At 39.3% G+C, this 57671-nt stretch carries 41 protein-coding genes and 5 pseudogenes (1 of these 46 running past the window's edge); 39 read left to right on the top strand and 7 right to left on the bottom strand.

Annotation, left to right across the window (positions count from 1 at the left end; translation table 11 throughout):
• The 4 genes in view from tsaE to tsaD are tightly spaced (at most 12 nt apart) and all read left to right on the top strand, a layout consistent with a single transcriptional unit that may run on beyond the window.
• A protein-coding gene (gene tsaE, locus AAHB15_RS25805; protein ID WP_098529473.1) for a tRNA (adenosine(37)-N6)-threonylcarbamoyltransferase complex ATPase subunit type 1 TsaE crosses the window boundary here: on the top strand, window positions 1–228 show its 3' portion. Its footprint begins 225 nt before the window's first position; 228 of the gene's 453 nt are visible here — the last part of the coding sequence; its start codon lies off the left edge, out of view; it ends in the stop codon at window positions 226–228.
• Window positions 229–936, top strand: a complete 708-nt coding sequence (gene tsaB / locus AAHB15_RS25800) for a tRNA (adenosine(37)-N6)-threonylcarbamoyltransferase complex dimerization subunit type 1 TsaB (protein ID WP_335575621.1) — start codon at window positions 229–231, stop codon at window positions 934–936.
• Between the two features lie 12 nt (window positions 937–948).
• The gene (gene rimI / locus AAHB15_RS25795; protein ID WP_342043621.1) at window positions 949–1398 is read left to right on the top strand and encodes a ribosomal protein S18-alanine N-acetyltransferase; all 450 of its coding nucleotides are present in this window, start codon (window positions 949–951) and stop codon (window positions 1396–1398) included.
• Window positions 1395–2417, top strand: a complete 1023-nt coding sequence (gene tsaD / locus AAHB15_RS25790; RefSeq protein WP_335575619.1) for a tRNA (adenosine(37)-N6)-threonylcarbamoyltransferase complex transferase subunit TsaD — start codon at window positions 1395–1397, stop codon at window positions 2415–2417. The genes rimI and tsaD overlap by 4 nt, the downstream gene beginning before the upstream one ends.
• A gap of 285 nt (window positions 2418–2702) precedes the next feature.
• On the opposite strand, the gene AAHB15_RS25785 is transcribed toward tsaD, so the two are convergent.
• Window positions 2703–4622, bottom strand: a complete 1920-nt coding sequence (locus tag AAHB15_RS25785; RefSeq protein ID WP_335575618.1) for an ABC-F family ATP-binding cassette domain-containing protein — start codon at window positions 4620–4622, stop codon at window positions 2703–2705.
• A gap of 277 nt (window positions 4623–4899) precedes the next feature.
• Here AAHB15_RS25785 and moaC point away from each other — a divergent pair, with 277 nt between their 5' ends.
• The 6 genes from moaC to AAHB15_RS25755 all read left to right on the top strand — a co-directional run bounded on the left by moaC (window position 4900) and on the right by AAHB15_RS25755 (window position 9801).
• Entirely contained in the window at window positions 4900–5397 is a 498-nt protein-coding gene (moaC, locus tag AAHB15_RS25780) for a cyclic pyranopterin monophosphate synthase MoaC (RefSeq protein WP_144567800.1), read from the top strand.
• Between the two features lie 35 nt (window positions 5398–5432).
• A complete protein-coding gene (locus tag AAHB15_RS25775; RefSeq protein WP_335575617.1) occupies window positions 5433–6086 on the top strand; it encodes a redox-sensing transcriptional repressor Rex in 654 nt (217 codons plus the stop codon).
• 106 nt (window positions 6087–6192) lie between these two features.
• Entirely contained in the window at window positions 6193–6816 is a 624-nt protein-coding gene (locus AAHB15_RS25770) for a YhbD family protein (protein WP_335575616.1), read from the top strand.
• Between the two features lie 12 nt (window positions 6817–6828).
• The gene (locus AAHB15_RS25765; protein WP_335575615.1) at window positions 6829–7551 is read left to right on the top strand and encodes a polymer-forming cytoskeletal protein; all 723 of its coding nucleotides are present in this window, start codon (window positions 6829–6831) and stop codon (window positions 7549–7551) included.
• 15 nt (window positions 7552–7566) lie between these two features.
• Window positions 7567–8277, top strand: a complete 711-nt coding sequence (locus tag AAHB15_RS25760) for a cytoplasmic protein (RefSeq protein ID WP_335575614.1) — start codon at window positions 7567–7569, stop codon at window positions 8275–8277.
• A 12-nt stretch (window positions 8278–8289) separates the two neighbouring features.
• Window positions 8290–9801 carry an MDR family MFS transporter gene (locus AAHB15_RS25755; RefSeq protein ID WP_335575613.1) on the top strand — a complete coding sequence of 504 codons (1512 nt, stop codon included), beginning with the start codon at window positions 8290–8292 and terminating at the stop codon, window positions 9799–9801.
• 49 nt (window positions 9802–9850) lie between these two features.
• Here the strand turns inward: AAHB15_RS25755 and AAHB15_RS25750 are convergent, their stop codons facing one another.
• Together AAHB15_RS25750 and AAHB15_RS25745 are read right to left on the bottom strand one after the other, a co-directional pair.
• Window positions 9851–10051, bottom strand: coding sequence for a YdiK family protein (locus AAHB15_RS25750; protein ID WP_342043620.1), 201 nt, complete (start codon window positions 10049–10051; stop codon window positions 9851–9853).
• Window positions 10048–10770 carry a CPBP family intramembrane glutamic endopeptidase gene (locus tag AAHB15_RS25745; protein ID WP_335574587.1) on the bottom strand — a complete coding sequence of 241 codons (723 nt, stop codon included), beginning with the start codon at window positions 10768–10770 and terminating at the stop codon, window positions 10048–10050. Before AAHB15_RS25745 ends, AAHB15_RS25750 begins: the two co-directional genes overlap by 4 nt.
• 384 nt (window positions 10771–11154) lie before the next feature.
• Here AAHB15_RS25745 and groES point away from each other — a divergent pair, with 384 nt between their 5' ends.
• Window positions 11155–11442, top strand: coding sequence for a co-chaperone GroES (gene groES, locus AAHB15_RS25740; protein WP_098529497.1), 288 nt, complete (start codon window positions 11155–11157; stop codon window positions 11440–11442).
• 94 nt (window positions 11443–11536) lie between these two features.
• Window positions 11537–13168 (top strand): chaperonin GroEL, encoded by a 1632-nt coding sequence (gene groL, locus AAHB15_RS25735; protein ID WP_098529499.1) that lies wholly within the window; start codon window positions 11537–11539, stop codon window positions 13166–13168.
• A 113-nt stretch (window positions 13169–13281) separates the two neighbouring features.
• Here groL and AAHB15_RS25730 read toward each other — a convergent pair.
• Window positions 13282–13649: pseudogene (locus AAHB15_RS25730) on the bottom strand (tyrosine-type recombinase/integrase); the annotation flags it as partial.
• Between AAHB15_RS25730 and AAHB15_RS30325 the strand changes: the two are divergent.
• The 11 genes and pseudogenes from AAHB15_RS30325 to AAHB15_RS25680 all read left to right on the top strand — a co-directional run.
• A pseudogene (locus AAHB15_RS30325) lies at window positions 13647–13766 on the top strand (recombinase family protein); the annotation flags it as partial. The pseudogenes AAHB15_RS25730 and AAHB15_RS30325 sit on opposite strands and share 3 nt — an antisense overlap.
• 1121 nt (window positions 13767–14887) lie before the next feature.
• A complete protein-coding gene (locus AAHB15_RS25725; RefSeq protein WP_335574588.1) occupies window positions 14888–15997 on the top strand; it encodes a zinc-dependent alcohol dehydrogenase in 1110 nt (369 codons plus the stop codon).
• A gap of 170 nt (window positions 15998–16167) precedes the next feature.
• Window positions 16168–17148: a 2-keto-3-deoxygluconate permease gene (locus AAHB15_RS25720; protein WP_335574589.1), complete on the top strand. Its 981-nt coding sequence runs from the start codon at window positions 16168–16170 to the stop codon at window positions 17146–17148.
• A gap of 229 nt (window positions 17149–17377) precedes the next feature.
• Window positions 17378–18139 (top strand): FadR/GntR family transcriptional regulator, encoded by a 762-nt coding sequence (locus AAHB15_RS25715; RefSeq protein ID WP_342043619.1) that lies wholly within the window; start codon window positions 17378–17380, stop codon window positions 18137–18139.
• A gap of 693 nt (window positions 18140–18832) precedes the next feature.
• Window positions 18833–20200, top strand: a complete 1368-nt coding sequence (locus tag AAHB15_RS25710) for a four-carbon acid sugar kinase family protein (protein ID WP_335574591.1) — start codon at window positions 18833–18835, stop codon at window positions 20198–20200.
• A 195-nt stretch (window positions 20201–20395) separates the two neighbouring features.
• Window positions 20396–21658 carry a ribulose-bisphosphate carboxylase large subunit family protein gene (locus AAHB15_RS25705; RefSeq protein WP_335574592.1) on the top strand — a complete coding sequence of 421 codons (1263 nt, stop codon included), beginning with the start codon at window positions 20396–20398 and terminating at the stop codon, window positions 21656–21658.
• Window positions 21659–21831: 173 nt separating this feature from the next.
• On the top strand, window positions 21832–22866 hold the full coding sequence (gene gap, locus AAHB15_RS25700) for a type I glyceraldehyde-3-phosphate dehydrogenase (RefSeq protein ID WP_335574593.1): 1035 nt from the start codon (window positions 21832–21834) through the stop codon (window positions 22864–22866).
• Window positions 22839–22988 carry a GapA-binding peptide SR1P gene (locus tag AAHB15_RS25695; RefSeq protein ID WP_335574594.1) on the top strand — a complete coding sequence of 50 codons (150 nt, stop codon included), beginning with the start codon at window positions 22839–22841 and terminating at the stop codon, window positions 22986–22988. The genes gap and AAHB15_RS25695 overlap by 28 nt, the downstream gene beginning before the upstream one ends.
• Before the next feature lie 1711 nt (window positions 22989–24699).
• Complete coding sequence (locus AAHB15_RS25690; RefSeq protein ID WP_335574603.1) at window positions 24700–26247, top strand: spore germination protein; 1548 nt, start codon at window positions 24700–24702, stop codon at window positions 26245–26247.
• A gap of 4 nt (window positions 26248–26251) precedes the next feature.
• The gene (locus AAHB15_RS25685) at window positions 26252–27352 is read left to right on the top strand and encodes a GerAB/ArcD/ProY family transporter (protein WP_335574595.1); all 1101 of its coding nucleotides are present in this window, start codon (window positions 26252–26254) and stop codon (window positions 27350–27352) included.
• A complete protein-coding gene (locus tag AAHB15_RS25680; protein ID WP_335574596.1) occupies window positions 27349–28452 on the top strand; it encodes a Ger(x)C family spore germination protein in 1104 nt (367 codons plus the stop codon). The genes AAHB15_RS25685 and AAHB15_RS25680 overlap by 4 nt, the downstream gene beginning before the upstream one ends.
• 358 nt (window positions 28453–28810) lie before the next feature.
• On the opposite strand, the pseudogene AAHB15_RS25675 reads toward AAHB15_RS25680, so the two are convergent.
• Both AAHB15_RS25675 and AAHB15_RS25670 read right to left on the bottom strand, forming a co-directional pair.
• Window positions 28811–29925, bottom strand: a pseudogene (locus AAHB15_RS25675) (IS110 family transposase); the annotation flags it as partial.
• A gap of 17 nt (window positions 29926–29942) precedes the next feature.
• Window positions 29943–31063, bottom strand: a pseudogene (locus tag AAHB15_RS25670) (IS3 family transposase).
• Between the two features lie 266 nt (window positions 31064–31329).
• Here AAHB15_RS25670 and AAHB15_RS25665 point away from each other — a divergent pair.
• From AAHB15_RS25665 to AAHB15_RS25630, 8 genes and pseudogenes are all read left to right on the top strand, one after another.
• A pseudogene (locus tag AAHB15_RS25665) lies at window positions 31330–31800 on the top strand (IS3 family transposase); the annotation flags it as partial.
• 1317 nt (window positions 31801–33117) lie between these two features.
• A complete protein-coding gene (locus AAHB15_RS25660) occupies window positions 33118–35445 on the top strand; it encodes a helix-turn-helix domain-containing protein (protein WP_342043618.1) in 2328 nt (775 codons plus the stop codon).
• A 203-nt stretch (window positions 35446–35648) separates the two neighbouring features.
• Window positions 35649–36839 carry a glycine C-acetyltransferase gene (locus AAHB15_RS25655; RefSeq protein WP_335574599.1) on the top strand — a complete coding sequence of 397 codons (1191 nt, stop codon included), beginning with the start codon at window positions 35649–35651 and terminating at the stop codon, window positions 36837–36839.
• Window positions 36840–36948: 109 nt separating this feature from the next.
• Window positions 36949–37926, top strand: coding sequence for an L-threonine 3-dehydrogenase (locus AAHB15_RS25650; protein ID WP_342043617.1), 978 nt, complete (start codon window positions 36949–36951; stop codon window positions 37924–37926).
• 60 nt (window positions 37927–37986) lie between these two features.
• Window positions 37987–39390 (top strand): amino acid permease, encoded by a 1404-nt coding sequence (locus AAHB15_RS25645; protein WP_342043616.1) that lies wholly within the window; start codon window positions 37987–37989, stop codon window positions 39388–39390.
• A gap of 82 nt (window positions 39391–39472) precedes the next feature.
• Window positions 39473–41035 (top strand): L-serine ammonia-lyase, iron-sulfur-dependent, subunit alpha, encoded by a 1563-nt coding sequence (gene sdaAA, locus AAHB15_RS25640; protein ID WP_335574602.1) that lies wholly within the window; start codon window positions 39473–39475, stop codon window positions 41033–41035.
• 454 nt (window positions 41036–41489) lie between these two features.
• Entirely contained in the window at window positions 41490–42458 is a 969-nt protein-coding gene (locus AAHB15_RS25635; RefSeq protein WP_342043615.1) for a 2-keto-3-deoxygluconate permease, read from the top strand.
• Window positions 42459–42672: 214 nt separating this feature from the next.
• On the top strand, window positions 42673–44376 hold the full coding sequence (locus tag AAHB15_RS25630; protein WP_335575632.1) for an NAD-dependent malic enzyme: 1704 nt from the start codon (window positions 42673–42675) through the stop codon (window positions 44374–44376).
• A 150-nt stretch (window positions 44377–44526) separates the two neighbouring features.
• On the opposite strand, the gene AAHB15_RS25625 is transcribed toward AAHB15_RS25630, so the two are convergent.
• Window positions 44527–45402 carry a YsnF/AvaK domain-containing protein gene (locus tag AAHB15_RS25625; protein WP_342043614.1) on the bottom strand — a complete coding sequence of 292 codons (876 nt, stop codon included), beginning with the start codon at window positions 45400–45402 and terminating at the stop codon, window positions 44527–44529.
• Between the two features lie 398 nt (window positions 45403–45800).
• Between AAHB15_RS25625 and AAHB15_RS25620 the strand changes: the two genes are divergently transcribed.
• The 8 genes from AAHB15_RS25620 to mmsB all read left to right on the top strand — a co-directional run bounded on the left by AAHB15_RS25620 (window position 45801) and on the right by mmsB (window position 57614).
• Window positions 45801–47528 (top strand): carboxylesterase family protein, encoded by a 1728-nt coding sequence (locus AAHB15_RS25620; protein ID WP_335575634.1) that lies wholly within the window; start codon window positions 45801–45803, stop codon window positions 47526–47528.
• 648 nt (window positions 47529–48176) lie between these two features.
• Window positions 48177–48884: a hypothetical protein gene (locus AAHB15_RS25615; protein WP_144567777.1), complete on the top strand. Its 708-nt coding sequence runs from the start codon at window positions 48177–48179 to the stop codon at window positions 48882–48884.
• 556 nt (window positions 48885–49440) lie between these two features.
• Window positions 49441–50454, top strand: coding sequence for a substrate-binding domain-containing protein (locus AAHB15_RS25610; RefSeq protein ID WP_335574295.1), 1014 nt, complete (start codon window positions 49441–49443; stop codon window positions 50452–50454).
• Complete coding sequence (locus tag AAHB15_RS25605; RefSeq protein ID WP_335574293.1) at window positions 50444–52291, top strand: cache domain-containing sensor histidine kinase; 1848 nt, start codon at window positions 50444–50446, stop codon at window positions 52289–52291. Before AAHB15_RS25610 ends, AAHB15_RS25605 begins: the two co-directional genes overlap by 11 nt.
• A 14-nt stretch (window positions 52292–52305) precedes the next feature.
• Window positions 52306–53508, top strand: coding sequence for a response regulator transcription factor (locus tag AAHB15_RS25600; protein WP_335574292.1), 1203 nt, complete (start codon window positions 52306–52308; stop codon window positions 53506–53508).
• Between the two features lie 212 nt (window positions 53509–53720).
• Complete coding sequence (chvE, locus tag AAHB15_RS25595) at window positions 53721–54797, top strand: multiple monosaccharide ABC transporter substrate-binding protein (protein ID WP_335574291.1); 1077 nt, start codon at window positions 53721–53723, stop codon at window positions 54795–54797.
• A 52-nt stretch (window positions 54798–54849) separates the two neighbouring features.
• The gene (gene mmsA / locus AAHB15_RS25590) at window positions 54850–56385 is read left to right on the top strand and encodes a multiple monosaccharide ABC transporter ATP-binding protein (protein ID WP_335574290.1); all 1536 of its coding nucleotides are present in this window, start codon (window positions 54850–54852) and stop codon (window positions 56383–56385) included.
• Window positions 56386–56390: 5 nt separating this feature from the next.
• Window positions 56391–57614, top strand: coding sequence for a multiple monosaccharide ABC transporter permease (gene mmsB / locus AAHB15_RS25585; protein WP_420491199.1), 1224 nt, complete (start codon window positions 56391–56393; stop codon window positions 57612–57614).
• Window positions 57615–57671 lie beyond the last annotated feature (57 nt).

The following is a 57671-nucleotide window of genomic DNA, read 5'->3' as shown; positions in this document are numbered from 1 at the left end:
TATCATATGGACGTATACCGAGTAGCTGACGCATACGAAGACCTGGGTTTTGATGAATACTTTGAAGGTGATGGAGTTACAGTCGTGGAATGGGCTCATCTTATTGAAGAGCAGCTACCGGCAGAGCTTTTGACGATCTATTTATACCATCAAGGTCAGGAACAACGGAAAATTGTCTTAAAGCCTAAAGGACCAAGATATGAGCAATTATGTAAGGAGATATTTTAGATGACCATTTTAGCGATAGATACTTCTAATTATGTTTTAGGAGTAGCGCTGTTAGAGGATAATCAAGTACTTGGTGAATATATTACCAACATAAAGAAAAACCACTCAGTTCGAATTATGCCCGCTATCCAAACCTTAATGAAGGATTGCGAAAGAATGCCTGCTGATCTAACGAAGATAGTTGTTGCAAAAGGGCCGGGGTCCTATACAGGAGTTAGGATTGGCGTAACTGTTGCGAAAACATTAGCCTGGACCTTAAATATACCTCTTGTCGGGATTTCAAGCCTTGAGATATTGGCCGCTGGTACAGGACGTTACTTTGATGGGTACGTATCACCTATATTTGACGCCAGAAGAGGACAAGTATATACAGCCCTCTATCAATATCAAAACAGTAAGTTGGCAGCCGTAAAAAAGGATCAGCTCGTTATGTTAGCCGATTGGGCCGAGGAACTGCAAGAAATGGACAAACCTATTCTTTTTGTCGGAAATGATTTACCGATTCATAAAGCTAAGATAGATGAAATATTGGGAGAAAAAGCGATTTATGCCAGTAAACTTGAGCACAATCCTCGCCCAGCAGAGCTGGCTGGGTTAGGGCAGGATAAACCAGGGGAAGATTTACATTCCTTTGTTCCAAATTATATTCGCTTGGCCGAAGCTGAAGCGAAATGGCTGGAGGCAAAAGGGAAAATTCTAAATGGATAGGGTTAGAGATAAATGGTAGATTCTTATGTTTTTCGTTTAATGAGGGAAGAGGACATCGATCAGGTATTAGAAGTTGAGCATGCCTCTTTTACCACACCATGGAGTCGAGAGGCATTTTTTAATGAAATACACAATAATAAATTTGCCGTCTATATCGTCCTAGAGGAAAGTGATAAAATCATCGGCTATTGTGGCACATGGATAGTAATTGATGAAGCACATGTAACCAATATAGCGATCCTTCCGGAATATAGAGGGAAGAAACTAGGCGAAGCTTTGTTAACAAAACTAATATCAACCGCCCGTGAAATGGGAGCAAAGAGTATGACACTTGAAGTCCGTGTGACCAATCATGTCGCTCAATCCCTTTACCGGAAATTTGGTTTTCACAACGGCGGGATTCGAAAAAATTATTATTCCGATAATCAGGAAGATGCACTAATTATGTGGGTGAACTTATGAAAAAAGATTTATGGATTTTAGGGATTGAAACAAGCTGTGACGAAACAGCCGTAGCGATAATAAAAAATGGCCGTGAGATTGCGGCAAATGTGGTAGCTTCGCAAATTGAGAGTCATAAAAGATTTGGCGGGGTTGTACCTGAAATAGCCTCTCGTCATCATGTTGAACAAATAACCATAGTAATCGAGGAAGCATTGCGTCAAGCAAATCTAACTTTTTCAGCAATAGATGCCATTGCGGTAACAGAAGGCCCAGGCTTAGTAGGGGCGCTGTTAATTGGGGTAAATGCGGCCAAAGCCCTTGCGTTTGCCCATAATAAGCCACTTGTCCCTGTACATCATATCGCAGGTCATATATACGCAAACAGACTTGTGACAGAATTGAAATTTCCACTTCTAGCCCTCGTTGTTTCTGGCGGGCATACAGAGATTGTTTATATGAAGGAGCATGGTCACTTTGAGGTGATTGGTGAAACAAGGGACGACGCTGCAGGTGAAGCATACGATAAGGTTGCAAGAACCCTGAATATGCCTTATCCGGGCGGACCGCATATTGACCGTCTAGCACATGAAGGAAAACCAACAATTGACTTACCAAGGGCTTGGCTTGAAGAAGGCTCGTACGATTTTAGTTTTAGCGGACTAAAGTCAGCAGTTATTAACACTGTGCACAACGCAGAGCAGCGTGGTGAGACGATTGCCCCTGAGGACTTGGCAGCGAGCTTTCAAGAAAGTGTCATTGAAGTGCTTGTGAAAAAGACAGAGAGGGCTGTTTCAGAGTATAAAGTGAAACAGCTATTAGTAGCTGGTGGTGTTGCAGCGAACAAGGGATTAAGAAAGGCTTTGGAACAAACCTTTTCAAAACATCCTGAGGTTGAATTGGTCATACCCCCACTTTTATTATGTACGGATAATGCAGCGATGATTGCTGCTGCCGGCAGTGTCATGTTTGAAAAAGGGATCAGGGCTGGATTGAACCTTAATGCCAACCCTGGACTTGATATCGAATTATATAATTAGTCCTTCCGAATGGAAGGGCTTTTTCAATGTTTCAAAAAATGACTTTCATGCAGTGAAATTAAAAAACCTGTGGATAAAGTTTTCAGAAAAGTAAATAAAGAATTCACAATTTGTGGATAGATATCAACAATCTGTTGATAATGTGGATAAAATCGGGGATAACTGTGAATAATGTGGAAAACTTCGATGAATGTTTATATCAATACTATCTAAGATGTGAGTAACCTTGTGGACAACTGAATTTATTGTATAAAAAAAACCGGGAAAATACTCCCGGTTTCGACATTATTCGGCAAGTGCAGCCCATTCATCCATTAACTGCTCAAGTTCATTTTTTGCTTGTTCATTCTGTATATTTAGTTCTAATACCTTTTCATGATCTTGAAAAACCTCTGGGTCACATAACTGTTGCTCAAACTCTAGAATCTGCTCCTCAAGTTCCTCAATTCGCAGTTCCACTTCTTCTAATCTTCTTTTCCGCTGGCGTTCAAGTTTTTTACTCTCTTTATCCTGTTGATAACTATTTTTTTCTGTGGACTCCTTTTCAGCTGTTTTCTTAGCAGATTCACTTTGAGCGAGTGCTGCTAGTTCTTCCTGCTCGAGTTTCTTTTCAACATAATAATCATAATCTCCCAAATACTCTAAGCTACCCTTAGGACTCAGCTCCAACACTTTTGTAGCAATTCGGTTAATGAAATATCGATCGTGTGAGACAAAAAGGATGGTGCCAGGATAGTCAATTAACGCATTTTCAAGCACTTCTTTGCTGTCGAGGTCCAGGTGGTTTGTCGGCTCGTCCAAAATAAGTAAATTGGCTTTTTCAAGCATGAGCTTGGCAAGTGCAAGCCGTGCCTTTTCACCTCCGCTTAAGGTGGAAACAATTTTCAAAACATCATCACCGGAAAATAGGAAATTACCTAAAACCGTACGTATTTCCTTTTCACTTTTTAAAGGATAATCATCCCATAGTTCATTTAACACTCGTTTGTTAGAAGTTAATTCTGCTTGTTCCTGATCGTAATATCCAAGAGCTAAATTGGTTCCATAGCGAACAGAGCCATCTAGTGCAGGCAGTTTCTTGATAATCGTTTTGAGGAGAGTAGATTTTCCAATCCCATTTGGACCGACTAAGGCAATACTTTCCCCTCTATAGGCACGAAACGAAATATCCTCTGATACCTTTTTACCTTCATAGCCCACAGCCAGGGATTCTACCGTTAATACATCGTTGCCGCTTTGTTTTTCAATCTCAAAGGTGAAAGTGGCTGATTTCTCATCTCCAAGCGGGCGATCCATTATCTCCATTTTTTCAAGCTTTTTTCGACGGCTTTGGGCGCGCTTTGTCGTCGAGGCCCTAGCAAGATTTCGTTGGATAAAATCTTGCAGATTAGCCACCTCTTGCTGTTGTTTCTCGTATAGTTTCATATCACGCTCATAATTGGCTGCTTTTTGGTCAAGGTAGGCGCTATAGTTGCCTGTAAACCGTTGAATTTGTTTCCTTGATACTTCGTAAACCTGCGTCACGACTTTATCTAAGAAATAACGGTCATGGGAAACAATTAAAATCGCACCATTATACCCCTGCAAATATTGCTCCAGCCAGGAAAGGGTATCGATGTCAAGATGGTTAGTTGGCTCGTCCAATATCAAAATATCAGGTCTTGTTAATAATAGTTTTCCTAAGGCCAGACGGGTTTTTTGTCCTCCGCTTAAAGAGGCAATCATCAGGGAATTATCATGAAAGTTTAAACCAGAGAGAACAGAGCGTATTTCTGCCTCATATTGATAGCCGCCTTGTTCCTTAAATCTCACCTGGAGCAGATCATATTCTTTTAAAATGCGCTCGTATTTGGCACTGTTTTCAAAAATAGTAGGATCAGCCATTTGTTCTTCGAGCTTGCGAAGCGATTTTTCCATTAATCGAAGTGGTTCGAAAACGGTTAACATCTCATCCCAAATCGACAAATTGGATTCAAGGCCGGTATTTTGCGCTAAATAACCGATTGTTACATCTTTTGGTTTAATGATCTCTCCGCCATCGTGGGACAGGTGTCCGGCAATAATCTTTAATAACGTTGATTTTCCCGCACCATTTCGTCCGACAAGGGCCACACGGTCGCGGGTTTGTAATTCAAGCTTTATATTCGATAAAATAAGCTCAGCGCCATAATATTTTTGCAGCTGGTTCACTTGTAGTAAAATCATTTTAAATCACCTCTATTAACAACAAAACGTAAAATAGGATTACGTCAGATCTTTTATAAAAAACGGCTGTATTCGATTTCATTTGTTTAGTGAAAAACTTCACTAAGTTTCAGCTTTCAAAATTACCTACCATACAAATAGTGTACCTTATAAGCGTAATGACAGCAATAAAGAGTAATCGATGGCACTTTTTTCAAGAAAAATGTATATTTCGCTCAAAGTTTCACACACATAGTGTTAAAAATAGTGTATTATTTTTTTGTAGGAGGATTTTTTTATGGCAGAATTTACGCACTTTAATGAAGAAGGCAGAGCTAAAATGGTTGATGTCAGCGACAAACCCGAAACGGCACGCACGGCTCTTGCTCAATCGAGTATTATCGTAAGTGAAGAAATATATCAAAAAATAACGAACCATGAAATGAAAAAAGGTGATGTCTTAGCTGTCGCACAAGTTGCAGCGGTAATGGCAGCGAAAAAGACTTGGGATATTATTCCCATGTGTCACCCGATTCCATTAACAGGGGTCAATATATCCTTCTCATGGGAACAGAATCAAAATGGAAGCTATCAGTTGCATATTGCTGCAGCCGTTAAAACAAAAGGGAATACAGGTGTTGAAATGGAAGCGCTCACAGCTGCATCAGCATGCGCTTTAACCGTTTATGATATGTGCAAAGCAGTAGATAAAGGTATGATCATTGGACCAACTTACTTAGTTGAGAAAACGGGCGGAAAAAATGGGGACTTCAAAAGAACCGAACAAGTTAAATAATATTATCAAATTTTTATAATGGGGTGTGGGAGATTATGAGTAATGAAACGATGAAGATACCACAGGCGACAGCAAAACGGCTGCCCCTCTATTATCGATTTTTAAAAAATCTGCATACTTCAGGTAAACAAAGAGTTTCGTCTGCAGAACTAAGTGAAGCGGTAAAGGTAGACAGTGCGACAATCCGCCGAGACTTTTCCTATTTTGGGGCCTTGGGGAAAAAGGGATATGGCTACAATGTCAACTATTTGTTGACCTTTTTCCGTAAGACACTTGATCAAGATGAATTAACAAAGGTTGCGTTAATTGGGGTTGGGAATCTAGGTACTGCCTTTTTAAATTATAATTTCTTAAAAAACAATAATACAAAAATTGAAGTTGCCTTTGATGTCGATCCGGCAAAAGAGGGAACAAAAATTCGTGAAGTTCCGGTTTATCCGATGGATGATCTCGAAAAAGTGCTCTTAGAGGAAAAAATATCTGTTGTCATTCTAACGGTTCCAGCACCTGTTGCCCAAGTGATTACCGACAGGCTGGCAAAAGCTGAAGTGAGAGGGATCTTAAATTTCACTCCAGCACGATTAAATGTCCCTTCATCGATCAGGGTTCATCACATCGACTTGGCAGTGGAACTGCAGTCTTTAGTTTACTTCTTAAAGCATTACCCAACAGAAGAAATAGAGGAATAATGATAAAAGGGTGTTTCACTTACAAAAATTAGTGAAACACTTTTTTTATCACTTTACTAGCATAACAGTGTTATGTTACACTGTTTTCAGAAAGGGGTTATCTAAAATGAGCGACGATTTAATTTCTAAGAAGGAGCTACTGGAACTTGCCGGTATCTCTTATGGGCAGCTCTACCGATGGAAACGGAAAGATCTTATCCCCGAAGAGTGGTTTATCCGAAAATCCACCTTTACTGGACAGGAAACGTTCTTTCCAAAAGAAAAGGTTTTAGAGCGGATTAATAAAATCCAGACCATGAAGGATAATTTGTCTTTGGATGAATTAGCAGATATGTTTTCACCTAATATTAGTGATTTAGAGCTGGAAAAGGACGATCTTATAAAACGCAACATTGTTTCACCACCTGTAATGGATATCTATTTGGAAATGGATAAGGGCGGTCATCAGTTTACCTTTTCAAGAATGCTCGAAGTTTATGTATTAGAGAAACTTTTACAATCGGGTGAAATAAATTTAGATGAAGGTAAAATGCTGCTTCAGGTCTTAAAGGACAACGCGCATGTGATAAAACAGAAAAAATGTGAATTAGTGATAACAAGAAAGCTTGGCGTTTCCTCCTGCCTGTTGCTGATTAATTCAGAGGCCTTTCATTTTGAACCGGGAACAAAAGTGGTCACTGTATTATCTATGATGACATGTATGGAAGAAATTAAAGCTAAATTATTATAAGGGAGAATGACTATGGAAACGAATCGAAGAGGGGACCTGGTCATCAATGGACTTGGTTCGTCCAATGGAGGACATTTTTCTCTGGTTACACTGAATGGAAGTGGGACCGTAAATAGTGACCTAGAATGTGATGTATTAGAATGTAACGGCTCAGGAACTTTGATGGGAAATGTAGCAGCCACTAATGTAAAAGTTAACGGCAATGCCCGGTTTCACGGAAATATTGAGGGCGAGAAACTGAAAGTGGATGGGACAGCTAAGGTTGCGCAAAATCTTTCGGTAAAAAACGTAAAGGTCTCCGGAAAAGTCAATGTTGAAGGTAAAGTAAAAGCGGAACAGATTACCATTCATGGTATTTTAACAGTGGGTGAAGATTGTGAAGTTGAGAGTTTTAAAGGAAAATATCGCTTTACAATTGGGGGACTTCTCAATGCAGAGCAAATCGATGTGGAGGTTTATGGGGATTGTAGGGCAAAGGAAATAGGCGGGCAGTCCATTACCGTTAAACAACATAAAGGGTCCTTTATTGGCGCTATATTTAAACCTTTTTTCAAAAACCAATTAGAAACTGATTTGATTGAGGGTGACACAATTGTACTGGAAAATACCGTGGCGAAGGTGGTCCGGGGTCACCAAGTGAAGATAGGTCCGAATTGTCAGATCGGTGTGGTGGAATATACGGATGAATTTTCTCAAGATAAAAATTCGGTTGTAGGCGATATTCAGAAGGTTTAGGAGGAGGGGAAGAGAATGGGCAAAGGACAAAATTTAATTATTAATGGTTCGGGAAGCTATCCAGGCGGCATATATGATAAAATCAGCATCCGCGGTGAAGGGACCATTGTGAATGACGTGGATTGTTCCGCCTTTCATGTTTATGGAACGAGTGAGGCGAGAGATAATGTGAAAACAGGCTCGGTAAAAATTATGGGCGAGGCCGAGGTTAAAGGTGATATGGCGTCCAACGATACACTTGTTATGGGCACGATGATGGTCGGACGGAATGCTAGTTTGAAGAAGATGAAGGTGTTTGGTCTGCTCGAAGTTGGTGAAAAGTTAAGCGGAGATGTTGCGACCATTAAAGGAAGTATCTCAGTTAAAGGAAATGTGGAATATGAGACCTTTGATTCCACCGGCGGCTTCGACATCAAAGGATTACTAACAGCAGACAAAGTTAAGATCGCATTGCGATTCGGGCAAAGCAAAGCTGAAGAAATTGGCGGCGGAAAAATTATGGTCAAGAGAAAGAAAAACTCGATCCTTCCGTTTGGAAGAGAGGAAGGGACTCTTTCGGCAAAAGTGATTGAGGGTGATGATATTTACTTAGAAAATACAACGGCTGAAGTCGTACGCGGTAATACGGTTAAAATCGGTCCCGGCTGTCAAATAGGCCTTGTTGAATATACAACGGAATTGAAAAGCGATTCATCGTCAGCAATAAAATCTAAGACAAAAGTGTAAAGGGGTAATCGAATGGCTACAAAGGAAAGTAAGTTAGGGCTGGTCGTTGCAGGATTGTTACTGGGTATACTGATGGCCTCGATGGATAATACCATAGTTGTAACTGCAATGGGAACGATTGTTGGTGACCTTGGCGGGCTGGAAAGCTTTGTCTGGGTGGTTTCGGCCTACATGGTGGCAGAAATGGCCGGGATGCCGATTTTTGGTAAGTTATCCGATATGTATGGACGTAAACATTTCTTCGTATTTGGGTTAATTTTATTTATGAGTGGCTCCGCACTTTGCGGTACAGCGGAAACGATCACGCAGCTAAGCGTCTACCGGGCGATTCAGGGTATCGGCGGCGGGGCACTGGTTCCGATTGCCTTTACCATCATGTTTGATTTATTTCCTCCTGAAAAGCGCGGGAAAATGGGCGGATTGTTTGGGGCTGTTTTTGGATTATCAAGTATCTTCGGTCCGTTATTAGGGGCCTATATTACGGATCATATCAGCTGGCATTGGATTTTTTATATTAATTTACCACTCGGAATATTATCCTTGGTGTTTGTCTCGATTGCATATAAAGAATCGCCAATTCACAAAAAACAGCAGATCGACTGGTGGGGAGCTATTACTTTAATTGGATCCGTTGTTTGTTTAATGTTTGCCCTTGAGCTTGGCGGGCAGAAATATGATTGGGATTCTAGTATTATTTTGAGCTTATTTGCTGGCTTTGCTGTCTTACTATTACTTTTTCTGTACGCTGAGAAGAAGGCAAAGGATCCTATTATTTCGTTTGCTATGTTTAAGAATCGTCTGTTTGCAGGAAGTACACTTGTCAGCTTATTTTATGGAGCAGCATTTATGGCCGCTACTGTGTATATTCCCATCTTTGTGCAAGGGGTATATGGAGGAACAGCGACCAATTCAGGATTGATCTTATTGCCGATGATGCTTGGTTCAGTGGTAACGGCTCAAGCAGGAGGATTTTTGACGACCAAGATGAGTTACCGTAACATCATGTTTTTATCTGGGGTTATTTTGATTATTGGATTTTTGCTTTTAAGCAGCATCTCGCCGGACACCAGCCGTGCATTGCTGACGATTTATATGATTGTCATCGGCTTAGGAGTTGGGTTTTCCTTCTCGGTGTTAAGTATGGCGGCGATTCATCCGTTTGGCATGGAGCAGAGGGGTTCCGCTACTTCTACAAGTAACTTTATTCGTTCACTTGGAATGACAATTGGAATAACCATCTTTGGTACGATTCAAAGAAGTAATCTTAACGAGGGGCTTGAGGATGCCTTCTCTGGAATGGGACCAGTGAAAGGGCAATCGTTTGGCGATTCACGATCATTATTATCAGAAGGAGCCAGAAGTCACATCCCGCCACAAATCCTAGACAAAATCACAGATGTCCTATCAAGCTCAATCGTCCACACCTTTACATGGGCACTAGTCCCTGCTGGAATAGCCTTCCTCTTTATCTTTATCCTCGGCAAAGACCGTCTCAGAATAAACACACAGGCAACAACGAAATAATAGAAAAGGTGACAGGCGCCATGTTTCAAATGGCGCCTGTCACCTTTTCTCATTTATTCACCTTATTCTTGTACTTTATATGAAATAGGATCATTTTTAGGCCGGAGCCAAAGTCGAATGTAGCTAGTAAAACGAGCAGATAGCCGAAGAAGCCCCAGCCGTTTGTATGGACATGGTCGATGGCAAAATAGGTAAACAGCCCGCCTAGCAGAATGTAGATAAAACCGGAAAACAAGGGTGAACGTCTCATAGAAAGCCTCCGATAATGTTTTGAATCGCTTCCGCTTCACGCCTTAGCCGTTCAATATCATCTTTATAAACAGATTGAACCAAGACAACCATCGTGTTCATCGATACATGAGCAAATATTGGGACAATGATTCTGTTAGTTCTGACATAAAGAAAGGCAAACGTAAAGCCCATCGCTGAATAAAGCAAAATATGTACAGGTTCCATATGGGCCAAAGCGAAGATGACGGAACTAATCAATGCAGAAATGAAAAAATTATATCTTTTATACAGTGCACCAAAAATAATTTTGCGAAAAACAATTTCTTCTAGGATAGGTCCAATAATGCTCGTTACAAGGATCGCCAGCGGCAGGGTTTCAATGATTTTCAGGATATCCTGTGTATTCTCAGAGCCCATTTCAACTCCTAAAAGGCTCTCGATAATAGCGGCAACGTACTGGGCAAATAAAGCTAAAAATACCCCTAACACGGCCCACATCGCCGAATAGCCAAATGAAGTTCCTTTCACATCCAGGCTGCGAGTGTTCATTTCTTTCCGTAATAGTAAAAGAATAATAATTAGGGCGATTGAAAAACTAGCAATCAGATAAACAGGAACAGCAAGTTTTTGACTGATATCAAATTGTTTAAAGCCAAAGATTAAGATGGGTAGCCCCACTAGACTTGAAAACTGCATTGCAATATAAACAATAATGACCCACCAATATTCCTTTTTCAAATGACAATCTCCTTTAAATACAGTTATATGATACAGCGAGTAACGTACGATTATTAATCGATCCAATAGAAGCACTAATATTTATTTTACTCTTAAAGCCGTGATTGTATCAATTTAGAAGAATTGTTTTATGAAAAATGATGGCTTCTGAACTATAACGGCACTATATAGAAATTTGTCTATTTTCTTTTATAAAAGAGGTATAGAATGCATGCTTTTTCACATACTTTATAAGGTTGCAAAAAAGAAAATTTCTTTGTAAAAATTTATGCATCATACTTGCAAAAAAATCTCAGATTCATTATTATAATAATTGTGTTAGCACTCATTAGAAGAGAGTGCTAATAATGAGAAAACTACATATATTTGAGGAGGTTGTTTGAATTGTTAAGACCATTAGGTGATCGTATTGTTATTGAGCTTGTTGAGTCCGAAGAAAAAACTGCAAGCGGAATCGTATTACCGGATTCAGCGAAAGAAAAGCCTCAGGAAGGAAAAGTTGTTGCCGTAGGTAATGGCCGTGTCCTTGAAAACGGTGAGCGTGTAGCACTTGATGTGGCTGTAGGCGATCGTATTATCTTCTCAAAATACGCTGGTACAGAAGTGAAATACCAGGGTGTTGAATACTTAATTTTACGTGAAAGCGATATTCTTGCTGTCGTAGGCGAGTAATAAAAAGCGTTAATACGCTAGAACTTGACCCTTGATAGGTATTGAAGTTCAAAGAATAGATTCAGAGTAAAAAATACGAGGAGGTTTTTTTACAATGGCTAAAGAAATTATGTTTAGTGAAGATGCACGCCGCGCAATGCTTCGTGGTGTTGATGCTCTTGCAAATGCAGTAAAAGTGACTCTTGGACCTAAAGGACGCAACGTGGTTCTTGAGAAAAAATTTGGTTCTCCGCTTATCACAAATGACGGTGTAACGATTGCAAAAGAAATCGAATTAGAAGATGCATTCGAAAACATGGGTGCTAAATTAGTTGCTGAAGTAGCTAGCAAAACAAATGATGTTGCCGGTGACGGAACAACAACTGCAACTGTCCTTGCTCAAGCAATGATTCGTGAAGGCTTAAAGAACGTTACTGCTGGTGCGAACCCAATGGGTATCCGCAAAGGAATCGAGAAAGCTGTTGCTACAGCAGTTGAAGAATTAAAGGCGATTTCTAAACCAATCGAAAACAAAGCTTCAATCGCACAAGTTGCTGCAATCTCTTCTGCTGACGAAGAAGTTGGCCAATTGATTGCTGAAGCAATGGAGCGTGTTGGTAACGACGGCGTTATCACAATTGAAGAATCTAAAGGCTTCACAACTGAGTTAGATGTTGTTGAAGGTATGCAATTTGACCGTGGATATGTTTCTGCATACATGGTAACGAACACTGACAAAATGGAAGCTGTTCTAGATAATCCATATATCTTAATCACTGACAAGAAGATTTCTAGCATTCAAGAAATCCTTCCAGTACTTGAGCAAGTAGTACAACAAGGCAAGCCATTATTACTAGTTGCTGAAGATATCGAAGGTGAGGCATTATCTACATTAGTAGTAAACAAACTTCGCGGAACATTCAATGCTGTTGCTGTTAAAGCTCCTGGCTTTGGTGACCGTCGTAAAGCGATGCTTGAAGATATCGCTGCATTAACTGGCGGTGAAGTGATCACTGAAGAGCTTGGTCGTGACCTTAAGTCTGCAACGATCTCTTCTTTAGGCCGTGCAGCGAAAGTTGTTGTAACAAAGGAAAATACAACAATCGTTGAAGGTGCTGGAGCAACTGAAGATATCCAAGCTCGTGTAAATCAAATCCGTTCTCAATTAGAAGAAACTACTTCTGAATTTGATCGTGAAAAATTACAAGAGCGCCTAGCTAAGTTAGCTGGCGGTGTAGCAGTAATCAAAGTTGGTGCGGCTACTGAAACTGAATTAAAAGAGCGCAAACTTCGTATCGAAGACGCATTGAACTCAACTCGTGCTGCTGTTGAAGAAGGTATCGTATCCGGTGGTGGTGTAGCCCTTCTTAACGTATATAGCAAAGTTGCTCAGCTTCAAGAAGAAGGCGATGTAGCAACAGGTATTAACATTGTTCTACGTGCAATGGAAGAGCCAGTTCGCACAATCGCTCACAATGCTGGTCTTGAAGGATCTGTTATTGTTGACCGCTTAAAGCGTGAAGAAGTTGGCACAGGCTTCAACGCTGCTAATGGCGAATGGGTAAACATGATTCAAGCTGGTATCGTTGATCCAACTAAGGTTACTCGTTCTGCTCTACAAAATGCAGCTTCTGTTGCAGCAATGTTCTTAACAACTGAAGCGGTTGTTGCTGACAAGCCAGAACCAGCTGGTGCTGCTGGAATGCCTGACATGGGCGGCATGGGCGGAATGGGCGGCATGATGTAATAAGGGGTTAAAAACCTTGTTATATCAACGTTTAAAATGATAATATACTTTTCTTGTCCTTGGAATTGTCCTCGTTTTTAAAAAAGCACGGCAACTTGTGACAAAAAAGCTAACTATAGGAGAAGGTCTTTCATCAGTTTGCTAAACTGTTGGGAGGCCTTTTCTTCCATATTGGCGGTCATATGAGCATAGATATTCATTGTAGTATTAATATCTGTATGTCCAAGCCGCCGTTGTATTTCTTTAATGCCTACTCCAGCTTCAATTAATAGTGAAGTGTGAGTATGTCGAAATGAGTGTGGAGTAATGTTCTTTTCAATTTCTGCTTTTTTAAGTAGTCTTTTAAGTCTTGTCTCAACCACCTTTCGTAGTTGTGGATGTCCATCCTCTCGAGCAAAAATAAATCCGTTATCTTGGTAAACAAGTCTGTCTTTAATTTAATTTCATTTTGTTTAAGCCGATGCTTCTTTAACATGTTGATCGACAACTAAACGAAATGCTTGAACTAAGTATGAATGAAAGGGATATATTTATAGATAAAAAAAGCGGAAAAAATTTTAATCGCCCACAATACAAAGCATTAAAACAGTGCTTACAGTGGTGCGGAAAAAGCATCGACAGTGACCTCCTGTCGGTGTTTTTTTCTTGTCCAAAAAAATAAGAAGCCCCACCGATTCAGGAGAAAACGGTTTTACGCTCAGGTGACTAGTCTGAGCTGGCTTCAACTAATATTATACTATATTCCATGATTGAGGCATTACTGGTGACGGAATTTGATTTAAATAATTGTATATGCACTAATGTAGTGGACTGAGATACGATTGACGTTGAAATAGATGTAGGCTTAGGGGGCTAGGTTCAATTTAATATTGTCGTGGATTTTACTAGTAATTTTGTTATTGATTTAATAGGAAATAAGCCCTTTGGAAACATGGAGTCATCATATGAATTTGTCAGTATATAATTACATTCGTTATATCATTTCTTTAAACATCAGACAAAAATTAGTTATCAACCGAAAATACATAATATTTTAATAATTAATATTGACGAATAAACCCATTATAATATACAATTTCTATAGAGGATGATAACAAATGTATTTTTATTGGAATTATAAACAATAAAAAACATCATACAAATCCAAAGGAGGAGATTTTAAATGGAGAAAAATCATCAGACAAAAATTAAGAATTAAAATTTTAGGGAAGAACTTAAAATTATGGAAAATCAAATTCGCCAGGGCGTAATTGATATTGTTTTAATATCAAAAAATCCATCATATTCAGGTCCTGCTTTATCGTCCGCCAATATCATCACAGCATTGTATTTTAAGAGTATGAAGAGTAGGAGAACAGATGCTAGGCATCAAAAAAAGTCCAACTGCAGAGGAATATGAGAAAGCAATGGCGGACTTAAAGTAAGGAAGTCTTGAGTTAAAGATATCGTGTACAATGAAATTTTAACACGTGCAGCTTTAATGGAAGCGTTTTACTAATTATACGAAAATGAATAATACTGTATAGCGGTAAGTGCGGACGCGGACAAAACCACTGGACTTTGCTCAACTCTCTGACATTAATGAATAGAATTGAAATTGAAGACATGTTCATAGAGTTACGAAAACATGATAGTTTACTGGATAAGTAGAATTCGTAGTATATCGAAAAGGCAATGATCAAAGTTATTAAAAAAATTCTTACCAAGGGGTGTAGTAAAATGGAAACTGTCGTGAAAGTAGGAGAATCTCACCTATCCACAAAAGAGGGAAAGCATATAATGAAGGCGGTTGTAAAGACTGGTGAGAATCTAGGGTTCTCTTATATGGAAGTAGAGAAACCGACACCAAAACCGAATGAAGTATTAATTGATGTAGAAGCAGCGAATATTTGCGGAACGGATATTAGTTACTTTAAGTGGGGGCAATCAGCAAAGGACTTTGCCTCAAAATTTAATGTGAAATTTCCGTTTATTGTTGGTCACGAATGTGCTGGAACAGTTGTGGAAGTCGGCAGTGATGTTAAAAAGATTAAAGTTGGCGACCGAGTATCTCTTGAGACTCATATTCCTTGTGGTGATTGTTTTCAATGTAAAACAGGCAATGCCCATAACTGTATGAATATGGGTATTTATGGAACGAGCTGTGACGGCTGTTTTGCTGATTATGCCATTGCTCCGGAAAGTGTATGCTTTAAATTGCCGGACAGTGTTTCTTTCCAGGAAGGTTCCTTATTTGAACCAGCCGGTGTTGCCATGCGTGCAGTGGAATTGTCAGGTCTAGAGCCAGGTGATACAGGTCTCATCTTTGGATGTGGAGCAATTGGTCTTTTAGCTATCCAAATCCTGCAAGAGTGTGGGGTCTCAAGGGTCATTGCTGTTGATATTGATCAGTACAGAGTCGATATGGCCAAAAAATTTGGTGCGATTGGTGTTAATTCGCTGACAGAAGATCTTCCAGCTGTTGTAAAAGAATTGACAGCGGAGAGAGGTGGAGTAGACTTTATTTTCGAAATGACTGGTTCTCCTAAAGTCTATGAAACTCTATTCGATTTACTTCGTTTAGAAGGAAGAGTAGTAACAGTGGGTCATCCTGGCGGTTCTATTCCAATTAATATTACACAAAGCATTAATTTAAAAGGGGCTACAATTAAAGGTTTATTTGGAAGAGGCATTTGGTCTACTTGGTATAAACTATCAGCTTTAGTTGAGGCGAAGAAAATAAATATTCTCGATGTCGTTACACATCGTTTTTCATTTTCACAGGTGGATGAAGCATTTGAACAGCTTAAACAGGGTTCAGGAAAGATTATGTTTTTAAAGGACAAATAATAGCATAAGCAGGGTTCGGCGATAATGCAAACTTTTGAAAAGTTATATAAATACAAGTAGGCTATAATATCAAGGCTACTTGTATTTATAGTTAGAACATCTAACAGTCTATTAATAATCGTTCGGGGTAAGTAAAATCTAAAATAAAGATATGGAGAGGGAGTCTATAGATGAAGTTAAAAGCCGCAATTGATAAATTTCCAGCAGGAATGATGTTAATCCCTTTGCTTTTAGGAGCAGTGATTCGTACATTCTTTCCAAATGTATTTGATATGCCCGAATTTAAAAGTTCTTTTACCGGGGGATTATTAACTGGAACCACAGCGCTGCTCGGTGGATTTTACATATGTTTAGGTTCAACGATACGATTTAATGCAACCGGTTACATCTTAAAAAAAGGCGGATCCTTATGGCTTGGAAAAATTGGAACAAGTTTTTTAATTGCTTTCCTGATTAAAGCAATTTTTCCGGATCAAAATAATTTATTTTTAGGATTATCTGCATTAGCGATTGTGGCTGCTTTTTCCGATACAAACGGCGCTATTTATATGGCTCTCATGGGTCAATTAGGCAAGAAGCAAGAAGATGTTGCGGCTTATTCTCTGATGTCCCTTGAATCTGGGCCATTCTTCACTATGCTGATTTTAGGTGCTACTGGTTTAGCGAGCTTTCCGGTTACGGCATTTGTATTTACCATTATACCATTGGTCCTTGGGATGATTCTTGGAAACCTGGATGAAAAAATGAGGGAGTTTTTAAGTGTAGGTGAGAGCCTCTTTATTCCCTTCTTAGGTTTAGCAATTGGGTGTGGAATCAACCTGGGTAATTTATTTAAAGCTGGTCTATCCGGTATTCTTCTAGGGCTAGCTGTTGTTGTGGTTACTGGGATTGTATTAGTTATATTGGACTTTGTCACGGGTGGAGATGGTGTAGGGGGTATGGCTGCTGCCACTACCGCCGGAAATGCTGCGGCTGTACCATTAGCTGTTGCGGCTGTTCAACCTATATATAGTGAAGTTGCTGCAAGTGCCACACTTCAAGTATCGGCAGCTGTTATCGTTACAGCCGTTTTAGTCCCAATTATGACGACGTGGTATGCGAAAAGAGTGGAAAAAAGAAAAGCACAGTCTGCTAATAATGTTGTAGCATAAGGGACCCAAATTCTAGTAGATGTGACTAACCCTTAAATCACATGGGTCGCAAATTGTCTTAAAGAGAAGGAGAACTTTCCTTCTCGATTCTCTTTTTGCTTTCATTAAGAATTAAAAGTATATTTAAGATTAAGTTAATTACTGTATAATTCAAAATGAATAGTTATTTTTATTTAGGCATATAAGAAGGGTTCAAAATTAAAAATATGGATTAAAGGTGAATGATGAGATGGACCTACTTACATCAGCGGCCGTTAAAAGTGAAATATCATTGGATAATAAGACGGCTGTAAATAAAGTGACAGACTACATTAAGAATAAAATTATTCTTAAAGAGCTAAAACCTAATGATAAAATCCCTACAGAAATCGAACTGAGTGAAATATTAAATGTAGGGAGGAGTTCTGTACGGGAAGCGTTGAAGATTTTAGAAGCGATTAATATTATCCAAATCCGGAGAGGGGACGGTACGTATATATCGGAACCTGAGGATATTTCTATTTCTCAATCCCTATTGTTTAAAATGATTTTAAACAATATGCAATTGAAAGAATTGGTTGATTTCCGTGAACAGATTGAAATTGCGGTTGTTAAATTGGCCATTTCTTATGCAACTCAGGAAGATATTGAAGTACTAAGAAAAAATTATCAAGATTTTTTAGAGTGCATTGAAAATAATCCAGAAGATTATGAAAGGCTTCATACATTGGACTCGGAGTTCCATAAAGCCTTAGCGGCATCCACAAAAAACAGGCTTATGCAAGAAATTTATTTGTTTTCATTTGAGATTTTTTCACCCATGATCTTGGAAAACTATGCCTCTGGTCAAATTGAGAGTGAGGACAAGGAACCAACATCGGAAAATCATAGGATTATTATTGAAGCAATAGAAAACAAGGATTTTTATCTTGGGATTCATGGTGTCAAAATAGCTCTTAATTTATGGAAAAAGTGGATAAGTAAAAATGAAAATAATAAAATGTCAGAATAGTGATTAAATAAACGAGTACATTTTCTTGAATGCTCAGATGGTCTGACTGGGAATGGTTCTTTTGTTTCTTTTGAACGAAAGTTAGAACCGTTCCCTTTATTTTTGCCTTTTTACTATACAGTTTTTGCTGGCTTATCCTTTATTCTGTTGAAGGGTAAAGTGTATTGATTTTATTTTGGTATTTATATCTAAAATGAGTCATATTTGTATTGATCCCTTGCCTTTTGTTGTTCTTATAGACCCTCAAATTCCTCTTTGGTCCCTAGTTATTCTCTAACCTTAACAAAAACTCAGAAGTATAAGAAAGTTCGACTGCCTAAACATCATATAAATAAAAATTTTGATATTCGATTGGAATGACGATTTAAGTAAACATCAGACAAAAGAGTGCCGCTTTTTTATAAAAAGCAGACTTTTTATGGTAAAACTTCAGATAAAGTACTTAATTTTTGTTATTGACGGCTAATATTGGCGTAATATATAATTAAATTAAATAGTAACATCAGACAAATTTTATAACATTTATAAAAAGAAATAAAATATGTCTGATGAATTAGTAGGAAGTTATTCATTCAGGAAATGTCTGTGAAGGTGGTGTTTCCGTTAGGGGTTATAAGTTGAAACAAGGATCGGAAGCAAATCTTACTGGTTCAACATTATTTAAAGAAATCTAAACAGAAAGGAAGTGTAGGAATGTCCGAAAATAATTTATTGCTTGGTTTTTACGGAGATGATTTTACTGGTTCTACGGATGCAATGGAAGCGTTAGCATCAAACGGGTATCGCACAATCCTATTTTTGGAGCCGCCTTCACCAGACATGTTGGAAAACTTCAAAGGTGTTCAATGTATTGGAGTTCCTGGAACCAGCAGGGCTAAAAATCCGGAAGAAATGGAACAAGAATTACGACCAGTGTTTGAGGCATTATTTAAGTTGCGAACGAATGTGATTCATTATAAAACATGTTCAACATTTGATTCAAATCCGGATGTTGGCAGTATTGGTAAAGCAATTGAAATTGCGCTTGATTACACGGAAGAATCACAAAAAACAGTGCCGCTTTTTGTTGCAGCGCCGCCACTAGGAAGGTATACGGTATTTGGAAACCATTTTGCAAAAATGTATGATACGGTTTATCGGTTGGACAGGCATCCAACTATGTCAAAACATCCAATGACACCTATGAACGAATCAGATTTACGAGTTCATTTAAACAAGCAATTTCAAATACCCAAGCAAATTGGTTTGATGAATGTGGTGGAGCTCTCTGGAGCTTATCATAATGTTAAAGAAGTGTATGAGCAAAAATTAGAATCAAACGATGGTATCATTCTTCTTGATGCGTTAGATGATATCCATAGTCAAACGGTTGGCCGGCTAATATGGGAAAAAGGCCAAGAAGGTTTACGCTTCGTTGTCGGATCATCAGGTGTTGAATATGCATTAACAGCTGAATGGAATCGGCAAGGATTGCAGGCAACAAGCAACAAAAATGGGAAAACAAAAATACCCGCTGCCAATCAAGTTCTTGTTGTTGCTGGCAGCTGTTCACCAATTACCAAACTCCAAATCGAAACGGCAAGTGAAGCGGGTTTCGTGGGAATTCAAGTTTCTCCCCAAGATATTATTAATAAAGAAGAACTGCCAAAAAATCTATTGGAAAAGGTAATTAAACATATCCAAAACGGTAAAAGTGTTATTTTATATACAGCTCAAGGACCAGAAGATCCCGCTATTGAAGAAACTCGCAGACTTTTTGATGAGATGGGAATCGAAAAAAGGGAATCAGGCGAGTTGATTGGTAGTCAATTAGGTAAATGGACATTGGAAATTATAAAAGCAACAAATATTCGCCGAATCATTGCTGCTGGAGGGGATACTTCGGGCTTTGTGACAAAAGAATTGAAACTCTTTGCATTGGAAATGATTCTTCAAGTTGATCCAGGTGTTCCGTTGTGCTGTGGCTATTCTTCAGATCCCATTATGAATGGTATCGAAATTGCCTTAAAAGGTGGTCAGATGGGCAGCCCTGATTTCTTTGTTAAAATCAAGGAAGCTTGAGGGAAAGAAAGAAGAAACTAAGAGATGTGTTGAAGAGCTAGACGTTCGAGGGTTCATTAGAATGGTTCATGGATTTCCTTTAATGGTTTTAGTAACTTTTTAGTTTAGTAGATCACCATAACAAAAAAATGTAAAATTCGGACCGCATATCTAAATTTAATTTTTTTAAAATTCAACTATAAAGGAGAGTTACCAATGAGTCAGGATCGTGTTTTTGCTACATATCACATTGAGACACCCTATGATTTGGAATATGCTGCAAAAGTCATGGCGGGTGAGCAATCTACCGGTACTTTTATTGCTGTTCCTGGAGAAACAGAAGAACTTAAGGACAAGTTTTCAGCCAAGGTGGTGTCGATTGAAGAATTAGAGGTGGTGTCTACTCCTACTTTACCCGGATCCAAACCACCTAAAGGATCCAATGGATCCATTTCCTATCACCGAGGGAAGGTCGTTTTATCATTCCCCTTACATAACTTTGGCCCTTCAATACCGAATCTATTGGCCACTGTGGCAGGGAATCTGTATGAACTCCGTGAATTTAGTGGGTTGAGGCTCATGGACTTGGAGTTGCCTTATGCATTTATGGAAAAGTATCCTGGACCTAAATTTGGGATTGAGGGAACGAGAAAATTAGCCAATGTGTACAATCGTCCATTTATAGGAACGATTGTGAAGCCTAGTATTGGATTAACACCTGATGAACTTCGTGTAGTGGTAAGAGATCTGGCGCTTGCTGGAATTGACTTTATCAAAGATGATGAACTCAACGCGAATCCTCCTTACGCTCCTTTGAAAAACCGTGTTAAAGCGGTAATGGAAGAAATCGAAAGGGTCGCAGATAAAACAGGAAAAAAGGTTATGTATGCCTTTAATATTACGGATGACATAGACCAGCTCGAACGTAACCATGAAACAGTTGTAAAAGCCGGTGGAACTTGCGTGATGGTCGGTATCAACAGCGTTGGGCTAGCTGGTGTTGCACATTTACGGAAATATAGTGAGGTTCCCATTCACGGACACCGTAATCAATGGGGAGCTATGACCCGTTGCCCGCAGTTAGGAATGGAATTTACGGCTTACCAAAAGATGTGTCGCCTGGCCGGAGTGGATCATTTGCATTGTAATGCTCTCGACAGCAAGTTCTATGAGTCTAATGAGTCTGTTATTAAATCAGTAAAAGATTGTATAACCCCGATGTTTGGCGGTTATACCGTGATGCCTGTATTATCTTCCGGCCAATGGGCAGGAACTGCACCAGATTCCTATTCGTCGATGGAAACGATTGATGTGATGCATTTGGCAGGTGGGGGCATCATTGGGCACCCAGGTGGTTCTGAAGCAGGGGTTAAAAGCATGATTCAAGGGTGGGAAGCAGCCGTTTCTGGTGTATCTCTTGATGAATATGCTGAGACTCACTTTGAGTTAGCGCAGGCCATTGAGAAATTTGGGAAATGAGAATGTGCGGGTGCTGCCGGACTTGGAGCGGCATTTGCAGATTTCTTCCAACTCCAGTCTGGAATTTAATTGGATGTACAGCTAAAAAAGATAGATAACACCCTTGACATCCTATAGGTTTACATTTGCAATCATTGAATCAGATGTTTAACAAATAAAGGGGATGTAGCTTGATGGATACAAAAGTAGGTATTAGTGGTACTGGAAGAATTGGACGGCTGTTAATCAGAAAGATTTTATCCGATACAAATAAATCATTGAAATTAGTAGCCATTAACTCGATTTATCCTGCCGAAACCGTTGCTCATTTATTAAAATATGATACTGTTCATGGAACCTGGGATGCAGATATATCAGTTCAAAATGATAATCTTGTCATTGATGGGAAAATTTACGATATAGTATCAGAACGTGAACCCGAGAATATCCCATGGGGAAATATGGGTGTTGACATTGTCATGGATGCGTCTGGTAAATTCACACACCGTCAAGGTGCAGAAAAACATCTTAGAGCAGGGGCATCTCATGTAATCGTAACCGCCCCCGGTGAACAGATGGATTTAACAGTCGTTATGGGAGTAAATGACCAGCTGTTAGACATTTCTAAGCATAAAATCATATCAGCGGCATCTTGCACAACGAATTGTGTGGCTCCTCTTTTAAATATCCTTGATCAAGCTTTTCTAGTAAAAAGAGGCTGGGTGACGACGGTTCATGCCTTTACTTCTGATCAAAAGCACATAGATAACCCTCATAAGGATTTGAGAAGAGCAAGAGCTTGTACACAATCGATAGTCCCAACAACTACTGGAGTCGGCAAGGCACTTGAGGATGTACTGCCACATCTTTCCCGTTTTGTGGAGGGAATATCTATACGTGTTCCTACCCAAGATGTTTCTTTAGCAGATCTAACTATTGAAGTGTCACGAACGGTTACACTAGATGAAGTAAAATCAGTTTTTAATGGAAAATTAAATAAAAATCATTATGTATCTTACACGTATGATCCTTTAGTTTCAGCAGATTTTATTGGTTGTGATAAATCTGCAGTTGTCGATGGGCTTTCAATCATGGCTACAAATAATCAAATAAAATTACTTGCCTGGTATGATAACGAATGGGCTTATGCTAGCAGGGTAATTGATTTGGCTCAGGCGGTTCAAGAAAGGATGGAAAAAGAATGGTTGTTTCCCAAGGTTGTGAAGTAGCATTAGGGACCATTATATGTGACCGTTGCGGGAAGTTTATAGATACAGCTGATACTAATAGAGTCATCATTTATTATTCTCGGTGTGAAGACGATAAATGCAATAGTCCAGAAGAAGAATAAAAATAGATTTTTTTTCTGAGAGTTTAGCGAAGAGCATCCATGCTCCCATCTTAATGGAGAAATATGTTTTAATAACTCTTTTAGTAACACTCCTTTATTCCGGAGTACTATGTAAGTATCGCTTTGATCAAAGAGTGGCTAATACCTTAGAATCATTACGGTAATTGAACTACCAGGGGTAATAATGAACACGGGTTACACCTTACCGTGGTAAAAACCGGTAATTTTTTTACTCAAATCTCCTTAACGTTGCAAATTCGCGTTTTGCTGGTGGTACCCCTAATATAGAAGAAACGATAAAAAAAGGGCAGATTGACCGAGATAGACTAAAAAGCACGTTAAGGCAAAAGGGATAGTTTTCCATAGATGAAATAAAGTTGGCGGTACTTGAACCGTATGGAGAATTGTCGATTTTGGAAAAACATATGTTAATATTGTTACGCTAAAGAAACGTCCCTTCTATGACGAAAGGGGCGTTTTTTTTAGAGAATAATAAGTTTATAAAATAAATTTTGGATAGCTTGTTGACTGCAATTTAACAAATACAAGAGTGTGAATAGTTTATCTCTGAATATGAATTTGTATATCCTCCAGGAAGATTAGATTTATGCGGGGCAATAATTGGCGTTATTACTTAATTGGAAAATAGCTGATTTTTCAGTTTTAAAAAACTATGTGAAGAAATACACTTATGCTACGAGTGCGTTTGTTGAAGAAGGATTGTGAAGAGGAAAAAGCCCCACTCAATGGAGAAGGGCTGAATACATTCTTACATCTAAATGTGTCCTCTATAGTCCTCTTTTGTCCTCCTGTTTGTCCTCCGATGTTTTATATTGCATTTAAAATCTTTAAGTCGAATTTTTTATAAATGTTAATTTAGAGCCTTTTTTTTTACACTATTTCTTTCAATTATATATGAAAATGAATGGGCGGCATGATGTAAGGCTTTTGAGCCTTCATCTGAGAAATAGTTAATGCTATTTTTCGCCCATTTTGAGAAGTAGTCATGTAAATAATTTATATCAATAGCAATAACCACTTCCTATAAAAATTAGGGAGTGGTTTTTTGTGTTGTTAAAATTCGGGTATCAATTTTTGCTCACATGGATTCAAAATGAAATTAATTCCATTTACTTTGGAGATAAGGGTGAAAATTGCCAATTAACGGTAACTTTTCATATTGAAGTAAATGGTAGCTTACTGCCTATGTGTTAAAAAATCTTAAGAGTTACATATGCGTTATAGGAAGGGAACTATATTTTTTTACGGGGAAAGAGAGTTTTTTTATTTCTGAAGAAGATCTGGCTAACCTTATATTACGAATGGGTGCATGAGTTACAGTTTGGAGCTGTCTCCGTGATAGATCCCTCTAGTGTAGACACGGTAAAAAAAAGCCGATACTGTCTACCATTGTAGGGGTATTTTTATGCCGATATTAAGGAAGAAAATTTAATCCAATATATAGTTTTGAAGCGATAGTTAAATAGTCATATAAGCCTTTTCTTTTCTCTCTTATCAGACAAACCATGCTTCTAATTGATGGTTAGAATAAAACCAATAGCTGTTCTGTTTGCGGTTCTAAAATAGTAAACTTGTCAACTGCTCACTGTTGTTCTTGAATGATGAATCAGAGGAAGAATTAGAATATTTTTCCTTAGACAATGCATACTATATACATATTTTAAAACAAATGCAGAAAGGGACGGAATTGATGTCTTATTTTCTGAAGTTTTTAAGAGGAAAGCGCTCTTCTTGGTTCCATCAAACAAGCAATAATTCTAATCTTCAGAAAAAAAATATGGAAGATGATGTCCTGAACTTTGATTTATCCAAAAATACAGAGAATCTCCAACTGCTATTTTCTCAAGCACCGGATTTAGTGATTCGTCGCTTTTCAATCTCTGCGAGTAAATCGGAGGCCGCTTTGGTGTACTTGAGTGGATTGACGAATAAAGATACTATCCATAATCATGTTCTGAAGCCATTGATGAATAGCTCCTTCGATTCTAATAAGGATCTGCCAATTACAATAGGCGATGTCGAAATCGTCTATACGTGGGGCCAGATAGAAAATGCGATTCTGGGAGGAGATAGCGTTTTATTGTTAAACAGGCTAAACACCGGTTATCGGTTAGATACAAAAGGATGGCCGCAAAGACAACTTAATGATCCTCAAAATGAAATTTCTTTAAAAGGTGCTCATCAAGGATTTGTGGAAACAGGGAGTCAAAATATCGCATTAATTCGCAGGTATATTCCCCACCAGGAATTAATATTGAAAGAGATGACCGTCGGTATTCGAGGGAAAACAAAGGTTTCCCTTTTATATTTGAGAGATGTGGCTTCTGAAGACGTGCTAAGAGAACTGGAAACACGGATTCAAAATATTACAGTGGATGCTATCATTAATACCGGCGAACTTATCGAGTTCATTGAAGACAATCCTTATTCTCCCTTTCCGCAAATTATGTTGACTGAAAGACCTGATACAGCTGCATCCCAAATTATTCAGGGGAGATTTGTGATTATTATGGATCGTTCTCCGAGCGTATTGATTGCTCCGACAAACTTTATGTCCTATTTTCAGGCTGTGGATGATTACGGTTCCCGTTGGTTAGTTTCTTCCTTTATCCGGGTAATGCGTTTTTTTGCCTTTATGATTGCCTTATTTTTGCCCGCCACTTACGTTGCATTTATTTCCTATAATTTTGAGGTTATCCCTATGGAACTTTTGCTTACGATTGCGGAATCAAGGATACAAGTTCCTCTCCCACCCGTGATGGAAGCTGTGATTATGGAAATGACCCTGGAATTGATGAGGGAAGCTGCCTTAAGGCTGCCGACTCCAATCGGTCAGACCATTGGCATTGTGGGCGGCATTATTATTGGTCAGGCGGCTGTTCAGGTGGGAATTGTCAGCAACATTATGATTATAGTCGTTGCCGTTACAGCCATCGCTTCCTATAACATCCCTAATTATGATATGAGTTCGTCCATTAGACTGTTAAGATTTCCTATGATGTTATCCGCTGCCATGTTTGGAATTGTAGGGATTGTGATCGGATGGATGACCATAGTTGGTCACCTGACTAGTCTTGAATCATTAGGAACACCCTATGGAACTCCTCTAGCTCCTTTCCGATTCGCCGATATGAAGGATGCGTTTCTGCGCTTTCCTTTATGGGTAATGAAAAGTCGCCCTAAAGGCACAGGAGCTATTCCAACTATTCGACAAGGGCGAAATCGCACTAAAAGGTGAAACGATGAAAAAATATGCCTATAATGAAATCACTCTCATGCAGTATATCTTTTTGATAAATGGAACACAGGTCGGGACAGGCGTCCTATCTCTCCCGCGCATACTTGCGGAAAAAGCAGGTACCGACGGGTGGATCGCTATCCTGATTGGCTGGTTTTTCTCTGTCGCTGCCAGTATTTTTTTGGTTAAAACGTGCCAAAAATATCCTGATGAAACCCTTACCGAAATTCTTATCCGTTTATTCGGAAAAATTGTGGGAAAAGCAGTCGTCATCGTTTACATGGTGTACTTTGCTTTTTACGCATGGGACATTCTTGTGAACGGCAGTCTATATATCAAGGCATGGTTCCTGCCTAAAACCCCTAATTATATCATTTTACTGTTATTTTCGATTCCTACTTTTTTTGTAGCCCGTAACGGGGTTCGCGTTTTAGCAAGATACTCCGAGCTGTCTTTTTACATGGTCATGTGGATTCCTTTGTTTTTCCTGATACCGCTAAGGGACGGAAATTGGCTGCACTTTCTTCCGGTCCTTAAAGAAGGGTGGAGACCAGTATTATCCGCTGTGCCGACTACTGTTTTTTCCTTTTTGGGATTTGAAGTCGCGTTCTTCCTGTACCCCTTTTTGCAAAAAAAGCAGCATGCGGTTCTCGGAATCACGATTGCGAACACCTTAACGATGTTGTTTTATGTATTTGTGACAATTGCCTGCTTTGCCTATTTTAGCCCCGATGGGATTATCGAATTTAATCAACCCGTCCTGAATTTGCTTAAACTAATTGAATTTCGTTTTTTGGAGCGTTTTGACATGGTTTTATTGGCTGTTTATCTGATTGTTGTTTCCACAGCCTGGATACCTTGTGTATTCATAACTGCCTTTTGTTCTAGTCAATTGCTGGGAAAACAGGATCACAGCCGGCACGTCATTATTTTATTATTGATCATTATTGGATTGGTCTTTTGGCTTGATCCTACTTGGATTGAATCGGAAAAGTGGCAGCAAATGGTTGCCAAAGGAGGACTGCAATTGGCATTCGTAGCTCCTCCCTTTTTATGGGTCTATAGCTGGATATATGAAAAGTTCCGTCGGAGGGTAAGCCAATGAAAAGGAAGACACTACTTTGCCTATCGCTCTTGGCTATGATGATGACCGGATGCGTGGACCAAATAAATGTTGAAGATGTCACTCTGTCACTTATACTAGGTTTAGACTTGGATGAGGATGACCATTTAGTGGTGTACATGTCAAGTCCGGTGTTTAATAAAGAAGCAAAGGTAAAAGAGGAGAAAGTCGAAGTGAAAGCTGTTACGATTCGCGATTCTAGGGAACTGTTTGACATGACGGTAATGGCTTTAACTTCGGGAAGCAAAACGCAATTAATCTTAATTGGGAAAAAGCTGCTAAAACGAAAAAATTGGATTGATTATATCGATCCCTTTTACCGGGACCCCAAAAATACGGTAACCACAAGAGTTGTCGCCGTAGATGGGCCTGTTTCTGACGTCATTTTTTTTAGGCCAAAAGACAAGCCGCGTCTACCTTTGTATTTGGCAAATTTAGTGGATACGGCATACAGAAGAAATGTCACTGTAAAAACCACCATTCAAGAATTTCATGAGCAAACGACGGAAAAAGGGATGACAGCAAGCATCACCGAAATGAAAAAAGACCACAAAATCATGTTGACCGGCACGGCTCTGCTGGATGAACAGAGCAGATATAAGTTAAGCATCACACCGAATGAAAACAAATTATTACGCATCCTGCAGAATAAAACAAAAGGTGATTTCCCATTTACCATTACAGTCCCTTTGGAATCGAATGAACAGGATAAACATTGGATCAGCTTTAGTACGCCGAACATCAAGGTAAAAACAAAGGTTAGGTATGACGATCATTTTATTTTTGACACAGACGTAAAAATGAGAATTTTCATTACAGAACAGCTTTTTCCATTCAATGTAAGGAAGGACTCAGCGAAACTGCAAAAGAGTATAGAAACGAAACTGCAAGCATATTTCGAGCGCTTAATAAAGAAAACGCAAACCGCCACCATTGACCCGTTTGGATTTGGGATTTATGCAAGAGCCTATACGTATCCAGAGTGGAAAAAAGTCCAAAATCATTGGGGGAAAGCCTTTTCGAAGGCTGATGTAAACGTCAAGGTACGTGTAACCATTGGCGGGATGGGAACGATTAAGTAACACGGGCCAATGATGTTCTACCATGAAAATAAGTTTCTTCAAGATAAGAAAAATGACAAAACTTAAAAAGACCCTGCTCAATCGTTAAAAAAAGAGGAGAGCGGATAATTAATAAGTCTATGGATTAGGGTTGACTGGATTAAGGTCAGTAACAGTATTGACACTTCTTAACCATTTTCAATCTCTGTGGTGCAGCACTGATTTTGTGCTGCATGGATGGCTAAACCAGCTAATAGTTTGTCAACATTTTTCAATAAAAAGTTTAATAATCTCATGATATACTAAAAATTTTCATGCCAAATAACCTTCCGTTGTATTGTGATTGGAAGGTTTTGTTGTATTTAGTTAGATATAGTTTCTAAGCTATATCTTGGAAGGAAGTTCTGCTTTTTAGTAAGGCGTAAATCCAATGTAAGAGTTTGTTTACACATGCAATAATCGCTACTCTAAAGGGTTTTCCTTCTTCTCGTTTCTTATCGTAAAACTCTCGTAGCCTTCTATTGCGTGGAATGATCTCATCAGTCGTTTTCTTTTTACGGGAATCTCGAATACCACTTTGAACAGCCATTTACAAGGCGTGGCGAAGCCTAAACGAGCCACGTTTGGTTATACGGTTTACCGATGCAGTAAACTTTCCTGAAGAGTACACACTAGGATCTATTCCAGCGAATGCAACTAACTTCTTGGCATCATTAAACCGATCTATCTCTCCGATTTCAGAAATAATTGTTGCAGCGATTTTTTCTCCGGCTCCAGGGATAGATTGAAGGATCTCATATTCTTCAATTTCACTAGCGAGGGCATCTATTTCATCCGCAATATGGGATAGATGCTCTTGGTGTTGAAGAACAATCTTAACCAAGATTTCAAGGTTAAAAATATGACTATCGTAGAGATTGTTTTGAAAGGATCACGAAGGGCTGCTTCTCTTAACTTCTGTGCCTTTTCCTTTGCCCATGACTCCGAACGACTCATACATAATGAAGCTATTTTACCCGTTAACTCTTCTTCACTCACACCTAATACAGCTTAGAAGTAGGGAACTCTAGTAAAGTAAGCAATGATACTTTCGAATATAGGCTTCCAAATACCCCTCGATACTCAGGAAAAACCTGATCAATTAAAGAATGAAGCTGTATCTTTGTTTTAGCTGATATTTCCGCAATACTCTCTTGTTGTCTTGTCAGATTACGAAGGTTTAAAAGTTGAACACCACGCTTTTTGTAAGGCTCTAGTTCCTCTTTATAAAACAGTTCACAAAGGTGATAAGCATCAATTTGCATCAGTTTTTACCTTTCGAAGGCTGGAGCTCTTGGCTCTATGAGAAATAAGAGGATTGACGATAATATAAACATAACCACCAGCAGCCTTTTCAACATCTTGAAGGAACTCTAATAAACATCCTAATCCTTTAAGATCATGAGTAATACTAAAACTCTTACGATATGGTTTACCCTTATCTAAAAACGCTTTGGTATGTCAACACTAAACTAGACAATTTTTTTAAGTTGTTCTTTTTTATATTCCATAGGGCTTAAATATCCAAGTGTCCCGTGGATTCGGATGTGATTAAACCAATGAACATAATCATCTAATTCCAATTTTAACTGTTCTAAATTTTCAAAATATATACCTTTTACAAACTCTGTCTTGATAATTTTAAAGGTGGCTTCAGCTACCGCATTATCATACGGGCAACCTTTCATACTTAATGAACGTTTAATGTTGAAAGTTTCAAGAGCTTCATCAATGGTCTTGTTTTTAAATTCGTTTCCTCTATCTGTGTGAAATAGTTGAATTTGCCTTAAATCGGCTTTAATTGTCGATAAGGCTTGATAGACTAGTCCAGCATCTTAATTAGGACAGGCACTATGGCCTACAATTTCTCGATTATAAAGATCGACAAATAAACATATGTAATGCCAACGATTTTCGACTCTTACGTATGTTAAATCACTTACTACAACAGTTAATTCCTTTTGTTGATCAAATTCTCTATTCAACACATTTTTAACTTTCGATTCATTACATTTATCCACATGAGGCTTAAACTGGGCAACTGTATATTTCGATACTAGCCCATTCTCTTTCATGATTCTGCCAATACGCCGTCTCGAAGAGACAATGCCAAGCTTTTTTAATTCATGTTTAATTTTACTTGTGCCATAGTTCTGGCGGCTTTTGTGAAAAATATCTGTGATGGCAGCTGTAAGTTCATCCACGGATTTTGATTGCTCTTTTGCCTCATAATAATAAGTACTTCTTGAGACTTGTAGGACGTCGCACATTGCTGATATCGAGTATTTATGTCGATTATTTCTGATCACATTTACTTTCGTCCTATTATCAGCGCTGCTTGCTTTAAAATATCATTCTCCATCAATAAACGTTGGTTTTCTTTACGAAGTTTAATCAACTCTGCTTCTTCCGGAGTTCTATTGTCTTTCTCTTTAAAAGAACCGGAGGTTTGACTTTGTTTCACCCATTTATCTAATGCAGAAGGGGTTAAATCGTATTCGCTAATTATATCTTTTCTGGGCTTGCCATTTTCATATAGCTTGACCATTTGGGCTTTAAATTCAGGTGTATATGTCCTTCGAGCCTTCTTCATATTGGCTTTCCTCCATAACTGAATAGGATAAAGTAGACTTCCAAATTTTGCGGGTAACCACCGCAACTTGACAAGGAGCCTCTGCGGGCATGCTTTCCCAGCCAGGAAACCAGATGGCAATGACATCTGGCTTGCCGAACAGGCTAGCATACCCACATCTCCTAGTAAAGTTGCTAGTAAGGATCTCTTATGCTAGTAAGCAGTATGCCCTGATTTGGCGGTTAGTCTACTTGACCTTAATTTTTTTGTCCAGTTAAGTGTAGCCGATTCAATATTTATATTACGGAAAGGGAGAAAAGGCTTATTTGTCTGCCATTAAGGATAGTTCAACAAATGAGATATTAGCCTATAATGTTTCAGATCGCCTAACATTAGATTTAGTTACTGATACTTTAGTAAAGCTAACGAAAAATAGACGGGTAAAGCTTGCAGAAGGAGCCTTTATTCACTCGGATCAAGGAGTACACTATACTAGCCCTACTTTTCAGAAGCATGTAAAAGAATTAAAGTTAGGCCAATCAATGTCCAGACGAGGAAACTGTTGGGATAACGCTCCACAAGAGTCATTTTTCGGTCACTTTAAAGATGAAGCAAATATAAAATCGTGTGTTACCTTAAACGAACTTAAACAGGAAAATAGAAGCTATATAAATTACTATAACAATTTTAGATACCAATGGAATTTAAAGAAGATGACCCCTGTTGAATACAGAAATCATCTCCTTAATGTGGCATAACCTTTTTAAAAATGTCCTTTACAACGGGTACACTTTAAAATCTGGCTAACTTTATATTACGAACGGGGGCTAATATTTAAAAGGAGCAACAACAAATTTATTGTGTTGCTCTTCATATTTAATATATATGAAGGAACGTAAAAAATACGGTTTAAAAATAGTTTGTTTGGAGCAGGGTAAGGAAAAGGCCCTTACCCACTGCTCATAAAATTGCTCATAATTTTGCTCATAGTCATTTTCTATTCTATTTTAGAACATTTTAAATGCAATCTGAAAATCCCATTAAATCAATGATTCTATCAATCTATTTTCTTCTATTTCATTACTTGATGAATGGGCGGCATGATGTAATAACGCCTTTCAACCCTTGATATAACTAGTTTTTTTAGTAAGGTGAGAGTGAAATGCTAACATTTTGCTAACATAAGAAGGCTTCTCATGAGTTTACCAAACTTGTGAGAAGCCTTTTTCTTCATTTCTTTTGTCACATGACGATAGATGATCCGTGTGGTGTCGTCATCAGAGTGCCCCAGCTTTCCATCTTCTAACACAACCTCAGCTTCTACCAGCAATGTGGGCGTGTGATGCAGGGAGTGAGGGGGGAGGGTTCAATTAATCCCGCTAATTTCAGTTCGCTCCATTCTGTTTTCAACCGTTTGGAACAAGATAGGATAACCCGTATGTCTCTCTGTTTTGGCAAACACAAAGTTTTTATCTACATAAACATCGCCTAATCATTTTTCAGCCTTTTCCTGAGAGGCCTTCAGGTCTTTTACTAGTCACTGCATTTGGACCAACGTCGATCGTGAATACCCATTTGGCCCCGCAAGTGCATCCTTTTGCTTCCTATTCGCATTCACAATCTCTTCTGTAAAACATCCTCTCACTTCATAAACATCCTTACTTCTTTTGAAAAATTAAATTCCAATTGGAATCGCCCATAGTAAAAGTGAAATGATACTGATAAATAATAAAGAGATAAAGGTCCCCTGTATTACCCATGCCTTTTTTCATTTGATAGTAATTCACCCGCGCTAAAATCCCATATGTGATAGAGTGAGGAAGGCAAACAATGCATTAAACTACTTACAAAAAGTTGCAGTTTTCTCTCCTTTGATTTACTATTTAGAATGCTTTTCCATCATTATGCTTATATTTCAATAGTTCAAATTTGGTTTATCCCAAGTCACCTGCATTAAGTTCAGTTCCTAGTTAATACACTCTAGGCGTGTATTTAAAAGTCATGGAATCAACTTTAATTCCAGGTTCTTTGCTAGTGCATCGCACATTTTTAATCCAGTCCTGAGGTGAATGTTCATGAACCGGTCAATAAAAGATAATTCCTATCAAATAAGTTTACAAAACATTGAATATTCCTCACACCATATCCATTTAGGAATTGAGATTCTTCTTGTAATAAGGGGAGAAATTGAGGTTACGGTCAATCAACAATCCTTTCAATTAGCTGAAAATGATCTACTGCTTATTAACGCCAATGATATACGCTCTATTAAGGGGAATAAGGAGAATGTGGTCTTATCGTTAAAAATCCCCTTGGATCTAATCGAGCCGCATTATCCGAATATTCATGAGTGCTATTTTAACTGCAATTCATCCAAAGAGGGTAACGGGCTGTATCTGCTTTTTGATCAAATTCGCCAATTAATGGCGAAAATTTTGATTGTCTATTATCAAAAGCAGGATGGAAGTGAGATCGAGATTAACGCACTGATTTTTCAGTTAGTTACACTGTTGATTCGAAATTTTAAAACAACACACCTCGGGAGTCATCAATTCACCGAAATGAAGGATGAAAGAATTAGAGAGCTCCTGGCTTTTATTGAAAGAAACTATCGCAAACCGATATCATTGGAGGAAATCGCCAAGCAGCAGTATTTGTCTCTTTATTATTTATCGCGTTATTTCAAGCAGGAAGTTGGAGTTAGTTTCTCCCAATATGTCAAAAATGTCCGTTTGAAATCAGCGGTTCATGAGCTCCTGTATACCGACCATAACATTCTTCAGATCTCGCTGAATAATGGTTTTCCCAATGTGAAGGCATTTAATAAGGCTTTTAAAGAAATGTACCAGCAAACGCCTACTGAATATCGCGGCCTTCATAAAGTGGAACCGATGGATGTCGAGGAAATGAAACATGAAACGGAACAATATACTTTATTGCAATCGCCTAATTTTTTAATGGAAATCAGCAAATATATTTCAGGAAATGAGAAGAGCACTACGCTGATGGAACCGGCTGCTTCAGCCGTATATGTGGACTTGCCGCAGGAGCCCATTCTTATCAAAGAAAAGGCCTTAAAGGTACTGGTGATTGGGCAGCTGGAATATGCTCTGCATGAAGAGGTGCAGGCAGACTTAAAGTTAATTCAAGAGGAACTTGGATTTGACTATATCTATTTTACGAAACTTTTTTCGGACAGCTTTACGATGACAACGCCCCTCTATCAAATCGGTGGGCAATTTTATCAGATGGATGCCTTGTTCACCCGCTTTCAGCAATTAGGGTTGGTTCCTTTCATTCGCGTAGAAGTTGAGAAGGAAGTGGAAAGCAGCTCTGAATATCTTAAAAAGCTTGATGAATTCTTACAGCACAGTCTTAGTTATTTTGGCAGTGCCTTTGTAGGCAAATGGCAGTTTGAATTGGTTTTCTCGGAATGGGGTGAAACAGCAAAGAGCTTTTATCAAGATTTTTATCAAACTGTTAAAAAGTGGGCTTCTGCCGCAAAAGTGGGTCTTCATGTGCCGTTTTCTTTAGGAAAGGCGATACCCGATCATGCTGATGATTTTTTAAACCAGATTTCCAATCGTTGTGACCTGGTCTGCTTCACCTGCAATCCGAATGAAGAAGTGGATTTTACCGATATGGATAATCTTACTTTTGAAGGAGTAAAAAATTATGTGAAGAAAGCTTGCAGCAGATTAAAGGAATGCTTATCTTCTTCGGGTTTGGAGGAGATTCCGATCTTTCTTACGGATTGGAATACGCTATATGGAAATACGATGGATTTAAGCGGCACCTTTTTCCGTTCAGCCCTTATTTTTAAAGAAATGCTGGATGCGATGAAGGAACTTACCGGTTTGGGGTTTTGGATTGATACCCACTCGCTGGAAAAAAATAATCTGGATCAAGACCATATTGCCATGAATGGAATTGCCCTCCTTTATTATTATCAAATTAAACGCCCTGCTTATTTTAATTTCCAGCTAATGAAAAAAATGGACTTGAGGATCTTAGCTGAAGGTGAGGATTTTGTCATGGCAATGGGGGAAAGCGGCTTTCAATTGGCCGTTTATAACCCCTCCTATATCAATCCTTCTTATTCGGTCGAGAGCTTCTTTTTGCAATCCATCACAAAGGAAAAGAAAGTCGTGATTTCGGGACTGCCGCCTGGACGTTACCAAATTCGCAAGCACATTCTTGATCAAAATAACGGCGAATTTTATATTAACTGGATAAATTTGCAGCATCAGGATATTTACGACCAGGAGGTCATTTCTTTTATCAAGCAAGGAACCCGGCCTGATCTGCAAATTTATGAGGAAAAAGTGGAAGCAGAGCTTTATTTACAATCCACCCTGACCTTTAACGCTTTTCATCTCTTTGAAATTAAGCCATTAAGTTAAAACTTAATGGTCTTTTTTTGTGGTTGAATGTGACGGAATTGTGAAGAAGGGCAAATATGGGTGATACATACAACAAAGATGGGAATGTTAATCGACAAAAAACGATATAAACTAGGGATATGAAAACGGTTTCAATTTAACTCCTCTTAATTGAGAATAGAAAGAAATTTTCACTGAAAAGTTAATCGATGGAGGTTTATACGATGTCAAGAAAAGTTTTAGAAGAGATATTAACTCCCCAGCTGCAAGAGTTGCAAGAGAAAGGGCTATATAACGTCATTGATACAGTAGAGGGACCTAATGGCCCAATTGTGACAATCAATGGCAAAGAAGTCATCAATATGTCGTCCAACAATTACCTTGGATTAGCAAACAATGAAAGATTAATCCAAAAGGCGAACGAAGCCACAAAACAGTATGGTGTGGGTGCTGGTGCCGTTCGGACAATCAACGGAACGATGACCATTCATAATGAATTGGAAAAAAGGATTGCTGAATTTAAGCATACGGAAGCGGCGATTGCGTTCCAGTCAGGATTTAATTGCAATATGGGCGCAATCTCGGCAGTCATGACGAAGAAGGACGCGATTATTTCTGATGAATTGAATCACGCCTCAATTATTGATGGCTGCCGTTTGTCCGGAGCAAAAATCCTTCGGGTCAAGCATCAGGACATGGATGATTTAAGGCGGGTTGCAAAAGAAGCAGTCGAAAGCGGCGCTTATGAAAAAATTATGTATATTACCGATGGTGTTTTTTCAATGGATGGGGATGTGGGAAAGCTTCCGGAAATCGTGGAAATCGCCGAAGAATATGGCTTGCTTACATATGTTGATGACGCACACGGATCAGGCGTTATGGGCAATGGGGCCGGCACGGTTAAACATTTTGGCCTTTCCGATCAAATTGATTTTCAAATTGGAACGCTTTCCAAGGCCATTGGTGTCGTGGGCGGCTATGTGGCCGGTACCCAGCAATTGATTGATTGGTTAAAGGTGCGCGCCCGTCCATTTTTATTTTCAACATCGCTTACACCAGGAGCTGCTGCTGCCTGCATTGAAGCCATTAACATCATGACGGAATCAACGGAGAGAGTCGATCAGCTATGGGAAAATGGCCGCTATTTAAAAGAAGGCTTGAAAAACTTAGGTTTTGATATTGGCCACTCAGAAACACCGATTACTCCATGTATTATCGGAGAAGAAACATTAACGCAGCAATTTTCCCGCCGTCTAATGGAAGAGGGAGTTTACGCCAAAGCCATCACCTTCCCGACAGTGCCGAAGGGAACAGGCAGGGTGCGCAATATGCCGACTGCAGCCCATACAAAAGAAATGCTGGACCAAGTGCTTGCTGTATATGGAAAAGTTGGAAAAGAGCTGGGCGTCATCTAAGTTTAGAAGATAAACAGGGAGGGCCCCGTTTCCGGAATAGGTCCCTCTCTGTTACAACTTGATAGCATGTGTTCATTATATAAGGGAAATACTCAGGAGGTTGTTTTCGGTGAAAAAAATTCTTGTGACTGGAAGCTTAGGTCAAATCGGTTCAGAGTTAACGTTGAGACTTAGGGAACTTTACGGAGAGAAAAATGTCCTTGCCACTGATATCCGCCATGTTGATGGCAACCCAGTGGTGGAAAATGGTTTATTTGATACATTGGATGTGCTGGATGGAGAGAAACTGCAGAAGTTGGTCAATGACTATCACATTGATACGATTATCCATTTGGCAGCGCTGCTATCGGCCACAGCCGAGAAAAAACCGCTGCTAGCCTGGAATTTAAATATGGGCGGATTGGTAAATGCACTCGAGGTGGCGCGGAATTCCAATGCACAGTTCTTTACACCAAGCTCGATTGGCGCTTTTGGTCTATCTACGCCAAAAGACAATACGCCCCAGGATACAATCCAACGGCCAAACACGATGTACGGTGTCACCAAAGTCAGCGCCGAATTGCTATGTGACTATTATTTTGCAAAATTTGGCGTCGATACCCGAGGCGTCCGCTTCCCTGGATTGATTTCCTACAAAACACTGCCGGGCGGAGGAACGACAGACTATGCGGTTGATATCTACTATGAAGCATTAAAGAAAAAAAAATATACGTCCTATATTGCGCAAGGTACTTACATGGATATGATGTATATTCCAGATGCGATTGATTCGATTATCAAACTAATGGAAGCGGATTCATCGAGATTAAAACATCGAAATGCCTTTAATATTACAGCGATGAGCTTTGAACCTGAAGAAATTGCTGCTTCCATCAGGAAATTTATACCGGAATTTACGATGGATTATCAAGTGGATCCAGTCCGGCAGCAGATTGCCGACTCTTGGCCAAACTCCATTGATGCGACCGCTGCCAAAGAGGAATGGGATTTTAATCCGCGGTACGATTTAGACCGTATGACAAAATCAATGCTCGAAAACTTAGCCAAAAAATTGGACATTCCATTTGGGGAACCTATATTGGTCTAAAGGAAAGAATAACATCAAGAAGAAAGGGTTTAAAAAATACAAGGGGAAAGAGGGAAGTTTATGTCAAAAAACCAGGAATTAAAGCGTGGGCTTAAGTCGCGTCATATTCAAATGATTGCTTTGGGTGGTACGATCGGGGTTGGTTTATTTATGGGTTCGACCAGTACAATTAAATGGACGGGTCCATCGGTTATGATTGCCTATGCAGTTGCCGGCCTCTTCTTATTTTTCATCATGCGTTCGATGGGGGAAATGCTTTATTTGGAACCAACCACCGGTTCATTTGCTGACCTCGGCAATAAATATATCCATCCTTTGGCTGGCTATTTGACAGCTTGGAGCTATTGGTTCCAATGGATCACTGTCGGCATGTCGGAAATCATCGCGGTTGGTGCATATATGCATTATTGGTTCCCACATCTGCCAACATGGGTCCCTGGGGTGGTCGCGATGGTGATTCTGGGCGTTGCCAACATGATTTCGGTTAAAAACTTTGGTGAATTTGAATTCTGGTTCTCATTAATTAAAGTGTTAACGATTGTCTTCATGATTATTGCTGGTATTGGCATTATTCTCTTTGGGTTCGGAAATGGCGGCCATGCAATTGGATTTTCAAACATCTGGAAAAACGGCGGCTTTTTCACTGGGGGATTTAAAGGTTTCTTCTTTGCTCTTTCCATCGTTATCGGTGCTTATCAAGGGGTGGAACTAATAGGGATGACGGCTGGAGAGGCAGAAAATCCGCAAAAAACAATTACACATGCTGTGAAAACCACCGTTTGGCGTATTTTAATTTTCTATATTGGTGCGATCTTTGTAATTGTAACCGTTTATCCTTGGAACCAGCTCAATCAAGTTGGCAGCCCATTCGTATCGGTTTTTGCTAAAATTGGAATAACGGCTGCAGCTGGTATTATCAACTTTGTCGTCATTACGGCAGCAATGAGCGGCTGTAACAGCGGCATCTTCAGCGCCACACGAATGCTTTACGCATTGGCGAAAAATGGACAGGCACCAAAGGTTTTTGCCAAATTATCGGAAAATAAAGTTCCTGTTTATTCAACCATAACGGTTTTAATAGGTTTGGCTATTGGTGTTGTGTTAAGCTATGTTGCACCGCCATCCATCTTTGTGTATGTTTACAGTGCGAGTGTACTTCCAGGAATGATTCCATGGTTTGTACTGCTCATCAGTGAAATCAAATTTAGAAAAGTAAACGCTAGTGCAATGGAAAAACATCCATTTAAAATGCCTCTTACACCGTACAGCAACTACGCTACCATTGTATTTTTACTGGTCGTCCTTGTCGGTATGGCGATCAATCCAAGCACGCGCATCCCGTTAATCGCGGGAATTGGATTCCTTGCCATTATGACAGCCATTTTCTATCTGTTAAAAATGGAAAAACGCGTACCATTAGACGAGTCTGAAAACGAAAAAGGCACAAAAACGAAAGCAGTATAATATAAAGAAAACAAAGGATGAAACAGGGGGACGGTTCTAATGCTTCGTGCATGGGGACCGTCTTCTTTGAGGGAGTGATACTATGTCTTTCACAAGTTTAAGAGAAGTAATTGAACTAGCTAAGCAGCAAAATATAACGATTGCGGAATTAATGATCCAAACTGAAATACAGCAAAAGAGCATCCCACGGGAAGCGATTATCGAAAAAATGGCCGAGCAATTTAAGGTAATGGAGGAGGCTGTCCTTAGGGGGACGAAAAGTGCTGTCATGTCCCGTACCGGCTTGACCGGCGGCGATGGGTACCGACTTCACCAGTATGCCGAAAATGGAAAATCCTTTATCAATCCCGTGACATTAAATGCCGCAGCCAATGCACTGGCCGTATCAGAGGTCAATGCGACAATGGGGCGGATTGTGGCGACACCGACTGCAGGCTCAGCGGGAATCTTGCCGGCAGTACTCGTACACGCTCTGGACAGCGGGAAATTCCCACGGGAGCGGATTGTACTGTCGATGTTCACTGCCTCTGCCCTTGGCTTGGTGATTGCCAATAAAGCTTCCATATCAGGGGCAGCCGGCGGATGCCAGGCGGAAATAGGCTCAGCAACCGCGATGGCCGCCGGCACTTTAGTTGAGCTTGCCGGCGGCACTCCAGAGCAGGTAGGAAATGCCATCGGAATAGCTTTAAAAAATTCACTGGGACTAGTTTGTGATCCGGTCGCCGGGTTGGTGGAAATTCCATGTATCCTTCGGAACGGATTACACGCGATTACCGCCCAGGCTGCGGCAGATATGGCGTTAGCAGGGGTGGTAAGCATCATTCCAGCGGATGAGGTGATCCATGTGATGCATGAAGTCGGGCAGCAAATGCCTGAATCGCTAAGGGAAACCGGGATTGGTGGTCTGGCAGGCACCCCGACAGGTCAAAAATTGAAAGCGCAGATTTTCAGCGAAAAGACAAGCGGCCGCGGGCCGGCCAAATATCAAAGCGCCTATGAGATTATCGGCCCCGTCATGGTTGGGCCATCAAGTTCACATACAGCAGGTGCAGTCCGCATTGGCAACATAGCCTGTCAGCTGTTAAACGAAAAACCATTATTTGCAAAGTTCTCTCTGATGGGTTCCTTTGCTGAAACTTATCAGGGCCATGGCACGGATTTAGCATTATTAGCAGGGGCTCTTGGGTTAACAACAATGGATGAAGGCATTCCAAATGCGAAATCCATTGCCGAAGAAAATGGCTTACAATACGAGTTTACGAAACGGGTGCTTGGAAGTTACCACCCGAATACGGTGCTAGTAGAATTATCAGGGGCAACGCGAACTGTAAAGGTATTGGCAAGTTCCTTAGGCGGCGGCAAAGTGGAAGTTCAAGAATTGGATGATTACCCATTAAAATTTTCCGGAGACCGACCAACACTTGTAATCCGCCATACCGATCGAAAGGGGGTTATTGCCGAGCTATCAGGATCTCTTTATCAAAAAGGGTTAAATATTGCCCGTATGGCGAATGAACGTTCAAAAATCAATGGTTCGGCGATAACGATTTGTGAAATCGATAATCAGATCGAGGGAAATCTCTTAACCATATTGAAAAAAGAAATTCCCATCATTGATGAAATTTTATTAATTCAAACTAAATAGTGAAGAGTGGAGGATTTCAGGTAAAATGGGAGAGAAATGCTAACATTTTGCTAATGAAGTTAAAAACGTAATTTTACGTTGAAGAAGTCACCCCTTTTCACCTTATGGGCGGCATGATGTAATCCTTTCGCGAAAAACTGTGAAATTTTAAGGGTTGGAGACTAAGTCTTCAACCCTTTTTTTATGAAGTAATCACAGTTCTCGCCTTTTTCGAAGTTAGGAAACTTTCTGTAAGCAGTTACGCAGCTGCTTACTTTTTTTATTTACAAAAAGAATTATTAAACTTTCATAATCTATGAAAACGGTTTACGTAGGAATATGATAACAAAGAAAGCGCTATTCATTTTAATTTAAAATCTAGAAAGAGTGGCTGCAAATATAGCAGAAAAAATCTTAAAAGCAGCTAAAAAAACTAGATAGCAAGATTATAAAAATGATTTTAGGAGGATTAAAAATGCAAATTCCAATTAAGAAAACGCTTGATAAAATTCCAGGCGGTTTGATGGTTGTTCCACTTTTCTTAGGTGTATTAACGAATACATTTTTTCCGCAGGTTTTACAAATTGGTAGTTTTACAACCGCCTTATTCAGTAAAGAAGCATCATCAACCATTTTGGCATGTTTTATGTTTTTAATTGGTTCCCAAATTAATTTCAAATTAGCACCCAAAGCATTAAAAAAAGGTGCAATTTTATTAACAGGAAAATTTATTGTAGGTGCTGGTATTGGTTTAGCTGTAGCAGCGATTTTTGGGCCTGCCGGATTACTAGGATTAACACCATTAGCCATCCTTGCAGCATTATTAAATGCTAATGGCGGGTTATATGCATCTCTTGCTTCATCTTATGGTGAAGAAACAGATGTAGGCGCATATGCATTATTTTCTTTAAAAGATGGTCCATTTTTCACATTAGTGGCATTAGGTGCATCCGGCCTTGCTACTATTCCTTTTCAAACACTTCTAGGAGTATTAATTCCAATTGTAATCGGAATGATTTTAGGAAATATTGATCCTGATATGAGAAAGTTCCTTGGAAGCAGTAAATTATTATTAATCCCATTCTTCTCATTCCCATTAGGTGCCGGAATGAATCTTTCAACTATTGTAAAAGCTGGGGGCCCTGGGATATTACTAGGATTAATCGCTGCCTTCACTGGAATTGGAGCTTACTTCCTATTGAAGTTATTTAAAGAAAACCCTATCGTTGGTTTAGCAACAGGGTCAACTGCAGGAAATGCGGTAGCTACACCAGCTGTGGTGGCTGCAGCAGATCCAACCTTAGCTGCGGTAGCATCTTCAGCTACTGCACAAGTTGCAGCTGCATGTGTCATATCTGCCATCGTCTGTCCGATTATTGTGAGCTATGTATTTAAAAGGTCCCAAAAGAAAAAAGCGAAACAATCGATTGCCAGGGCAGCCTGATAAAAAGTAAAGTGCATTTTATAAACACGAAAAAAGTGGAAGATAGAACAAAGCAGTCAGTCGTTTTTTACTGCCTGCTTTGTTTAGTTACAAAAAAGGGTCATTAAATTAAAAAACCTAGTGTCATAGGGAAAATGTTATTAACATGAAAAAGTAAGAAATCTATTTTCCGGTATTGTCCGAAAAGCTATTTTAATAGAAAGAAGGAAACACCATGAATGTACCAGAGAATGTTATTATCACAACATTAAAAGGAAAAGAAGTTCTCTCAAATCCTTTTTTAAATAAAGGAACGGCTTTTACGAAAGAGGAAAGGGAAGACCTTGGACTCGACGGTCTGTTACCGCCCCAAGTGCTCACCCTTGATGAACAAGTAAATAGGGTTTATGAACAATATTCGATGCGGACGACGAATCTATTTAAACACGGTCTGCTTTATGATTTATATAACCGCAATGTTGTTCTGTTTTACCGATTGTTGAAAGAACACCTAGCAGAAATGCTTCCAATTATCTACACTCCTACTGTCGGTGATGCGATCCAGTCATACTCCCATAGCTACCGCCGTCCAGGAGGTTTATATCTTTCCATTGACGATCCTGAGGGCGTAGAAAAGGCATTCTATAATCTTGGACAGCCCAAAAATGGCATTGATTTAATCGTTGTTACCGACTCAGAAAGTATTCTGGGAATTGGGGACCAAGGGGTAGGCGGTATTAATATTGCGATTGGTAAGCTTGCCGTGTACACAGCGGCAGCTGGTATTGATCCAAGCCGAGTTCTGCCAGTCGTGTTGGATGTGGGTACGAACAATCAGGCTTTGATTGCCGATCCTATCTATATTGGCAACAAATTCGCCCGTGTCCGTGGTGAGCGTTATGATCAATTCATTGATTTATTCGTTCAGACTGCAAGAAGGTTCTTTCCAGAGGTTCTCATTCACTGGGAGGATCTTGGCAACGTGAATGCGCGTAAGATCTTGGACAAATACGGTGACAAGATCCTTACCTTCAACGATGACATCCAGGGGACAGGGGCAGTGACTCTTGCTGCTGTTATGTCTGGATCGAAAGTAACAGAAACTACTTTGAAGGAACAGCGTATTGTTGTCTTCGGACCAGGGGCTGCCGGCATCGGTATAGCTGACCAAATCTCAGATGCTATGGTTCTTGAAGGGGTGACCAGAGAAGAAGCTTATGACCGTTTCTGGGCTATCGACTATCGGGGGTTACTAACGGATGAAACACCAGATGTCCTGAACTTCCAGAAGCCTTATGTAAGAAAGGCAGATGAAGTAAAGGACTGGGATAAGAATGAGGTTGGAATCATTTCATTAATGGAAGTCCTTCAGAGGGTGAAGCCAACCATCTTGATTGGTACTTCCGGACAAGCCGGTGCCTTCACGGAGGAAATTGTGAAAGAAATGGCCAAGCACGTTGAGCGTCCTATCATCTTGCCTATGTCCAACCCGACTGCACTGACTGAAGCAGTGCCGGAAAACCTGATTAAATGGACAGATGGCAAGGCTCTAATTGCAACCGGCAGCCCGTTTGCCAATATAGAATACAAAGGTGTGTCCTATGAAATTGGACAGTCAAATAACGCATTTGTATTCCCAGGTCTAGGCCTTGGAGCCATTGTGGCAAAAGCTGAAGTGATCTCAAAAGGAATGTTTGCAGCAGCTGCTTATGCGGTTGCAAGAATGTCTGACTCTAGTAAACCTGGAGCATCCCTGTTGCCATCCATTGAAAAACTTCATGAGGTCTCAAAATACGTAGCCATTGAAGTAGTCAATGCGGCGATATACGAAGGAATTGCAAGAGTGGATATCCAAGATGTTGAGACTGCTATTGAAGAGGCTATGTGGGAACCTGAGTATAAGGAAATTAAGAGTATGGGTATTTGGACTTTATTATAATTGAAAATGAATGGGCTGCATGATGTAAACAAACATCATAAAGCCTTTATATAAGTTTTTACATGCAATTAAAAGAGATAAATGCTCATCCTTTTGCTTTAGTAAGTAAAAGGATGAGCATTTTTTTAGGATATTTTCATTTATTAAAGGTTAGAGTCTATCAGGATCCACACGATTGCTGTCGGTAGTAGTTTCATTGACTGAAGCATCGCCCTCCTTTTTGACTTTGGCTTCCTCACGCTTTACATTTTCTGTTACCTGTTGGGTTTCCGTAACTTGCTTTTTGCCAATTACCAGTTCTTCGGAAACAACAGGTTTCTTTGTAACTTCAACTTTTTCCTCGACAATTGGAACGCGGATGGTTTCATCATCGCCTATTGGTCCGGTTGTGTCTGCTTCATTCTTGTCCACTGCCCGTCTTTCTACATAGACCTCTTCATGTTTTACTGGAACATTTACCGTTTTCTCTTCTTCAACGACATCCTTTTTAACCTCTACTTCACCAGTCTGAACGCGGTGTTTATTAACATCTAATTGTTCTTCGCGAAGCTTTAGTGAGCGCTGCTTATCTGTGTCGAAAGTATCTTCAAAACCCGTTTGTTCACGAGCCATGGTTCCTGTGGAGACACCGCCTGCAGCACTAACATTCCCTGATCCCTTATCAGCAAGAAGCAGGACTTTTCCGTAATTGATATCGTCTTCGTATCTTAAAGCATCTACTTCACTAATACCCTGGGCGACCAAGTGATCATAATAGGTAGTTCTTCCGTCATTTTGATTCATACTATCCTCAAACGGGGAAAATAGACTTGCTAAGAACCCTTGGTGCTCTTCTATTTGTGTTTGATTCCTTGTGCTTACCTCTTGAGAAGTTACTCCTGTTTCCTCTTCGATGGAGGAAGGGACATCTGTTGTATTAGCAATAATCGACAAGTCTTTTACAGAATATCCTTCGTTTTGGAATTCCTCAATAGCTCGAACCACTTCATCACTGGAATTATAAACGCCTAAAACAGTTTTACTCATAGTTATAGCCTCCATTTTTCTTTTTTGTTTGCGTATAATGCATACATAGTATACTTACCCGCCTTCCCAGCATCGGAAACGTTTTTCTAAGATGGTGGGATGTCTAATAGGTATAATTTATTGAAAAGTCCAACAATTCATAAAGAAAGCGTTGACATTTTGTTGTGGGAAATGGTATTTTTTATTTAATAAAGTATATAATTCAAGGAATGTTACCTATTTTGGGCATAACCTGAACAAAATTTGAACCGGACTATCAGTCTGTTCAATTTTGTTCAGGTTTTTTTATTTTAACAGTGAGAAAAGGGGTGAATTAAAAAAACTATAAGGACTTAATAGCAGTATAAATGCTTGATAGACGTACTAAAGGATTTAATTAGAGGGAGTGAAAAAGAGTAGTGAAAAAAATAGTTAGTATTTTATTAACTTTATTACTTTCAGTAAGTTTAGTGGGTTTTAGTGGGACAACTGATGGACTTGCAAGTGCAAAGGAACAAGTATCCTCCTCGCGAGCTTATAAACAAGGAACTATACAGAATACAAAGTATGGTAATGTTAAGGGATATGAGAATAATGTTGAAAACACACTTGTATGGAAAGGGGTTCCATATGCAAAATCACCAGTTGGAGAGTTGCGTTGGAAAGCCCCAGCAGATCCAGGGCCCTTTAAAAGTACGTTTGACGCAACAAAACCAGGAAATGTTGCTATACAGTTGTCTACTAACGGTATAACAGGAAGTGAGGATAGCTTAAATCTGGATATTTATCGTCCAAATACAGCTGAAAAAAACTTACCTGTAATGGTATTTGTACATGGAGGCAACAACCAAACTGGCACATCTCAAGAAATTACTGGAGATGCATTCGTTAATGATTTAAATGCAATTTTTATTTCTGTCAATTATCGTCTTGGTCCATTAGGATTTAACCCGCTTCCAGCATTAAATACTGGAGACAAGCTGGAGGACTCAGGAAACTATGCTTTACTTGATATCGCTAAATCGTTAGATTGGGTCAAAGAAAATATTAAAAGCTTTGGCGGAGATTCTAACAATATTACCATTTCTGGATTTTCTGCTGGGGGAAGAGATGTCATGGCCATGTTGGCCTCCCCAACTTTTAAGGGCAAATTCCAAAAAGCAATCGCTTTTAGTGGTGGAATGACAATGGCTGACCAAAACGATAGTATTAAAGTATTTGCTAAAGCTATTGCACCTTTAGTTGTAGAGGACGGGGTAAAAGCTTCAGAAGATGAGGCTTATCAATGGCTTCAAAAAGATAGTAAAGAAGTAAAAGAGTACCTCTACTCATTATCAGCTGAACGATTAAGTCGTTTGATGGGTAATGCAGCTATAAGAATGAGTACCTTCCCGCATCTTTATAATGATGGCGCTGTACTGCCAAAGGAAAAATTTGATACTGATAAATATAATTCAGTCCCGTTAGTAATGTTGACTGGAACAACAGAATTCTCATTTTTCGCTATGGGAGATCCTTATTTTGCAAAAAGTATACAGGATGGAAGTATATTCACCAATCAATCGAAACTAGCTGAATTTACATTTGCGAAAAAGTATGGCAGCAAACTCTATTCTTTATTTAATACACATGAATCTGCTTCTAAAATGTATCCTAATTATAAGGCTCCAATTTATACAATTGAAATGCCTTTTGGTGAAGCCCTTACTGCCACCACTGACATGGCAATGGCAGGTTCATTCCATGGTGTTTTTGTTCCTCTATTAGACGGTAATAATAAAACTTACCTGTCTATGTTTAAGGAATCTTATAATTTAGAGGGAGCTCAGGAGCTTAGTAGACAGTTTAAAGAATATTTATCAAACTTTATTCATCAGGGAAATCCAAATGGGGAAGGCTTAACTAAATGGGATAAGTGGACCCTTGCGCAACCAGAAAATTTTGTTCTCAATGCAGATGAGAAAAATGTAAGTGCAAAGATGTCTAAGGAAAAAATAAGCAAAGATGACGTCATCGAAGAATTGGATAAAGATAATTCAATATCCGCTGAAGCCAAGAAAAAAATTATAAGTGAAGTATTAAATGGACGATGGTTTAGTGCCGAGCTCGATAAATTCTTTGGAAATAAAAGCTTATGGGGCGAATGAAAAGGTTATTGGCAGAGTCGAAGAAGGTAGTTCGCATTAAATATGTTCCATATATAGTTAATTAAAGCCCTTTTATTTAGTCCCACATTATGATGATATAAGAGGCAGAGACACCCATCTCAGGGACACATCAAAAAAGAGTTAAGATGCTAAATGATGATACCTATACTGAATAGGGGCTATACGAGAAGGTCTTTCAACAGTTTGCTAAACTGTTGGGAGGCCTTTTCTTCCGTATTGCAGTTCATATCAGCATAGATTTTTAGTTTAGTATTTATATCTGGTTTGGGAAATTCACTCAGACATTTTAACAACTCCTGTAGTTGTAACAAATTCAAAAAAGTATTTAGACATTTTGCCATTAACTAAAAAACAAATTGTTTGGAGAAGAAACTTTATCTCTATTAATTTAGAGCAATAAATTTACAGGTATATAGGAAGCTTTTGCAAAAGAAGTCTTTCTAAAAAGGGACCAAAGAGTCCTTTTTTACTTCCTCATAAAACATCCATTTTTTACAGGAAAAAAAATAAGTGTTGAAATCTTCAAGAAAAGTGCTGATCTACTCTTTTTTTGTATCGTATCGCCGGGCGATATAGCTTGCAAATTAATCTAAAAACCCTCATATTTAATAGAAAAGGAGGCCCGATATGCGACGTGATATACAACCGAATGAACGAGCATTCTCCTCTAAGGAAGTGGCTGAAGAAGTGGGGATTGCAACACCCACTGTTCGAAAGTATGGCCAAATCTTAGAGCGGAATGGATATGAGTTTTTAAAAGATGGTGATCGGCGTATTTTTGTTCAATCTGACATCGGAGCGCTTATAGCGTTACGCGATACGGACAAGCCTTTAGACGATACAGCCAAAGACCTTGCGTATCAACAAAAGGAAAGATTAGAAGAATCCAGTGAAAAAGAGCTTGCGATACCCGATACATATGAAAATTTGCCCCAAGACCCTAATCAATTAAAAGAGATATTAATGTTTTTAGTCAATGAAATCGCAGCTACACGTGAAATGAATGTCCAACTGACAAACGATATGTCTGAGCTTAAAATAACGGTTTCCCGGCTCCAGCAAGACCATCATGTTATAAGTTCTAGTATTGGGAATTCAGCACAAAGGACTCATGCGAAAATTGAAAAATTAACTGAACAACAAAATGCATATTACGAAACCTTGCTTTATCAAGAAAAAGAAAAAAGTGAGTACTTACAAAAAGAATTACAAAAAATGCGGGATGAACAGAAAAAAGAATGGCTTTCACAAAATGAGTTTAATAAACGTTTAGAAGAAGCGATACAAAAACCTAAAGAAAAATGGGGAGGGCTTTTCTCTATATTCCGAAAATAAGGTGCCTTTTCGACATTAAAGGCTTATAGCGCTGGGCGATACGGATAGGATAAGCCCTTTGATGATACAGCTTAAGACCTTGGTTATCAGGAAAAAGATTAGAATAATTAAATCAAACCTAGCTTGCGATACCCGATATACAATAGATAGCGTGTCCTGCTTAAAACAACGTTTCCCGGCTCCAACATTTCCTCGATTGTTCTACAATTAGATTTACCATTTTTCAAATTTCAACAAATTCCCGGGAAATATCTACAAATTCTGAGTAGGTGTCGACAAATATTGCCTGATGAATGGGCGCAAATGATGCAAGATTTTCTAAGCCAACAACATCAGAGAACTAGTGAAAGCTAATTCCCACCTATTCTATAAACTGGTTGTGTAAATAAATTACATTATTATTATTAAAAACCACTTCTTACATTTTAGAAAGTGGTTTTTTGTTGTTAAAATGGGTTTATTGTCAAACAGCATTAGATTAAAATGGAGACTATTAATACATGCTAGTAGAATTGTTTATTTCTTTATTAGATTTTTATGAAAGGGGTTTACTAATCTGAAAAAGCTAATAGTTGCTTATATCTTTCTACTCGGACTTTTTGCTTTATATCTATTTTACTATCATTTTAATAGTCCAAATGAAACCGCTTTAGAACAGGTTCAAGAGGGAATCCGCGGAGATATGAATGAAAAGTATGTAATGGTTACATTCCAAGCAGGACATGACTATTGGAAACGAGCCCTCAAAGGATTTGAGGATGCGGCAGATGCCTTAAATGTTTCAATCGAATACCGAGGGGCTGCCCAGTATGATGTGAATGAGCAAATTACCGTATTAGAACAGGTTATTGCTAAAAAGCCGGACGGTATCGCCATATCAGCTATTGATCCCGATAAAATTACAACGACGATTAATAAAGCAGTAGATGCTGGAATTCCCGTTGTCCTATTTGATTCCGGTGCACCATCCAGTAAGGCTCAAACGTTTATTGGCACCAATAATTACAACGCAGGAGTAATGGGTGCAGAGGAAATGGCAGCTCTGTTGAATAACAAAGGAAAAGTAGGCATTGTAACCTTACCCAATCAGTTGAATCATCAAGAAAGATTAAAGGGCTTTCAAGAAACAATAGAGAAAGATTATCCAGGGATTGAAGTCGTAGAAGTGAAAGACGGGAAAGGAAGCGAACCGGTTTCAAGAAAGGCAGCTAACGAAATGTTAGCCCAATATCCGGACTTAAACGGGATTTTTGCCACTGAGGCAATTGGCGGAATTGGAGTTGGAAGTGCTGTAAGTTCCGCAAAAGGAAAAAACAAAGTAAAGATTGTCAGCTTTGACACGGATAAACAAACGCTTGATTTAATTAAAGACGGAACTATCTCGGCGACACTTGCGCAAGGTACATGGAAGATGGGGTATTGGTCACTGCAGTTTTTATTTCATCTAAATCATAAGCTTACTGCTGATTCCAAGCTTGGCAACATAAGTGCACCGCCACTGCCGGCTAATGTAGATACAGGCGTCTCTGTGATCACCAAAGAGAATGTAGGGGATTTTTATGGCCAGTAAGAGACTGACCAACCTGCCTTTTATTCCTAGTGGTATAGAGAAATGGCGGATCAATGACTTTCCTATTCGTTATAAATTAATCGTCCTATTGTTATTGATAAGTATTGTACCATCAATTGGTCTTAGTATTCTGACTGGAATGACTGTTGAGCGGATTATTGAAAAACAGGTGACAGAAAATACCTTGCAATTAATTGGTCAAGTTAATAAAACATTAGAAAGCTATGCCAATAATATGCAAAATATAAGTTATTTGATCTCCTTTAATCCAGATATAAAGAGATTCATAGAGGAAACAGAGGATAATCAATCAACTGGAGAAATGGATACCTACGAAATGAGGGAGTTTTTGCGCAGCCTTTCCACCCTATATCCTGAAGTAGCAGGTATCCTCGTCGCCAATAGCAGCGGGAAATACATTAGTAATGAACTATATTCAGATTCCAATGAAAATTTAACCGAGCAAAAATGGTATAAACAGGCCGAAGAAAATAAAGGTATTTTTAAAATCCTCGGACACCCATCTAATCGCAATGTGAAGAGTTATGTGCAGTATAAGGACGATGAAGTGATATCAGTCGTAAGAGCGATAATTGACCCCGACACACAGAAAGTCAAAGGGGTTGTCTTAATTGACTTAAAACTAAGAGTCATAGCTGAAGCGACAAAGGATGCCCGTCTTGGAAAAACAGGCTATTTGATGGTTTTGGATGAGAAAGGCGAAAACATTTATTCACCGGCAAAACAGCTCATTAATAGGTTTCCTCTAAAATGGGTAGCTGACGGTGAAGCCGGAACGTTTTTTAGAAAGGTAAATGGAAGTAAATCACAATTTATCTATCAAAAATCCTCTTTTACCAATTGGACGACGGTAGGTGTATTCCCTTCTAATGAAGCAGTTTCAGAAATCAAGGAAATCAATTTTTATATGATTAGCTTTGTCTTTATCGTCTGTTTATTCGGATTAACAGCATCCTATTATTTATCTACTTCCATGTCCAGGCCGATTGGCCAGCTAATGTCGTTTATGCATAAGGCTGAAACCGGTGATTTAACCGTTCGATATAGGGGAGATCGTAAGGATGAGTTGGGAATGCTTGGGAGAAGCTTTAATGCAATGCTTGTTCAAATCAATAAGCTTATTTCACTAACTGAAAAACAGGAGAGGCAAAAGAGGGAAGCGGAACTACGAAGTCTCCAGGAACATATTAAGCCGCATTTTCTTTACAACACATTGGACACCATTAATTGGATGGCACGCAAACATGGAGCCGAGGATGTCGCTAACCTCGTAGGATCTTTATCAAGACTATTTCGCATTGGTCTCAGTAAGGGCCAGGACATCATTCCTTTGAGCGAAGAAATCGAACATATACACAGTTACCTTCAAATTCAAAAAGCAAGATACAAGGATAAATTAAATTATACGCTTGAAGTTAATGAAAGTATTAAAAAGGTACCTATTCCCAAACTCATTCTCCAGCCAATTGTAGAAAACGCTATTTACCACGGCATTAAAGAGAGGAGAGGCCCAGGCCAAATTCTCATTAAAGCCGAGGAGTACATGGGCGATTTAATTATTCGTATAAAGGATGATGGAAAGGGAATTCCAAAAGAAAAATTAACGGCCCTTCAGGAGAATCTTGAAGTTTGCTTTTCAGAGGCTGAGGAGAGGATGGGTCTGGGATATGGAATGAGAAACACTCAGGCCAGAATTCGATTCACATGCGGGGACCAATATGGTCTATCGATTGATAGTGAAGAAGGAAAAGGAACGACCGTGACCATTTTGCTGCCAATCGAAAGCGGCGGTCAAATAGGAGAAAAGGATAGATAAAGAGGTGAGGTATTATGGAGGAAAGCTGGCGGGTGTTAATTGCTGATGATGAACCAATCATCCGTGAAGGAATTCGAGAGGCAGTGGATTGGCAGGCACTTGGTATGACTGTTGTAGCAGAGGCTGAGGATGGGGAGGAAGCCCTTGAACTTGCATTAAAGCATTCTATCGATATTCTGTTGGTCGACTTGAATATGCCAATTATGAATGGGATTACCGTCATTAAACACGTCCGGGTACATCTGCCGAAATGTAAGATTGTGATTATCACAGGATATGATGAATTTAATTATGCACAGGAGGCATTGCGATTAAATGTTTCCGACTATATATTAAAGCCGGCCAACCCAGTGCAGCTGCAAACCGTGCTTGAAAAAGTCCAGAACGAACTGGAAGCGGTTATTAAGCAAGATGAGTTTGTAAAATTGGCATCTAATCAAATTAATAAAAATATTGACCTGCTTCGTGAACAACTATTTTATGATTTACTTGAAGGAAAATGGAGTGAAGAAGAGGCTTTCGAGCAGCTCCAGTTCCTAGGGTTACCTGTTAAAAGTCCGAAACAACTAGGGGTCATTCAGTCTCCGGAATACTATGCAAATGATCCTGTAATCGCAGGAAAAGATTATCAGTTGATTTCTGTTTCACTTGAAAATCTTATTTTAGAAGAGTTGGAGACTCGCGAAAAAATTTATATACGGGATTACTCTGGAAGTATACTAATTTTGCTTTGGGACTCCATCAATGAAGAAAAGATCATGAAGATAGGAAAACGGGCGAAACAGGAGTTAAAGATGACGATCCATTCCTGCTTTGAACCGTTACAAAAGGGCTTAAGCACGATTCCGAAGGCCTATAAAGCATGTAAACAAATAATGGAACAAGATTCTACTATTTCCCCTGTAGTGCGCCGGGCCAGAGACTATATTTTTGAACATTTTTCAGAGCCCGATATTACACTAGAAAAAGCAGCCGAATCTCTGCAGGTCTCATCAGTATATTTAAGCAGAACATTTAAGCAGGAGTTAGGAGTATCTTTTGTCAGTTTGATCACCAACCTTCGCATTAAAAAAGCCATTATGCTGTTAAATTCCACGGACCTCTCCATTCTTGAAATTGCAGAGAAAGTCGGTTATGATACACAGCATTATTTTAGTACGGCCTTTAAAAAAGTGATGGGGGTTTCCCCGAATCAGTATCGAAGAACTTCAAAATAAATAGATTCAGGAAAAGGGGCATGCCGGTTAAAATCCGGCATGTCCCTTTTTTTTCTGGAAAGAAATGAATGAAAGCGATTTAAATTAAGTTAAATTATTATAAAAATAGTTATTTTTTTAAAAAGACCTAATTTTGATAGGGTGATATATTGAACTTAACTGAAGCGCTTTCTTAGAAAACTTTCCAGTAGTAAAAGAAGGGAGGAAATTACGTGAAAAAGTGGTTATCAGTGATAACTCTATTATTTATGCTAGTATCCTTAACAGCATGCAGCAGCAATCAAGCAAGTGGTAAGGAAAGTGGTTATGTTGGGATTTCAATGCCGACAAAATCTTCCGAAAGGTGGGTAAATGACGGTGAAAACATGGCCAAGCAATTTAAAAAGCTCGGGTATAAAGTAGATTTACAATACGCAGAGGATGTTGTCGAAAACCAGACAGCACAAATTGAGAACATGATTACTAAGGGTGTAAATGTATTAGTTATTGCCCCAATAGACGGCCAGGCCGCACTGACAAATGTCTTGGAAAGAGCGCACAAATTAGGCATCAAGATTATAGCTTATGACCGCTTAATCCAAAACAGTAAGTATATTGATTATTATGCGACATTTGACAACTTTGAGGTCGGAGTTCAACAGGGTACCTATATCGAAGAAAAGTTGGGATTGAAGGAAGGAAAGGGTCCGTTCAATATTGAGTTGTTTGCGGGCTCTCCTGACGATAATAACGCCTATTTCTTCTTTGATGGTGCGATGTCTGTCCTAAAGCCATATATGAAATCGGGAAAATTGGTTGTACGGAGCGGCCAAACAAAATTTAACCAGGGAGCCACTTTACGGTGGGATGGTGCCCTTGCTCAGTCAAGAATGGACAATCTATTGAGCGCCCATTATTCAAGTGAGCGAGTGGACGCGGTTCTTTCCCCTTATGATGGTATCAGTATTGGGATCATTTCCTCTTTAAAAGGCGTGGGCTATGGCAAGGGTGACAAACCATTGCCAGTCATAACCGGGCAGGATGCAGAACTCGCTTCGATTAAGTCGATTATCCGCGGAGAACAAACCCAAACGGTCTTTAAGGATACCAGGAAATTGGCCGAAAAAGCAGTTGAAATGGCGGATGCGGTATTAAAGGGAAAAAAGGCAGAAGTGAACGATACGAAAACCTATGATAACGGTGAAAAGGTCGTACCAGCTTATCTTTTGAATCCGCTTTCGGTAGACAAAAAGAACTATGAATCTTTATTAATAAAAAGCGGCTATTATACGAAAGATCAGCTTAAATGATGAAGGTTAAATTAAATTTATAGCCCATATTTAAAAACAGGCGGGTGATCATATGACAAACATCATTTTGGAAATGAAGGGTATTACGAAAGAGTTCCCAGGCGTAAAAGCGCTCGATAATGTTAATTTGAAAATTAAAAAAGGTGAAATACACGCCTTATGCGGTGAGAATGGAGCGGGTAAGTCTACCTTAATGAAGGTATTAAGCGGAGTCTATCCGTATGGCTCCTATAGCGGTGATATCTACTATAATGGCAAGGAATGTCAATTCAAGGATATTAAGCAAAGTGAAGATTTAGGGATTGTCATCATCCATCAGGAATTAGCCTTAATCCCATATCTGTCGATTGCAGAGAATATTTTTTTAGGAAATGAACAGGAAAAGAACGGTGTTATCAATTGGCATACTACCATTATGAAAACCAGGGAGCTCCTGCAAACAGTCGGTCTAAGCGAATCGCCGAATACACTGATCACAAACATCGGTGTCGGGAAGCAGCAATTAGTCGAAATTGCGAAAGCGCTATCTAAGGAAGTGGAACTATTAATCTTGGATGAGCCGACTGCTTCATTAAATGAAGACGACAGCGAGAATCTATTAAATTTATTGTTAGAGTTCAAGAAACAGGGAATGACGGCCATTATCATTTCACATAAATTAAATGAAATCTCTAAGGTGGCCGACTCCATTACCATTTTACGTGATGGTAAAACCATCGAAACATTGGATATGAAAAAGGATGAGATTACAGAAGACCGTATTATAAAAGGAATGGTTGGACGCGATCTTACCCATCGCTATCCAGAAAGGAAGCCAAGGATTGGGGACACCATCCTTGAAGTAAGGAACTGGAATGTTTATCATCCCCAGCATCAGGACCGTAAAACCATTGATAATGCCAATCTCCATATCCGGAAAGGGGAAATAGTCGGGATTGCGGGATTGATGGGGGCGGGCAGAACAGAACTGGCCATGAGCATCTTCGGAAAATCCTACGGTAAGAAAATTAGCGGTCAACTTCTAATGAAGGGAAAAGAAGTGACACTTAACGATGTCAGTCAAGCTATTAATCGGGGCCTTGCCTATGTTTCAGAGGACCGCAAAGGTAATGGGCTAATCTTAATGGAGGATATTAAGAAAAATATCACCTTGGCGAGTCTTGATAAATTAGTCAAGAAATTTGTGATCGATGAAAATAAAGAGATCATGACCGCGGAAAACTACCGAAAAAAATTAAGAATCAAAACACCAAGTATTTTTCAAAAAGCAGGAAACTTGAGCGGCGGTAATCAGCAAAAGATTGTATTAAGTAAATGGATTATGTCTGAGCCTGATGTGTTGATTCTTGATGAGCCAACACGAGGTATTGATGTAGGGGCGAAATATGAAATTTACTCCATCATCGATGAACTTGCAAGGGAAGGAAAAGGAATTCTAGTGATCTCCTCTGAACTTCCGGAAATTCTAGGGATGTGTGACCGTGTCTATGTCATGTGCGAGGGGCGGATCACCGGCGAACTTAGCCGTAAAGACGCAAACCAAGAAAGCTTAATGAAATTAATGACACAAAGTAAAGTAAGGGGGTAATGAAAATGCAAACAATCATGCAAAAGGTAGATGAAAATAAGCCGTCCTCAAGCGGAAATTCTAATGGCAATATGCTTGGAAACTTCCTAAAGAGTAATGTAAGACAATATAGTATGATCATTTCTCTTATCTTCATCATGGTGCTCTTTCAAGTTTTGACTGATGGGCTATTATTAAAGCCATTAAATATTACAAACTTAATCCTGCAAAACAGCTATATTTTAGTGCTGGCAATCGGAATGGTATTAGTTATTATCACAGGCCATATCGATTTGTCGGTAGGATCCATTGCGGCGTTCGTCGGAGCTATTTCAGCCATCTTAATGATTAATTATGAAATACCAACTGTTGTTGCTGTCGTTCTTTCTTTAGCCATTGGTGCTTTAATTGGGGCTTGGCAGGGATTTTGGATTGCCTATGTGAAAGTACCTGCCTTTATTGTGACACTTGCAGGTATGCTTCTATTTAGAGGATTAACGATGATTGTTCTGGAAGGCAAATCCATCGCGCCTTTCCCGGAAAGCTTTCAAAAAATGAGCACAGGGTTTATGCCAGATGTGTTTGGCGGTTCAGGACTTCATGTTACAACACTCATTATTGGTATCGTATTGTCAGCGCTTTATGTTATTGGCGAAATCAGTAATAGGAAAAACCAAATCAAACACAGCCTGGATGTTCAGCCTAAGGGAGTTTTTCTTGCAAAGATGGCTGCCACTGTTGTTGTCCTGAATTTATTTACCTACTCGCTGGCAATGTATGAAGGAATTCCAAATATACTAGTCATTCTTGCACTATTAATAGTAGTCTATCGCTTTTTCACCAACCGGATGAAAGCAGGACGTCATGTGTATGCAATCGGGGGTAATGAAAAAGCAGCCTTATTATCCGGTGTGAAAACAAAGCGAGTTACTTTCTGGGTATTTGTCAATATGGGCGTATTGTCAGCTCTTTCCGGCCTGCTATTCGCAGCCCGATTAAACGCAGCAACACCTAAAGCAGGTAACCTATTCGAACTGGATGCTATTGCTGCTTGCTTCATCGGCGGAGCCTCAGCTTACGGTGGTATCGGTACAGTACCCGGAGCTATTATTGGTGGTCTAGTTATGGGAATCATGAATAACGGAATGTCACTGCTGGGTCTTGGAATTGACTGGCAGCAAGGGATTAAAGGTCTGGTATTATTAGCAGCAGTAGCCTTTGATATTTATAACAAAAATAAAGCTTCCTAATCTATTGATAAGATAAGGACGTTATATCTAAAAACAAAAAAGAGGACTATTCCAAAA

Origin of the sequence: Bacillus sp. OTU2372 (genome assembly GCF_038440275.1) — a bacterium.
Taxonomy (GTDB): domain Bacteria; phylum Bacillota; class Bacilli; order Bacillales; family Cytobacillaceae; genus Neobacillus; species Neobacillus bataviensis_B.
Note: the sequence above shows the minus strand (reverse complement) of the source record. Positions and strands in the feature narration are given on the sequence as shown.

Excerpts from the sequence above, each read along its gene's own strand:
- AAHB15_RS25695 (WP_335574594.1), top strand. The coding sequence starts at position 22,839 with ATGGTTGTTTCCCAAGGTTGTGAAGTAGCATTAGGGACCATTATATGT.
- gap (WP_335574593.1), top strand. The coding sequence starts at position 21,832 with ATGGATACAAAAGTAGGTATTAGTGGTACTGGAAGAATTGGACGGCTG.
- AAHB15_RS25775 (WP_335575617.1), top strand. The coding sequence starts at position 5,433 with ATGAGTAATGAAACGATGAAGATACCACAGGCGACAGCAAAACGGCTG.
- groL (WP_098529499.1), top strand. The coding sequence starts at position 11,537 with ATGGCTAAAGAAATTATGTTTAGTGAAGATGCACGCCGCGCAATGCTT.
- AAHB15_RS25660 (WP_342043618.1), top strand. The coding sequence starts at position 33,118 with ATGAACCGGTCAATAAAAGATAATTCCTATCAAATAAGTTTACAAAAC.
- AAHB15_RS25685 (WP_335574595.1), top strand. The coding sequence starts at position 26,252 with ATGAAAAAATATGCCTATAATGAAATCACTCTCATGCAGTATATCTTT.
- AAHB15_RS25655 (WP_335574599.1), top strand. The coding sequence starts at position 35,649 with ATGTCAAGAAAAGTTTTAGAAGAGATATTAACTCCCCAGCTGCAAGAG.
- AAHB15_RS25715 (WP_342043619.1), top strand. The coding sequence starts at position 17,378 with ATGGACCTACTTACATCAGCGGCCGTTAAAAGTGAAATATCATTGGAT.
- AAHB15_RS25605 (WP_335574293.1), top strand. The coding sequence starts at position 50,444 with ATGGCCAGTAAGAGACTGACCAACCTGCCTTTTATTCCTAGTGGTATA.
- mmsA (WP_335574290.1), top strand. The coding sequence starts at position 54,850 with ATGACAAACATCATTTTGGAAATGAAGGGTATTACGAAAGAGTTCCCA.
- AAHB15_RS25600 (WP_335574292.1), top strand. The coding sequence starts at position 52,306 with ATGGAGGAAAGCTGGCGGGTGTTAATTGCTGATGATGAACCAATCATC.
- rimI (WP_342043621.1), top strand. The coding sequence starts at position 949 with ATGGTAGATTCTTATGTTTTTCGTTTAATGAGGGAAGAGGACATCGAT.
- mmsB (WP_420491199.1), top strand. The coding sequence starts at position 56,391 with ATGCAAACAATCATGCAAAAGGTAGATGAAAATAAGCCGTCCTCAAGC.
- AAHB15_RS25710 (WP_335574591.1), top strand. The coding sequence starts at position 18,833 with ATGTCCGAAAATAATTTATTGCTTGGTTTTTACGGAGATGATTTTACT.
- sdaAA (WP_335574602.1), top strand. The coding sequence starts at position 39,473 with ATGTCTTTCACAAGTTTAAGAGAAGTAATTGAACTAGCTAAGCAGCAA.
- AAHB15_RS25755 (WP_335575613.1), top strand. The coding sequence starts at position 8,290 with ATGGCTACAAAGGAAAGTAAGTTAGGGCTGGTCGTTGCAGGATTGTTA.
- moaC (WP_144567800.1), top strand. The coding sequence starts at position 4,900 with ATGGCAGAATTTACGCACTTTAATGAAGAAGGCAGAGCTAAAATGGTT.
- AAHB15_RS25615 (WP_144567777.1), top strand. The coding sequence starts at position 48,177 with ATGCGACGTGATATACAACCGAATGAACGAGCATTCTCCTCTAAGGAA.
- AAHB15_RS25690 (WP_335574603.1), top strand. The coding sequence starts at position 24,700 with ATGTCTTATTTTCTGAAGTTTTTAAGAGGAAAGCGCTCTTCTTGGTTC.
- AAHB15_RS25760 (WP_335575614.1), top strand. The coding sequence starts at position 7,567 with ATGGGCAAAGGACAAAATTTAATTATTAATGGTTCGGGAAGCTATCCA.
- AAHB15_RS25765 (WP_335575615.1), top strand. The coding sequence starts at position 6,829 with ATGGAAACGAATCGAAGAGGGGACCTGGTCATCAATGGACTTGGTTCG.
- AAHB15_RS25630 (WP_335575632.1), top strand. The coding sequence starts at position 42,673 with ATGAATGTACCAGAGAATGTTATTATCACAACATTAAAAGGAAAAGAA.
- AAHB15_RS25625 (WP_342043614.1), bottom strand. The coding sequence starts at position 45,402 with ATGAGTAAAACTGTTTTAGGCGTTTATAATTCCAGTGATGAAGTGGTT.
- tsaB (WP_335575621.1), top strand. The coding sequence starts at position 229 with ATGACCATTTTAGCGATAGATACTTCTAATTATGTTTTAGGAGTAGCG.
- AAHB15_RS25635 (WP_342043615.1), top strand. The coding sequence starts at position 41,490 with ATGCAAATTCCAATTAAGAAAACGCTTGATAAAATTCCAGGCGGTTTG.
- AAHB15_RS25720 (WP_335574589.1), top strand. The coding sequence starts at position 16,168 with ATGAAGTTAAAAGCCGCAATTGATAAATTTCCAGCAGGAATGATGTTA.
- AAHB15_RS25680 (WP_335574596.1), top strand. The coding sequence starts at position 27,349 with ATGAAAAGGAAGACACTACTTTGCCTATCGCTCTTGGCTATGATGATG.
- AAHB15_RS25785 (WP_335575618.1), bottom strand. The coding sequence starts at position 4,622 with ATGATTTTACTACAAGTGAACCAGCTGCAAAAATATTATGGCGCTGAG.
- AAHB15_RS25725 (WP_335574588.1), top strand. The coding sequence starts at position 14,888 with ATGGAAACTGTCGTGAAAGTAGGAGAATCTCACCTATCCACAAAAGAG.
- AAHB15_RS25705 (WP_335574592.1), top strand. The coding sequence starts at position 20,396 with ATGAGTCAGGATCGTGTTTTTGCTACATATCACATTGAGACACCCTAT.
- AAHB15_RS25645 (WP_342043616.1), top strand. The coding sequence starts at position 37,987 with ATGTCAAAAAACCAGGAATTAAAGCGTGGGCTTAAGTCGCGTCATATT.
- AAHB15_RS25770 (WP_335575616.1), top strand. The coding sequence starts at position 6,193 with ATGAGCGACGATTTAATTTCTAAGAAGGAGCTACTGGAACTTGCCGGT.
- AAHB15_RS25750 (WP_342043620.1), bottom strand. The coding sequence starts at position 10,051 with ATGAGACGTTCACCCTTGTTTTCCGGTTTTATCTACATTCTGCTAGGC.
- tsaD (WP_335575619.1), top strand. The coding sequence starts at position 1,395 with ATGAAAAAAGATTTATGGATTTTAGGGATTGAAACAAGCTGTGACGAA.